At 71.5% G+C, this 41642-nt stretch carries 41 protein-coding genes, 1 tRNA gene and 1 pseudogene; 20 read left to right on the top strand and 23 right to left on the bottom strand.

Annotation, left to right across the window (positions count from 1 at the left end):
* Both WD250_06370 and WD250_06375 read right to left on the bottom strand, forming a co-directional pair.
* On the bottom strand, window positions 1-749 hold a 749-nt coding region (locus WD250_06370), incomplete at its 3' end, for a PAC2 family protein (protein MEX2619826.1).
* A 19-nt stretch (window positions 750-768) separates the two neighbouring features.
* Window positions 769-1497 carry an alpha/beta fold hydrolase gene (locus tag WD250_06375; GenBank protein MEX2619827.1) on the bottom strand — a complete coding sequence of 243 codons (729 nt, stop codon included), beginning with the start codon at window positions 1495-1497 and terminating at the stop codon, window positions 769-771.
* 95 nt (window positions 1498-1592) lie between these two features.
* On the opposite strand from WD250_06375, the gene ychF reads away from it, so the two are divergent.
* Window positions 1593-2684 (top strand): redox-regulated ATPase YchF, encoded by a 1092-nt coding sequence (ychF, locus tag WD250_06380; protein ID MEX2619828.1) that lies wholly within the window; start codon window positions 1593-1595, stop codon window positions 2682-2684.
* A gap of 178 nt (window positions 2685-2862) precedes the next feature.
* Entirely contained in the window at window positions 2863-3474 is a 612-nt protein-coding gene (locus WD250_06385; GenBank protein ID MEX2619829.1) for a sigma-70 family RNA polymerase sigma factor, read from the top strand.
* Between the two features lie 3 nt (window positions 3475-3477).
* Here the strand turns inward: WD250_06385 and WD250_06390 are convergent, their stop codons facing one another.
* A complete protein-coding gene (locus tag WD250_06390; protein MEX2619830.1) occupies window positions 3478-4467 on the bottom strand; it encodes an aldo/keto reductase in 990 nt (329 codons plus the stop codon).
* A gap of 29 nt (window positions 4468-4496) precedes the next feature.
* On the opposite strand from WD250_06390, the gene WD250_06395 reads away from it, so the two are divergent.
* Window positions 4497-4569 (top strand) — tRNA-Val (locus WD250_06395).
* Window positions 4570-4680: 111 nt separating this feature from the next.
* Here the strand turns inward: WD250_06395 and WD250_06400 are convergent.
* Together WD250_06400 and WD250_06405 are read right to left on the bottom strand one after the other, a co-directional pair.
* The gene (locus WD250_06400; GenBank protein ID MEX2619831.1) at window positions 4681-4944 is read right to left on the bottom strand and encodes a hypothetical protein; all 264 of its coding nucleotides are present in this window, start codon (window positions 4942-4944) and stop codon (window positions 4681-4683) included.
* Window positions 4945-5108: 164 nt separating this feature from the next.
* Complete coding sequence (locus tag WD250_06405; protein ID MEX2619832.1) at window positions 5109-5306, bottom strand: hypothetical protein; 198 nt, start codon at window positions 5304-5306, stop codon at window positions 5109-5111.
* Window positions 5307-5539: 233 nt separating this feature from the next.
* Between WD250_06405 and WD250_06410 the strand changes: the two genes are divergently transcribed.
* From WD250_06410 to typA, 3 genes are all read left to right on the top strand, one after another.
* Window positions 5540-6574, top strand: a complete 1035-nt coding sequence (locus WD250_06410) for an iron-containing redox enzyme family protein (GenBank protein MEX2619833.1) — start codon at window positions 5540-5542, stop codon at window positions 6572-6574.
* Window positions 6575-6720: 146 nt separating this feature from the next.
* Window positions 6721-8034, top strand: a complete 1314-nt coding sequence (locus tag WD250_06415; protein ID MEX2619834.1) for a peptidoglycan recognition protein — start codon at window positions 6721-6723, stop codon at window positions 8032-8034.
* Window positions 8035-8140: 106 nt separating this feature from the next.
* Window positions 8141-9949, top strand: a complete 1809-nt coding sequence (gene typA, locus WD250_06420) for a translational GTPase TypA (protein ID MEX2619835.1) — start codon at window positions 8141-8143, stop codon at window positions 9947-9949.
* Window positions 9950-9970: 21 nt separating this feature from the next.
* Here the strand turns inward: typA and WD250_06425 are convergent, their stop codons facing one another.
* From WD250_06425 to WD250_06435, 3 genes are all read right to left on the bottom strand, one after another.
* On the bottom strand, window positions 9971-10345 hold the full coding sequence (locus WD250_06425; protein ID MEX2619836.1) for a hypothetical protein: 375 nt from the start codon (window positions 10343-10345) through the stop codon (window positions 9971-9973).
* 99 nt (window positions 10346-10444) lie between these two features.
* Window positions 10445-11782, bottom strand: coding sequence for an NfeD family protein (locus tag WD250_06430; protein MEX2619837.1), 1338 nt, complete (start codon window positions 11780-11782; stop codon window positions 10445-10447).
* Window positions 11783-11835: 53 nt separating this feature from the next.
* Window positions 11836-12096, bottom strand: a complete 261-nt coding sequence (locus tag WD250_06435) for a hypothetical protein (protein ID MEX2619838.1) — start codon at window positions 12094-12096, stop codon at window positions 11836-11838.
* 115 nt (window positions 12097-12211) lie between these two features.
* Here WD250_06435 and WD250_06440 point away from each other — a divergent pair, with 115 nt between their 5' ends.
* The gene (locus tag WD250_06440) at window positions 12212-13375 is read left to right on the top strand and encodes an AI-2E family transporter (protein ID MEX2619839.1); all 1164 of its coding nucleotides are present in this window, start codon (window positions 12212-12214) and stop codon (window positions 13373-13375) included.
* A gap of 293 nt (window positions 13376-13668) precedes the next feature.
* On the opposite strand, the pseudogene WD250_06445 reads toward WD250_06440, so the two are convergent.
* The 5 genes and pseudogenes from WD250_06445 to WD250_06465 form a co-directional block, all read right to left on the bottom strand.
* A pseudogene (locus WD250_06445) lies at window positions 13669-14235 on the bottom strand (sucrase ferredoxin).
* Entirely contained in the window at window positions 14232-15383 is a 1152-nt protein-coding gene (locus WD250_06450; protein ID MEX2619840.1) for a cupin domain-containing protein, read from the bottom strand. Before WD250_06450 ends, WD250_06445 begins: the two are co-directional and overlap by 4 nt.
* A gap of 14 nt (window positions 15384-15397) precedes the next feature.
* Entirely contained in the window at window positions 15398-15652 is a 255-nt protein-coding gene (locus WD250_06455) for a hypothetical protein (GenBank protein MEX2619841.1), read from the bottom strand.
* 85 nt (window positions 15653-15737) lie between these two features.
* Window positions 15738-16067: a hypothetical protein gene (locus WD250_06460; GenBank protein MEX2619842.1), complete on the bottom strand. Its 330-nt coding sequence runs from the start codon at window positions 16065-16067 to the stop codon at window positions 15738-15740.
* Window positions 16067-16612, bottom strand: a complete 546-nt coding sequence (locus WD250_06465) for a hypothetical protein (protein ID MEX2619843.1) — start codon at window positions 16610-16612, stop codon at window positions 16067-16069. Before WD250_06465 ends, WD250_06460 begins: the two co-directional genes overlap by 1 nt.
* Window positions 16613-16717: 105 nt before the next feature.
* On the opposite strand from WD250_06465, the gene WD250_06470 reads away from it, so the two are divergent.
* The 4 genes from WD250_06470 (at window position 16718) to WD250_06485 (ending at window position 19230) form a co-directional block, all read left to right on the top strand.
* A complete protein-coding gene (locus WD250_06470; protein ID MEX2619844.1) occupies window positions 16718-16888 on the top strand; it encodes a hypothetical protein in 171 nt (56 codons plus the stop codon).
* Entirely contained in the window at window positions 16888-18132 is a 1245-nt protein-coding gene (locus tag WD250_06475; protein ID MEX2619845.1) for a PP2C family protein-serine/threonine phosphatase, read from the top strand. The genes WD250_06470 and WD250_06475 overlap by 1 nt, the downstream gene beginning before the upstream one ends.
* 33 nt (window positions 18133-18165) lie before the next feature.
* Entirely contained in the window at window positions 18166-18402 is a 237-nt protein-coding gene (locus WD250_06480; GenBank protein MEX2619846.1) for a hypothetical protein, read from the top strand.
* 288 nt (window positions 18403-18690) lie between these two features.
* Window positions 18691-19230 (top strand): DUF4916 domain-containing protein, encoded by a 540-nt coding sequence (locus WD250_06485; protein ID MEX2619847.1) that lies wholly within the window; start codon window positions 18691-18693, stop codon window positions 19228-19230.
* A gap of 23 nt (window positions 19231-19253) precedes the next feature.
* Here the strand turns inward: WD250_06485 and WD250_06490 are convergent, their stop codons facing one another.
* On the bottom strand, window positions 19254-20924 hold the full coding sequence (locus tag WD250_06490) for a methylmalonyl-CoA mutase family protein (GenBank protein MEX2619848.1): 1671 nt from the start codon (window positions 20922-20924) through the stop codon (window positions 19254-19256).
* A gap of 187 nt (window positions 20925-21111) precedes the next feature.
* On the opposite strand from WD250_06490, the gene WD250_06495 reads away from it, so the two are divergent.
* Both WD250_06495 and pdhA read left to right on the top strand, forming a co-directional pair.
* Entirely contained in the window at window positions 21112-21726 is a 615-nt protein-coding gene (locus WD250_06495) for a class I SAM-dependent methyltransferase (protein ID MEX2619849.1), read from the top strand.
* A complete protein-coding gene (gene pdhA / locus WD250_06500; GenBank protein ID MEX2619850.1) occupies window positions 21723-22817 on the top strand; it encodes a pyruvate dehydrogenase (acetyl-transferring) E1 component subunit alpha in 1095 nt (364 codons plus the stop codon). The genes WD250_06495 and pdhA overlap by 4 nt, the downstream gene beginning before the upstream one ends.
* 36 nt (window positions 22818-22853) lie before the next feature.
* Here pdhA and WD250_06505 read toward each other — a convergent pair whose 3' ends face one another.
* Both WD250_06505 and WD250_06510 read right to left on the bottom strand, forming a co-directional pair.
* Window positions 22854-23123 (bottom strand): DUF3006 domain-containing protein, encoded by a 270-nt coding sequence (locus tag WD250_06505; protein MEX2619851.1) that lies wholly within the window; start codon window positions 23121-23123, stop codon window positions 22854-22856.
* On the bottom strand, window positions 23113-23979 hold the full coding sequence (locus tag WD250_06510; protein ID MEX2619852.1) for a ComEC/Rec2 family competence protein: 867 nt from the start codon (window positions 23977-23979) through the stop codon (window positions 23113-23115). The genes WD250_06505 and WD250_06510 overlap by 11 nt, the downstream gene beginning before the upstream one ends.
* A 164-nt stretch (window positions 23980-24143) precedes the next feature.
* Between WD250_06510 and WD250_06515 the strand changes: the two genes are divergently transcribed.
* Window positions 24144-24704, top strand: a complete 561-nt coding sequence (locus WD250_06515; protein ID MEX2619853.1) for a DoxX family protein — start codon at window positions 24144-24146, stop codon at window positions 24702-24704.
* 15 nt (window positions 24705-24719) lie between these two features.
* Here the strand turns inward: WD250_06515 and WD250_06520 are convergent, their stop codons facing one another.
* Window positions 24720-25514: a Rieske 2Fe-2S domain-containing protein gene (locus WD250_06520; protein ID MEX2619854.1), complete on the bottom strand. Its 795-nt coding sequence runs from the start codon at window positions 25512-25514 to the stop codon at window positions 24720-24722.
* A 156-nt stretch (window positions 25515-25670) separates the two neighbouring features.
* Here WD250_06520 and WD250_06525 point away from each other — a divergent pair, with 156 nt between their 5' ends.
* The 3 genes from WD250_06525 (at window position 25671) to WD250_06535 (ending at window position 31524) form a co-directional block, all read left to right on the top strand.
* Complete coding sequence (locus tag WD250_06525) at window positions 25671-28664, top strand: ATP-binding protein (protein ID MEX2619855.1); 2994 nt, start codon at window positions 25671-25673, stop codon at window positions 28662-28664.
* Window positions 28665-28726: 62 nt separating this feature from the next.
* Window positions 28727-30277: a PAS domain S-box protein gene (locus tag WD250_06530; protein MEX2619856.1), complete on the top strand. Its 1551-nt coding sequence runs from the start codon at window positions 28727-28729 to the stop codon at window positions 30275-30277.
* On the top strand, window positions 30169-31524 hold the full coding sequence (locus WD250_06535) for a bifunctional diguanylate cyclase/phosphodiesterase (GenBank protein MEX2619857.1): 1356 nt from the start codon (window positions 30169-30171) through the stop codon (window positions 31522-31524). Before WD250_06530 ends, WD250_06535 begins: the two co-directional genes overlap by 109 nt.
* A 48-nt stretch (window positions 31525-31572) precedes the next feature.
* On the opposite strand, the gene WD250_06540 is transcribed toward WD250_06535, so the two are convergent.
* Together WD250_06540 and WD250_06545 are read right to left on the bottom strand one after the other, a co-directional pair.
* A complete protein-coding gene (locus WD250_06540; GenBank protein ID MEX2619858.1) occupies window positions 31573-32604 on the bottom strand; it encodes a hypothetical protein in 1032 nt (343 codons plus the stop codon).
* Between the two features lie 73 nt (window positions 32605-32677).
* Window positions 32678-33121 (bottom strand): winged helix-turn-helix domain-containing protein, encoded by a 444-nt coding sequence (locus WD250_06545; protein ID MEX2619859.1) that lies wholly within the window; start codon window positions 33119-33121, stop codon window positions 32678-32680.
* Window positions 33122-33278: 157 nt separating this feature from the next.
* Between WD250_06545 and WD250_06550 the strand changes: the two genes are divergently transcribed.
* The gene (locus WD250_06550; protein MEX2619860.1) at window positions 33279-34385 is read left to right on the top strand and encodes a class I SAM-dependent methyltransferase; all 1107 of its coding nucleotides are present in this window, start codon (window positions 33279-33281) and stop codon (window positions 34383-34385) included.
* On the opposite strand, the gene WD250_06555 is transcribed toward WD250_06550, so the two are convergent.
* From WD250_06555 to WD250_06565, 3 genes are all read right to left on the bottom strand, one after another.
* Window positions 34367-36379, bottom strand: a complete 2013-nt coding sequence (locus tag WD250_06555; protein MEX2619861.1) for a bifunctional diguanylate cyclase/phosphodiesterase — start codon at window positions 36377-36379, stop codon at window positions 34367-34369. The genes WD250_06550 and WD250_06555 overlap by 19 nt on opposite strands.
* Before the next feature lie 126 nt (window positions 36380-36505).
* Window positions 36506-37267, bottom strand: coding sequence for an EamA family transporter (locus tag WD250_06560; protein ID MEX2619862.1), 762 nt, complete (start codon window positions 37265-37267; stop codon window positions 36506-36508).
* A 206-nt stretch (window positions 37268-37473) separates the two neighbouring features.
* A complete protein-coding gene (locus tag WD250_06565) occupies window positions 37474-38688 on the bottom strand; it encodes an XRE family transcriptional regulator (GenBank protein ID MEX2619863.1) in 1215 nt (404 codons plus the stop codon).
* Between the two features lie 247 nt (window positions 38689-38935).
* Here WD250_06565 and WD250_06570 point away from each other — a divergent pair, with 247 nt between their 5' ends.
* Together WD250_06570 and WD250_06575 are read left to right on the top strand one after the other, a co-directional pair.
* Entirely contained in the window at window positions 38936-40822 is a 1887-nt protein-coding gene (locus WD250_06570; protein MEX2619864.1) for a nickel-dependent hydrogenase large subunit, read from the top strand.
* Between the two features lie 38 nt (window positions 40823-40860).
* On the top strand, window positions 40861-41265 hold the full coding sequence (locus tag WD250_06575) for a hypothetical protein (protein ID MEX2619865.1): 405 nt from the start codon (window positions 40861-40863) through the stop codon (window positions 41263-41265).
* A 37-nt stretch (window positions 41266-41302) separates the two neighbouring features.
* Here WD250_06575 and WD250_06580 read toward each other — a convergent pair.
* Window positions 41303-41642 (bottom strand): S-layer homology domain-containing protein (locus WD250_06580; GenBank protein MEX2619866.1); only part of this gene is annotated, 340 nt, incomplete at its 5' end.

Genomic DNA, 41642 nt, shown 5'->3' on the forward strand with positions numbered 1-41642 from the left:
CGCAGGTGCTCGTCGACCTCAGTGCGCTTTAGGTCGGAGAGCTCGTCGCGCTGGGTCGCCGCGTCGGCGGCCAGCGAGTCGAGGGACACCTTCGCGCCGAGCAGCTCGACCACCCGCTCGGCCAGGGCCAGGGTGCCCGCGAGGTAGCTGGCGCCCGCCAGGTAGTGCGGGACCCCCGCCCAGAGGCTCGTCGACTGCATCCCCGCCTCGGTGCAGGTGTGGTGCAGCACGCCGGTGATGCCCGTGGGTCCCTCGTAGCGCGTGGGGCGCAACCCGAGCTGGGCGCCGAGGACCAGGTCGGTGGTGGTGCCCGTGACCGGCACCGGCCTGGTGTGCGCCGCGTCCACCTGCAGGGCCCCGAGGGTCACGACCAGCTCGACGCCGAGGTCCTGGGCGAGGTGGGTGACCGCGGCGGTGAAGGTGCGCCACCGCAGGTTGGGCTCCGTTCCCTGGAGGACCACCAGGTCACGCTCGATGCCGGGGACCGCGCTCCAGGAGAACAGGTTGCCCGGCCATTCGATCCGCCGGCGGCCTTCCCCCGCGTTGCGCACGTGGGGCCGGGTCGCCTGGAAGTCGAAGAAGTCCTCCGGGTCGATCTCGGCGAAGCCCTCGGCATCGGTCTCGGCGGCCAGCACCTCCACGGCCCCCGACGCCGCCTCCCCCGCGTCGTTCCACCCCTGGAAGGCTGCGATCAGCACGGGCCGGCGCAACACGGGCGGCCGCTTGCGTATCGTCACCACGTTGGCCACGTCGTCGCTCCTCTCGTCCTCACGACCCGCCCGCTCGCCGCAGGAAGTCGGTCAGCGCCGGCCCCACGATCCGGTGGCGGGTGAGCTGCACCTCGTGCCGGCCCGCCGGCACGACCAGCTCCTCGTCCCGCGCCAGCACGCGTCGCAGCTCGGCATAGTGCGTCGGGTCGACCGCGGGGTCGCGGTCACCGCGCACCAGCAGGACTGGGCACCGCAGCGCCGTCAGCGCCTCCACGTCGACCCGCACCTCGAGCCCCGCGGCGTCGCGCCGGCACACGTCCTTCCACGCGTCGTCGCCGCCCTGGGGGGCGTGCAGACCCGCCAGGTGCTTGGCCCACACCGGGTACTGCGACTCCAGCCGGTCGGGATCGAACTCGGTACGCCAGGCGGTCAACCCCTCGTGCTCGCGGATGCTCACCCCCACGAGCGTCAGGGACGCGAAGACGGCCGGTCGGCGGGTCGCGAGGTCCAGCGCCGCCTGCCCGCCCATGCTGAACGCCGCGACGTGCACGGGCCCATCCAGGTCGGTGAGGTAGCGCTCGACCGCGTCGACCAGCACCCCGCGGGTGTAGGAGCCGTCCGCGGGCAGGGGCGTCCGGCCATGGCCGGGCAGGTCCGGAAGGTGCACGTGCCAGCGCTCCGCCAGCGGGCGGACCAGCTTGGACCAGTGGTAGCGGCCCGTGCCGATGCCCCCGTGCAGCAACACCAACGGCGCGGCGCTGTCCTGGCCCTCCCTCTCGGCGTACACGGTGCCGATGCTAGTCGCCTTCGTGCCGGACGCAGCAGCGGCGGCCCGGCGGCGTAGCCTGGGCCGAGTCCCCCTCCACCCAAGGATGCGTCGCCATGAGCCTGCAAGTCGGCATCGTCGGCCTGCCCAACGTCGGCAAGTCGACCCTGTTCAACGCGGTCAGCGCCGCGGGAGCCGAGGCGGCCAACTACCCGTTCGCGACGATCGAGCCCAACGTCGGTGTGGTCCCGCTGCGCGACGAGCGCCTGGAGACGCTCGCGCGCCTGGCCGCGTCGGCCAAGACCACCCCGACCAGCGTGGAGTTCCTCGACATCGCCGGGCTCGTCGCCGGCGCGAGCCGCGGGGAGGGACTCGGCAACCAGTTCCTCGCCCACATCCGCGAGGTCGCCTGCATCGTGCACGTCGTGCGGTGCTTCGACGACCCGGACGTGGTGCACGTCGACGGCTCGGTCGACCCCGCCCGGGACGTGGAGGTCATCAACACCGAGCTCCTGCTGAAGGACCTGGAGACGGTCGAGCGCCGGGCGGACCGCGCCGCGCGCACCGCCCGCGCCGGTGACCGGGCCGCCGTCGCCGAGGCCGAGCTGCTGGCCCGGCTGCGCGACCACCTGGCGGCGGGGGAGCCGGCCCGCTCCTTCCCCCCCAGCGAGGAGGCCGCGGCGGTGTCCCGGGAGCTCGGCCTGCTGACCGCCAAGCCGGTCCTCTACGCCGCCAACGTCGGGGAGTCCGAGATCGCCGGCAACCACCACACCGACGTGGTGCGCGCCATCGCCGACAAGGAAGGCGCCGAAGCTCTGGTGGTCAGCGCCGAGGCCGAGGCGCAGATCGCCGAGCTCGACCACAGCGAGCGCGCCGAGTTCCTCGCCGACCTCGGGCTCGAGCACTCCGGGCTCGACCAGCTCGTCGCCGCCGCCTACCGCCTGCTCGGCCTGATCACGTTCTTCACGGCGGGCCCCACCGAGTCCCGGGCCTGGACCATCCGGGAGGGGACGAAAGCCCCCGAGGCTGCCGGGGAGATCCACAGCGACATGCAGCGCGGGTTCATCCGTGCCGAGGCGATCGACTACACCGCCTACGCCGAGCTCGGCAGCGAGGCGGCCGCGCGCGACGCCGGCAAGCTGCGGGTGGAGGGCAAGGACTACCTCGTCCGCGACGGCGACGTGCTGCTGTTCCGCTTCAACGTGTGACTTGACGCGTGTGCCCGCTGGATCGGTATCGCTTTCGCGGGCGTCTTGATGAGGCAACACGAGCCATTGTGGAACTCAACAGGCTGTCGCAGAATCAGTCGACCGCGCCACCGTTGGCGCCCTGGGCGACGTGTCCGCGTTACGCGCACCCACGCCGGCGAAGTGTCCGCGTTACGACGTGTCCATACGGCGGCTCCCCGTCCGCCAGCAGGCGTGTGCGCATGCTGGTCGGCGCGGCTTCAAGTTCTCGACCTATGCCACCTGGTGGATCCGCCAGGCCCTGCAGCGCGGGACGGCCAACACCGAACGCACCATCCGCCTGCCGACCGGCGTGCACGCCAACCTGCTGAAGGTGCGCGCGGCCGAGGCCCGCCTCGGCGCCGAGCTCGGCCGCCCGCCGTGCCTGGACGAGCTGTCCGAGGCGACCCGCCTGGACGAGGACGAGGTCCGCCAGGTGCTGGCGGCCGACTTCGCCGTGACGTCGCTGGACAAGCGGGTGTCCGCCGACGACGACGCCGCCGAGCTCGGCGCCCTGGTCGCGCGGTCCGGTGACGCGCCCGCGGACGAGGTCATCGATCAGCTGTTCCTCGAGGACGTCTTCGAGACCGCGCGCAAGAAGCTGTCGGAACGCAGCTGGTACGTGCTGAAGCGCCGGTACGGCCTGAACGGGTCGGAGCCGTCCACCCTGCAGGCGCTCGGCACCGAGCTCGGTGTGTCGCGGGAGACGGTGCGCAAGATCGAGCAGCAGGCCCTCGCCCGGCTGCAGCGCGCCCTGACGCCCGTGGGGTAGGCCTCAGGGGTGGCGCAGATCCCGATCCGGGCGGCCGCCCGCCCGCGGGAAGTCCCACGGGTAGCCGCGGTCGGGCACGCTCACCCGGGTCAGCCGGCTGAGGTCGTCCTCGGCGAGCGCGAGGTCCGCAGCGGCCAGGCTCGCGTCCAGCTGGTCGGCGTGGCTGGCGCCGATGATGGGGATCGTCGAGGGCTGTGCCAGCACCCAGCCGACCGCCACCGTCGCGGGCTCGCTCCCCCGGGCGTCAGCGACCTCGCGGACCGCGTCGAGGGTGGCCCAGCCGCGCTCGTCGATGTTGTCCACGAACTGCGCGAAGCGGCCTTTGCCCTCCGCGGTCTCGCCCTGCACGTACTTGCCGGTCAGGAAGCCCGCGGCCAACGGGGACCAGGCCAGGATCCCCAGGCCGTTGGCGTGCGCGGCCGGCAGCGTCTCCAGCTCGATCTGGCGCTCCACCAGCGAGTACTGGGGCTGCAGGGACACGAAGCGGTCATCTCCTCTGGCCTCCTGCAGGCGACATGCCCGCTCCAGCTGCCAGCCGACGAAGTTCGAGATCCCCACATAGCGCACCTTGCCCGAGCGCACGAGGTCATGGAGCGCCGACAGCGTCTCGTCGAGCGGGGTGGTGGGGTCCCACGAGTGCAGCTGGAACAGGTCGACGTGGTCGGTGCCGAGGCGGCGCAGGCTCGCCTCCAGCGCCGCGATCAGGTGGCGGCGGTTTGATGAGCGGTCGTTGGGGCCGGGCCCGGTGGCCGCGTGGGCCTTGGTCGCGATGACGACGTCGTCGCGGTCCGCACCAAGCAGCTCCCCGAGGATCTCCTCGCTGCGTCCGCCGGTGTACACGTCGGCGGTGTCGAAGAAGGTACCGCCCGCGTCGCGGAAGCGTCCGACGATCGCCGCGGACTCGTCGCGATCTGCCGGGCCACCGAACGTCATCGTGCCGAGGCACAGCTCGCTCACGACCAGGCCGCTGCGGCCGAGGTAGGTCTGCTGCATGATGTTCTCCTGCTACCATGTCGGGCTGCGGGCGGTTAGCTCAGTTGGGAGAGCGCCGGCTCGACAAGCCGGAGGTCACAGGTTCAAGCCCTGTACCGCCCACCCCGTTGGATGATCGTGTCGCTCCGTACCCTGAGTCCCTTGCTGTCTCCCATGACTGGTCCTTCCTCGTGGGTCGTCTCCGGTCCCATCTGGTGCCGGAGCGCGGAAACCTCAGGCAGCGATTTCGTTGCCTTCCGCGTCGAAGGGATGCAGCTTGCGGGGATCGTGGCGCCGGAGCGCCTCGATCGCATCGTTGAGCTCGTCGGCATGGTCGGTGTGGGCACCGACGACGTCGACCGCGCCTCCGACACCGGCTCCGGCCGCCACGCCACCGACGGTCGCCCGCACAGCCTTCTCGCCCATCCGCGCATCGGCCTGGCTGTGTCGGTGACCGCCCGCCAAGGCGGCTTCGTCGGTGTGCTCGTCGCGGTCCATGGTCCGAGCCTTCCCCGGCGGCCCGTGGGCTCACACGCCCGTCACGTGGGAGCCGCCCTCGAGCCGCACCTGGTAGGCACGGTGGGCGCCCCCTCCGGAAGGGTTCGCTGCTGGCGCGGGCACCACTCCGTCGCGCGGGTCTTGGCGTGGCGTCTACGACAGGATTACAGGATGTCGCGGTTGCGGCGGTTGTCGGCGTCCAACCAGCCGCCATGGGACCCGCAGCACGGATTCGGGTTGTACCGGGACAGCCGCGTGCCGCATCCGGGGAACTCGCAGGACCGCGGTCGCGGCCCGGGGTGCTGGGTGAGCGGCTTGCCGTTCTGCAACGTCATGGCCCGCTCGACTCGGCGTCGGGGCATTGCATCCACTGTCGACCTCCTGATCCACGCACGACGGGTTCGACGCGATCGCCGGCCAGGGACCGGGTCGGTATGCCGCACCCTACCCACCAGAAGGCGGGGCGAAACGGGCGGCGGCAGCACGCGAAGGCATGAGCGGAGGCCGGAGGGGGTAGCCATGTGGCGCACCAGGCCAATCGCGGAGCTGCCTCGACGGTCTGCGTCGTCCCTGTTCGCCGACCGGGAGGGTCCTCGTGTCCATCGTGCCGCCCCCGCGCCCGTCACCTGCGCGCCCGGTCCTGCCCTCTCCGCGCGGCCCCCTCAGCGAGTTCGTCCTGGCGCACCTCGTCGCGCCACCGGGCCCGCTGCCCGCGGCGCCCGCAGCGGCCGACGACCCCCTTGCCGGCGACGACACCCAGCTGGCGCTCTACCTCTGCTACGAGCTGCACTACCGCGGCTTCGCCGGAGTCGACGAGCGGTGGGAGTGGGAACCGTCCCTGCTCGCGTTCCGGCGGGAGCGCGAACAGGCCTTCGAGCGACGCCTCGCCGACGAGATCGGGGCGTTCACCGCGGACGGCGACGTGGCCACGGCACTGATCGACCTCCTGGACGCCCATGACGGCCCGTCCCTCTCGCACACCATGCTCAGCACCGGCACGCTCGCCCACATGCGCGAGTTCGCGATGCACCGCTCGGCGTACCAGCTGAAGGAGGCGGACCCGCACAGCTGGGCGCTGCCGCGTCTGTCCGGCCCCCCGAAGGCCGCCCTGGTGGAGATCCAGGCCGACGAGTACGGGCAGGGCGTCTGCAAGGACATGCACGCCGAGCTGTTCGCCCTGACCATGCGCGAGCTCGGTCTGGACGACACCTATGGCGCCTACCTCGACCTCTTGCCGGGACCGACGCTGGCGACCGTCAACCTCGTGTCGCTCTTCGGGCTGCACCGGCGCCGGCGCGGGGCGCTGGTGGGTCACCTCGCCGTGTTCGAGATGACGTCGGTCGAGCCGATGGGGCGCTACAGCGCCACCCTGCGTCGGCTGGGACTGTCGGCGTGGGCGCGACTGTTCTACGACACCCATGTCGTGGCCGACGCCCATCACCAGACGGTGGCCGCCCGCGACCTGGCCGGCGGCCTGGTGCGCGCCGAACCCGAGCTCGCCCGCGACGTGCTCTTCGGGGCCCGGGCGATCATGCACGTGGAAGGTGCGTTCACCCGCATGATCCTCGCGGCGTGGGCCGCCGGGGGCACCGCGCTGCGCATGCCAGCCCGCCGCGAGTCCGTCGCGTGACGCCCACCCGCCGGGTCGCGGGGTGAGGACCCTGCCGGCGCCGGTCAGCGACGTGCTGCCCATCCGGTCCCGGGAGATGCCGTCCCACGCACCCCCGCGGCGCTATGCTCGGTCGTCTGGTCTGGTCTGGGGCAAAGGTGAGCTATATGCGCGGTCGTGTGGCAGGGGTGCTCCTCCTGGCGGCCTTGATCGTTGGCCTGCTGCCCCCGCTGTCGGCGACGGGCAGCGAGCTCGTGCCCCGTCTGCGCCACGTGGTGATGGAGGGCCTGCCGGCGGCCGTCACCGGCGAGGCCGGCCTGTCGCAGCAGGTCCTGGCGCCAGCCGCGTTCTCCCTGGTCGGGGTCTCGGTGCCCGAGGGGACCCGGGTGCTCCTGCGCACGGGCGACGCCGCGGGTGTCTGGTCCCCGTGGGTGGAGACCGAGGCGCTGGCCGACGACGGTGACGGGCCCGAGCCGGGCAGCCACGAGGCCGCCGAGGCCCGCCCGGGGTGGGAGCGGATGAGCGAGCCCCTATGGGTCGGTGAGGCGTCGCACCTGCAGGTGCGCGTCCTCGGGGGTGACCCCGGCGACGTCGCGGTCCACCTGGTGGACTCACTGGGCTTGTCCCGCTCCCTGCTGCAGCGGTTCGTGGATGCCTGGCGGGCGCCGTGGCGTGCGGCGGGCATCACCGAGGCGCAGGCGAGCACCCGGCCGCCGATCGTGACCCGGGCCCAATGGGGTGCGGACGAGTCGCGACGCCGTGGCAACCCCGCGCACTCGGCCAGCACCCGTGCGGGCATCCTGCACCACACCGCCGGCTCCAACGACTACACCCCGGAGCAGGCTCCGGGCATCGTGCGGGCGATCTACGCCTACCACACGGGCGCCCTGGGCTGGTCCGACATCGGCTACAACCTGCTCGTCGACCGGTTCGGGACCATCTACGAGGGTCGTGCCGGGGGGCTGGAGCAGGGGGTCATCGGTGCGCACGCCGGTGGTTTCAACACCGAGACGTTCGGGATCTCGATCATCGGCACCTTCATGTCCGCGCTGCCCCCGGGGCCCGCCCGCAGCGCGGCGGTCAGCGCGATCGCCTGGAAGTTCCAGCAGCACGGCATCAACGCCGACCCCAACGCCACCGTGGACATCGTGAGCCGGGGGTCGACCCGCTACCCGCAGGGGGCGACGGCGCGCATGCACACCCTCTCGGCGCACCGCGACGTGTCGGCCACCGCGTGTCCAGGCGACGCCCTCTACGCCCACATGGGCGAGCTGCGCCAGCAGGTGTACGCCGGTGTCCCACCCCCGCCGCCGGTGCCGGTGCCACCACCCCGTCGTCTGCTGCCGGACCTTCCGGGCATGCTCCCCGAGCTCGACCTGCCCCTGACCGACGCCGACCTGCCGGTCACCCCGCCGACGGTCCCACCGGCGGTGTCCGAGCGCCGTCCCACCATGCGCCTGCGGGACCTCGTGCCGTGGTGACGGGGGCCTGTCCTCCTGGAGCGGGGTCCGCGACCGGCAACCGGTAGTCTGGAGGTCCACACCGCCGCTCGGGCGGTGCTGCTCCCCGAACCGAAGGACCGCTGGCATGTCCGCACGCGAAGACCTGCGCAACGTCGCCATCGTGGCGCACGTCGACCACGGCAAGACCACCCTGGTCGACGCGATGCTCTGGCAGTCGGGGGCGTTCCGCGCCAACGCCGACGTGAACGAGCGGGTGCTCGACTCCGGCGACCTGGAGCGCGAGAAGGGCATCACGATCCTCGCCAAGAACACGGCGGTGCGCCACGGCGACGTGAAGATCAACATCATCGACACCCCCGGCCACGCCGACTTCGGCGGTGAGGTCGAGCGGGGTCTGTCGATGGTCGACGGCGTGGTCCTGCTCGTCGACGCGAGCGAGGGTCCTCTGCCCCAGACGCGCTTCGTGCTGCGCAAGGCGCTCGAGGCCCACCTGGCGCTCGTGCTGGTCATCAACAAGGTCGACCGTCCGGACGCGCGCATCGCGGCCGTGCTCGACGAGGTGTACGAGCTGTTCCTGGACCTGGACGCCACCGAGGGCCAGATCGACTTCCCGATCGTCTACTGCAACGCACGGGCCGGTCAGGCGTCGCTCGACCCTGCGGTCCCCGGCGAGAACCTCGGTCCGCTGTTCGACACCGTGCTCAGCGCCATCCCGGCCCCGACCTACGACCCCGAGCACCCGCTGCAGGCGCTGGTCACCAACCTCGACGCGTCGCCCTACGTGGGACGACTGGCCCTGTGCCGGATTCGTCACGGGACCCTGCGCCGCGGGCAGCCGGTCGCCTGGTGCCGCGTGGACGGCACCACCGAGCGGGTCAAGATCACCGAGCTGTACGTCACCGAGTCGCTCGAGCGGGTCGACGCCGAGGAGGCCGGGCCGGGCGACATCATCGCCGTCGCGGGCCTGGACGAGGTCACCATCGGCGAGACCCTGGCCGATGCCGACGACCCCCGGCCACTGCCGGTCATCACGGTGGACGAACCGAGCCTCGGGATGACCCTCGGCATCAACACGTCCCCGCTGGCCGGCCAGGACGGCAAGAAGCTCACGGCGCGCCTGCTGCGCAACCGGCTCGACGCCGAGCTCGTCGGCAACGTCAGCGTGCGTGTGCTGCCGACCGAGCGACCCGACACCTGGGAGGTGCAGGGACGCGGCGAGCTCGCCCTGGCCATTCTGGTGGAGACGATGCGCCGCGAGGGCTTCGAGCTGACCGTCGGCAAACCCCGGGTCGTGACCCGCGACATCGACGGGGTGCGCCACGAGCCGATCGAGCGCCTGTCGGTCGACGTGCCCGAGGACTACCTCGGCGTCGTGACCCAGCTGCTCGGGCTGCGCAAGGGACGCCTGGAGCAGATGACCAACCACGGCAGCGGCTGGGTGCGCATGGAGTACCTGGTGCCGGCACGCGGCCTGATCGGGTTCCGCACCGAGTTCCTCACCGAGACCCGCGGCACCGGCCTCATGCACCATGTCTTCGACCGGTTCGAGCCGTGGCACGGGGACCTGCGCACGCGCCCCACCGGCAGCCTGGTGGCCGACCGCACGGGGACCACGACGGGGTTCGCGCTGTTCAACCTGCAGGAGCGGGGGACGCTGTTCCTCGGCCCCGGCATGCCCGTCTACGAGGGCATGATCGTCGGGGAGAACGCCCGGTCCGAGGACATGGACGTCAACCCGACCAAGGAGAAGAAGCTCACCAACGTGCGCGCCTCCTCGTCCGACGACATGGTCAAGCTGGTCCCCCACCGCCAGCTGTCCCTCGAGCAGGCCCTCGAGTTCATCCGCGTGGACGAGGCCGTCGAGGTCACGCCCAAGGCCGTGCGGCTGCGCAAGGCCGTGCTGAACGTGCGCGAGCGGCGCCGGGCCTCCTGAAACCCGTCTGGTGCGACCGCGTCAGGTGACCGCGGTGGCGGCGCACCGCCACGACTCGACCGGCGAGGTGGCGCACCAGCACGCGGGCCCGCAGGTCCCCCGGCCGGCCATCGGCACGGCCCGCAGGCCGCCGACCAGCCGCCGGCCCTCCTCCTCACCGAAGGCGGTCAGGGCGTAGCGCCCGTCCGGCAACGCACACAGGTAGCCCTGGGCGGCGAGCCGTTGCAGATGCGCGGCGGCCTGCGCCGACTCGATGCCGAGGAAGTCGCGCAGCACGGCGGCGTCGAGACGGTCGTCGTACCCGCCGCCCCGTAGCCACAGCACGACCTCGAGCACCTCCTCGCGCCAGTACAGGCTGCGCAGGGCTGGATCCTTGGGTTCCCCGACGGTGGTCATGGCTGCTCCGTTGCGGCGGATGGGTGCTCCGGACTCTGCCCCCGACCGTACGGGTTCAACCGCGGTGAAAGTCAAGGGGCGGGCGCGACATCGCGCTCCTCAGACGCCGGCGTCGGCCTCGGCCGGCTCGACGATCAGCTCCAGGCCCGCCATCTCCACGACGCGCACGCGGGTGTCGCGCTCCAGCGGCCCGCTGCGGCTGCGCGCGCGCCACAGCGCCCCGCTGACCCAGACCTGGCCCGTCTCGCCGTCGGCCCGGCGCACGACCCCGGTGTCGCCGATCATGGTGCCCCCCTGCCCGGAGAACAGCGGGCTCTTCTGGCTGCGCACGGCGAACCGCCCGATCCCGAGCGCCACCACCCCCACGGCGGCCGCGATGGGCACCAGCACCTCGAGGCCGATAGCGACGCCGCTGGCCTCGGGGAACAGGAACAGCCCGCCGAGGACCAGCGCGACCGCCCCGCCCACGGCGAAGATGCCGACCCCGGGCGCGAACAGCTCGGCGGCGAACAGGGCGGCCGCCAGCAGCAGCAGGGCCACACCAACGAAGTTGACGGGCAGGACCGCCAGCGAGAACAGCCCCAGCAGCAGCAGGATGCCGCCGACGACCAGCCCCACCCCACCCGACGGACTGATGAACTCGTAGAGGATCGCCAGCGGCGCGATCGACATGAACAGGAAGGCGATCTGGGGGTTGGCCAGCGTCTGCAGGATGGAGCGGGTCCACGACAGCTCGTAGTCCACGGTGGTGGCGCCCGCAGTCGCGAGGGCCACCGTCTCACGGGTCCCTCCGGAGCGCACCAGCTCGACCTCGGTGCCGTCGATCTCGGCCAGCAGCTCGGTGAGGTTGGGGGCGACCAGGTCCACGGCGCCGACCTCCACGGCCTCGGTCGCCCCCGCCGACCGGCCCTCGCGGACCGCCTCCACCGCGAAGTCCACGTCGCGGCCGCGCTCGCGGGCGATCTCCGCGACGTAGGCGGCGAAGTCCTCGACCACCTTGTCGATGACCTCACCGCCCTGGGCGTCCACCGGGGTCGCCGCGCCGATGTTGGTCCCGGGCGCCATGGCGGCGACGTGCGCCGCGAAGGTGATCACGGCCCCGGCCGACGCCGCACCACCGCCCGGGGGGGACACGTAGACGACCACCGGCACGGGGGCCAGCAGCGCGGCCTGCACCATCTCCCGCGTCGACGTGACGAGCCCCCCCGGTGTGTCGAGCTCGACCACCAGCGCCGCATGCCCGCCGTCCTGCGCCGCACCGATCGCATCGGTGAAGTGTCCCGCGACGACCGGGGTGATCGGCCCGCGGATCTCGGCGCGCAGCACCGTGGCGCCCTGCGCGCGGGCCCCGCCCGCGGACAGCACCACGACGCCGAGCAGCAGCGCGACGGCGGCGACCAACCGGCGCGCGCTGCGGGACCTGGCCGAGGTGTGCACGACCCCCATTCTGGCACGCCGACCCCGCAGGGCGCCGCCCGGCGGGCGGGCGGCTACTCGATCGTGAGGGGCCTGGGGTCGTCGGATCCGGTCGGGTGCGCCACGGCCTGGACGTCGGCGTCGAACGGCGCACTGGCCATGCGCACCGCGACGCCGTCGACCAGGCAGTAGTCGAGCCCGATCACCCCACCGGCGTCGGCGACCGCGTCCATCGCCGGCTCCCAGAGCTCCTCGGGGACCTCCAGGGCGTCCAGCGGCCCGAAGCGCAGCTGGGCCTCGGAGATCAGCTGGCTGACGACCGTGATCGTGTTCACGTCTGCACCTGACGAGCGTGTCGAGCACCCAGAGCCATCCGACGACGCTACCGCAGGCAGCGGGTCCTGGCGAGGTCACCGTTTGACCGGGGGTCGACCGGGTGAGGAAGGGTGCATGACCGCTGACCCCTCGGCTCCGGCCCCCCCCGACACCACCGGGGGGCGGGGCGATCCGCGTCCCCTGGTCCGAGCCGGTCGCGTGGCCTGGGCGGCGGTGGGTGTGCTGGTGCTGCTCGTCGCCGCCGGGGTGGTCGTCGGACAGCTGTCCCTGGTGGTCATCCCCCTGGTGCTCGCCCTGTTCCCCGCGGCGCTGCTCGCACCCGCCGCCCGTCTGCTCAAGCGCCTGGGCGCGCCCCCGGCGCTTGCCGCCCTCGTCACCATCCTCGGGGCGCTGCTGGTCCTGGGCGCGGTGGTCGCGCTGCTCGTCCCCACCGTGGCCGCCGAGCTGCCCGCCCTCACCGAGTCGGCCCGTGCAGGCGTCGACGACCTGCTCCGAGCCGCGCCCTTCGAGGTCAGCGGCATCGGGGACGTCGTCGACGCCGCCGGTGAGCAGCTGGGTGAGACCGGCAATGTGGCCGACACGGCGGTCCAGACGGCCACGGCCGTCGTCCACGGGGTCGTGGGGCTCCTGTTCGGCCTGGTCGCCCTCTTCTTCTACCTGAAGGACGGGGAGCGGATCGCGGCAGCCATCGGCGACCTCCTCCCCGACCACACCCGGGTCCACGCGGCGGCAATCAGCCGGCGGGTGTGGACCACCCTGGGCCGGTACTTCCGCGGCCAGCTGCTCGTCGCCGCGGTGGACGCCGTGCTGATCGGTCTGGGCCTGCTGCTCCTCGGCATCCCGCTCGCGGTGCCGCTGGCGGTGCTGATCTTCTTCGGCGGGCTCTTCCCGATCGTGGGTGCCGTGACCAGCGGCGTGGTGGCGGTACTCGTCGCGCTCGCCGACGCCGGCCTCGCCACCGCCCTGATCGTGCTGGGCCTCATCGTGGCCGTGCAGCAGCTGGAGAGCAACGTCCTCGAACCGGTGGTCCTCGGCAAGACGCTGGCCCTGCATCCCCTGATGGTGCTCCTGGCGATCACCGCCGGGGCGGTCACCCTCGGCGTCCTGGGGGCGTTCCTCGCCGTGCCCGTCGCGGGGAGCGTCGCACGGGTGGTGGACTACCTCCGCGGCCGCGACGGGGAGGACGGGGAGGACGGGGAGGACGGGGAGGACGGGGAGGACGGGGAGGACGGGGACGGGGAGGACGCGCCGGTCTCGGCGATGGCCAGCAGCTCGTAGCGGGGCGGGCGGGCGGGCCCCCCCGCCTGGCAGGTCAGCGGTCGCTCTGCCGGGTCACGCGCGACCCGCATGTCGACGGCGAAGCCGGACGCGTCCGGGCCGCCGAACGTGATGCGAAACGCGTCCCCGGCCAGGCGGCGCCGCTCGCGGTAGGTGAGGTCCGTGACGTGGTGGAGGTCGCACGCCACCCGCAGGGCGTGCTCGGCGGCCTGGACGACGAAGGGGTGGCAGGACCGGCCGCGGTAGTGAGGCAGGTCGAGCAGACCCCGGTCGTACAGCGTGGCGATCCGCGGGCCGTCGGCGGCCGCCACGTGGCCGTAGTACAGCCCGTGGGGCATGCACACGAGGTTGCCCGCGAACCGGTCCCCGCCGATGTGGGAGCACTCCCACGTCTGCGTGGCGCGCGCTGCGGCCATCGCCTTGACCAGGGGCTGCCCGAACTCCGCGCAGCACGCGTCGTGCCGGCCGTTGGTGCAGACCAGGTGCAGCGGCTCGTGGACCGGGGCGCCACCGACCGCTGCGCTGCGACCGAGCGCCGCCCAGTCCACGTCGAGCAGCTCCGCGACATCGTCGACCACCAGCTCCTCGACCAGCGCACGGTCGCTGCGCACGACGAAGCACCGCCGGCGGCCCGACGCACCGCCACCGGGGCGCCTGATGAGGATCAGCCTGGCATTGACCTGCTCGGCCACCGATCCGAGCTCGGCGGCCACCGCCGCCGGCAGCCGGCTCTCCAGGATCGCGTCCCGGCCCCAGGGCCCGGACTGCTCGAGGAGGATCCATCGCCGCACCAGGGAGGCGGTGCCGGCCAGGGGCTCTGCACGGGCCCGCGCCTCCGCGGCGCAGCGGTACCGCGTCACGACTCGATCATGAGCAGCGCCTCGCGGACCAGACGGGTGACCAGCACCCGGCGGCCCTCCTCGTCGAGGTGCCCGCCGAGGTCGCCCACGGCGAAGCGGTCCTGAGCCGCCACCCAGGCGACCGCCGGCGCGACCCGGCCGGGCAGGCGCACCGTGCGGTCGGCCAGCACCAGGGCCACGCCGTCGCCACGCTCCTCGACGCGGCACCACGACCCTGCCCGTCGGGTCACCACGGTCGCGTCGTCCACGGCATCGAGCGCCAGCACCTGGTGCAGCTGGCCGGTGAGCGATGCCGGCCGCGACGACCAGAACCCGTCCGTCGCCGCGCGGGCGGCTTCGGCGACGTCCAGTGCCTCCACGCGTTTGGCGACCGCGCCCAACCGGTCGGCCAGGTCCCCGACCAGCGCGGCCGGGTCGTGGGCGAACCCGGGAGGCAGGCTGCCGTGGCCGGTGTCGTCAAGCGCCTCGGCGATCGCCGCATCCACGGCGCCCCGCAGCACCTGTTCCCAGGTCACCATCCGCACCCCGATGGTGACGTGCACGGAGGGGCGGTCGGTGGTGCGCGCCGCGTGACGGACACCCTGGGGCACGTACAAGCACTCCCCGGCTTCCAGGGACACATCCAGCTCGGCCGCGTCGGCGTCGGTGTACGTCACCCACTGCTTGCGCCCGACGGTCTGCAGGGCGAAGACGTCGTGGGCGTCGGCGTGGATGCGCAGGCCGGCGGCCACCGGCGGGGTCACGTAGGCGTTGGCCTGGACCGGATGGGTGAGCACGCGCTCGAGGTCCCGGCAGAACGCCGCGAGCGGAGGCCAGGAACGCTGCAGGCCCTGCAGGACGATGGTGGCACCCTCGGCGAAGTGCCCGAAGACCTGGCCGGGGTCGGCCAGGTCGGAGACGGGCCGGGAGCCGATGCGGGCCCGTCGGGTGTAGGAGCCGACCGGCAGCGGCTCGCCATCGCGCACCAGCCGGAAGGCCGGTGCGCGCAACCCGGAGGCCGTGACGAGGCGGTCCACGTCGTCCAGGGACAGCAGGTCGGCGTAGCCCTCGGGGCACCGGTGATGGTGCGGCTGCCGCCCCCACCGCGTGCCGAGGAAGGCCTCGACGTCGCCCACGCAGCGGGCGAGCGCGTCGGGGCGTGCGGGCACGGGAACGCCGGTCGTCAGGCGTCGGTCCCGTCGGCGTCGGCACCGTCGCTCGCGTCCGCGGCGTCCCCGTCACCCGAGTCCGCGGCGTCCCCGTCACCCGAGTCCGCGGCGTCCCCGTCACCCGAGTCGGTGCCGTCGGCGTCGGCGCCGTCGGCGTCGTCCTGGGCGACCGAGGCCGTCGTCGAGGCGGGCCAGACCGTCTCGATCTCGTCGTCGGTCAGGCTCATCGGCTCGTTGTCGGTGGGTGCCTGCGGGATCTGCGTGCTCATGGCAAGGCTCCTGGGTCCACGGGTGCGTGCGGGCTGCGCTCGGTCGCGACGCTATCGCCGCGCCTCGGGGGAGGCAAGGACGACGTCACTCGAACGCGAACCCCAGCTCGTCGACGCACTGGTCGTAGCGGGCGTGCAGCTGCTCCTGGTCGCTCGCCCCGATGTACACCTCGGCGAGCTTGTAGCTGTAGCTGTCCTGGTCGTGCAGCTCCGAGAGCCGGTCCCCGGGCTCGACGACCAGCTTGATCGTGGTCCCCCCGACGCGCTCCTCGAGGTCGCGGATCTCCTCCTCGGTGGGCACCCGCGCCACGACGCCGTCCTCACGGAAGACGCGCAGGAACCACTTCGCCGCACACCCGTACGGCCCTTGCCGCCGGGGCGCCCGCGGCGGCTGGCCCAGGGCGAGGTCCAGCATCAGGGCGTGGTTGGCCAGGCCGTCGACGTCCTGCAGCAGCGGTGCGTGGGACTGCGAGTGCCGAGGGTTGACCTCCAGGACCGTGACCTGCTCGTCGGTCCAGAAGAACTCGACGTTGAACGTCGAGTGGTCGAGGTCGACCCGGCGATCTCCGGGGGCAGGTCTGCGACCTGGTCCATGACGTACTCGAACGGCTTGCCGACGCGGCCGATCCCCTCGCGGAGCTCCTCGGCGGCTCGCTTCAAATCCTGCGCGTCGGTCACCTCGATCGCCAGCTCGGAGGAGAACGCCTTGACCGGCCTGATCCAGTAGGGATAGGACAGGTCGATGGCGCCCAGGTCGTCGTCGTCGAACGGGTCGACGGCGGTGAACCGCGGGTACTCGTCGATCACCTTGCTCTGCTCGGCCAGCGGGATCTCCTCCCCGTGCTGGAGCTCCTCGTACCTGAAGAGCTGGTGGAACGCGTACCGGTCCGCATCCGGCAGCGCCTGCAGGGTCTCCAGGTTGAGCTGGTCGAGACCGAGCACGAACACGTTCTTGGGCACAGCGGCTCCTCGCGGCGGGTCCGGGGCAAGAACTCGAGGATTACCCCTCGTGCCGGTCGCTACACCCTGTCATCGCCGCCCCGCCGCGGACGTTAGGCTTCGCCTATGGACGCGCTGCTGTTCCTCGTGATCATGGTCGCCGGGCTGGCGGTGGCGGCGCTGGTGATCGGCCGCGCGCAGCGCGCCCCGTCCCCGGACGACCCGACCCGACCAGACCCCGCGCAAGCCCCGGCGGCGGACGACGAGGACGGCGGCGCGCCCGGCGGCGCCCCCTAGTGGGCAGCGCGGTCGGGTCCGAGGACACGAGCACGGGCGAGCGGGCCCTCGCCGGGCTGCTCGAGAGCTCCCACTACGCGGCACCGGAGGAGATGGCGTCCCTCGTCGCCCACCACGCCGGCGAGCTCGGGGCTCAAGAGGCGGTCATGTACCTCGTGGGCTTCGAGCAGCGGCTCCTCGTCCCACTGCCCGGCGACGGCGTCCCCCAGCGCGAGGCCATCTCGGTGGACCACACCCTCGGCGGCCGGGCCTTTCGCACGATCGAGGTGATGCGCCGCGAGGTCGGCGACGGGCTACGCCTGTGGGTCCCCATGCTGAACGGCACCGCCCGGGTTGGGGTCCTGGAGCTGGTCCTGCCGTGCGCCGACACGCTCACGGAAGGGCGCGCCCGCGCGTTCGCGGGGCTGGTGGCGACCCTGGTGATCACCAAGGGCCTCTACGGCGACGTCTTCACCCTCACCCGCCGAACCGAGCCGATGTCGCTGGCGGCGGAGATGCAGTGGGAGCTGCTGCCCCCGCTGACCTTCTCCGACGGCCGGGTCACCATCAGCGGGGTTCTGGAGCCGAGCCACCGGGTGGCGGGCGACACCTTCGACTATGCACTGAACGACGGGTGCCTGCATCTGCTCGTCATCGACGCGATGGGCCATGGCTTCGAAGCGACCCTGATGGCCACGGTGGTCATCGGCGTGTACCGCCATGCCCGCCGGCGCGGCCTGACCCTGCCCGAGACGTACGCGGCCATGGACGACGCGATCAACCGCCAGTTCGGCCTCGACCAGTTCGTGACCGGGCAGCTCGCCGAGCTGGACACGGCCACCGGACAGCTGCGCTGGCTGAACGCCGGTCATCCCCCGCCCCTGCTGACCCGGGGACAGCACGTGATCGGTGGGCTGTCGTGCGAGCCGACCCTGCCGATCGGCTTCGGCGGGGCGGTCGTCGAGGTCGTGGAGTATCAGCTTGAGCCCGGCGACCGACTGGTGTTCGTCACCGACGGCGTCTTGGAGGCACGCGCCCCGGACGGCGACTTCTTCGGGGAGGCCCGTCTAGGCGACCAGCTGCTGCGGGCGACCATGGCAGACGAGCCGGCGCCGGAGACCGTGCGGCGGCTGACGAGCGCGGTCATGGAGCACCAGGACGGACCGTTGCGCGACGACGCCACGGTCGTCCTGGTGGAGTGGAGCGGACGCGAGCGCACCAGCCCCCTCACGATCGGCCGTTCGTGGCCCCGTCCGCCTGCTTGAGCGCCACGACGAGCCCCTGGGTACCATGTGTGTATGGGTCCCACAGAGACCTGCGAGGTCTGCGGTACAGAGGTCGCACCCCACGAGGCGGTGCGCGCCGAGTTGGCGCTGAGCGACGCGTCGATATGCCCCACGCCGATGAGCTTTCATCCTGCGTGCTATGAGCGTGCGACCGAGGTCTGGGAGCAACCCGGCGAGGCGCTGTGCGACGTCGACCCGGAGTTCCCCGAGACCGCCCACTGGCTGGCGCGCTCCCGCCGGGACAGCTGAGGCGTCTGCGGTCACGCCGCATCCGGGTTCAGCGGCGTCTCCGAAGCAGCACTCTGGAAGTGGGCGCGTGGCCAGGCCACCTCCCTGGGCGCGTCGCCAGGCCAGCGCACCACCCCGGAAGTGGGCGCGTGGCCAGGCCACCTGCCCGGGCGCGTCGCCGGGCCAGCGCACCACCCTGGAAGGTGACCGCCTCGCCGTTGGCCGCCACCCGCCGCCCCTCGCTCCGCTGCGTCATACCGGGCGCAGGGTATCGTCCCGGGACGGAACGCGGTGTGGAAGGAACACAGGGTGTCGACGTCGACCCAACCCGGCAAGGCATGGTTGTCCGAGGAGGAGATCGCGCGGGTGCGCGAGCGCATGCCGATCGTGTACGTCGAGGCCGTGCCGGTCCGGGTCCACCATCTGGGCGGGGTGGAGCGGGTCGGGTTGCTGCTGCGCAACCGGCCGGACGGCACCATCAGCCGGGCGGTCGTGTCGGGGCGGGTCCTGTTCGGTGAGACGCTGCGCGAGGCCCTGTGGCGCAACCTGTCGAAGGACCTCGGTCCGGAGTCGTCACCGCAGCTGCCGCCGGACCCGTCGCCGTTCACCGTCGCCGAGTACTTCCCCGCCGACGCCCGCCGCACCGGCTTCACCGACCCCCGCCAGCACGCGGTCGCCCTGGCCTACCTCGTGCCGGTGCAGGGCGAGTGCCGACCGGCGGAGGACACCCTCGAGCTGACGTGGCTGTCCCCTGCCGAAGCGATCACCCCCGGCGTGGTCGCGGAGATGACCGGCGGGCAGGACCGCCTGGTCCGCCTCGCGCTCGCGCACGCCGGCTGCCTGCCCTAGCTAGCCCCGGCGATTCCCATGCATCAGATGACCGGGGGCTCGGCGTAGGTGCCGAAGACGTCCTTCAGCGCGGCGCAGATCTCCCCCAGCGTGGCTGCCGCTCGGACCGCGTCCATGATCACCGGGATGAGGTTGTCGTCGGTTGCTGCGGCGGCGCGGAGTCGCTCCAGCGCCCGCACCGTGGCGTCACCGTCGCGGCGGTCGCGGTAGCTGGCGAGCTTCGCCCGCTGGTCGCGCTCCATGTCGGCGGAGATCCGCAGGATCTCCAGCTGGTCGTCCTCGACGGTGTCGGTGTGGACATTGACCCCGACGATGCGCTTCTCGCCCTTCTCCACCTGCTGCTGGTAGCGGAACGCCGCGTCGGCGATCTCCGCCATGAACCAGCCCGACTCGATGCCGCGCAGCATGCCGCCGGTGACCGTACCGTCGGGCGACTGCTCCAGGATGCGGGCCAGGTAGGCTTCCGCGTCCGCCTCGACCCGGTCGGTCATCCATTCGACGAACCACGAGCCCCCGAGGGGATCGACCGTGTTGGCGACCTCGGTCTCCTCGGCGATGACCTGCTGGGTGCGCAGCGCGACCCGAGCGGCGTGCTCGCTCGGTAGCGCGAGGACCTCGTCGAGCGCGTTGGTGTGCAGGCTCTGGGTGCCGCCCAGGACCGCCGCGAGCGCCTCGATGGCCGTGCGCACGACATTGTTGTCCGGTTGCTGCGCCGTGAGGGAGACCCCGGCGGTCTGGGCGTGGAAGCGCATCAGCATCGCCTTGTCGTCGGTCGCCCCGTACCGCGAGCGCAGCCACCGGGCCCAGATGCGGCGGGCGGCGCGGAACTTGGCGATCTCCTCGAAGAAGTCGATGTGGGCGTCGAAGAAGAACGACAGCCGGGGACCGAAGACGTCCAGGTCCAGCCCCCGGGCCTGGCCCAGCTCGACGTAGCTGAAGCCCGCGGCCAACGTGAACGCCAGCTCCTGGGCCGCCGTGGAGCCGGCCTCGCGGATGTGGTAACCCGAGACCGAGAGCGGGTGGTAGCGGGGCATGTGCTCGGTGGTGAACGCCATCAGGTCGCCGATGAGGCGCAGGTGCGGCGGGGGGGGGAAGAGCCACTCCTTCTGGGCGATGTACTCCTTGAAGATATCGGTCTGCAGCGTGCCCCCCAGCGCGGCCGGGGCGAACCCCTGGCGTTCGGCGGCCACGCAGTACATGGCGAAGATCACCACCGCCGGGGCGTTGATGGTCATCGAGGTGGTGATGTCGCCGAGCGGGATACCGTCGAACAGGCGCTCCATGTCCGCGAGGGTGTCCACCGCGACGCCGCAGTGGCCCACCTCCCCCTCGCTCTGCGGCTCGTCGGAGTCCCGCCCCATCAAGGTCGGCATGTCGAAGGCCACGCTGAGGCCGTGCTGCCCGGCCTGCAGGAGGTCGTGGTAGCGCTGGTTGGTGTCCTCGACGCTGCCGAACCCCGCGAACTGCCGGATCGTCCAGGGCCGTCCGCGGTACATCGACGGGTAGACCCCCCGTGTGAACGGGTACAGGCCGGGAAAGCCGATCCGCGAGAAGTCCGGGGAGTAGACGTGCGGACCCACCAGCGCCGGCACCGGGACATCCGAGAGCGTCGTGAAGGCCGCGTCGCGTTCAGGGGTGGCGGCGCTGCGGCGCTCCCACTCGTCGGCGAGGCGCCGAAGGTCGTCGGGGGTCATCGGGTCCGCCTGACGTCGTGCCGGCCGGCGCGGAGTCCGGGATGCCTAACAGGACTGCCCTGCCCATGCTATTGCCTCCACGTCGACCTCGACCGTGACGGTGCGGTGGGCGGCGGTGGCGGGCTACGATCCCGGCACGGCCGCGGCCCTGACCGGGACGCGGAGCCCAGCACCGAAGGGAGACGCGGTGGTCGTTGACGCGCAGCGTTGGGACCGCCAGTACGCCGAGCACGACCCCCCCACCTTCGAGGATCCCAGCGCCCAGGTGGCCGAGGAGGTTCTGCACCTGCCCCCGGGCCGGGCACTGGACCTCGCGGGCGGGCGCGGTCGGCACGCGATCCCGCTGGCCGAACGGGGCTGGGACGTCACCGCCGTCGACTTCTCCCAGCAGGCCCTGCGGCAGGGCGGGGAGCTCGCGGCCCAGCGGGGCGTCACGGTGCAGTGGGTCCACGCGGACCTGGAGTCCTGGGACCCGCCCGCGAGCGCCTTCGAGCTGGTGCTCATCGCCTACCTCCAGGTGGACACCGCAGTGCTCGCCGCCGTGCTCAGCCGGGCCGCGGGTGCCGTGGCACCTGGCGGTCGTCTGGTCGCCGTGGGCTACGGGCAGGACGCGTCCGGACCGACCCAGGCGGGTCCGTCCGAACCCGCACGGCGGTACGACCTCGCGGTCGCCACGGCCGCCGTCGGCCCTCTCGTGGTCGAGCGGGCCGAGCTGGTCGAGCGCACCATCGAGCGTGCGGAGGGCAGCCGGGTCGCCGTCGAGGCAGTGGTGCGTGCCGTGCGCCCGGCGGTGACCCCATGAGCGATGTGCCGGCCGACATGGCCGTGCCGGAGTGCCTGCTCGTCGATGGCGCCGTGGTCCGCGAGCACCCTGCGTACGCGGGCTACCTCGCAGAGCTCGACGAGAAGGACTACCGCCGGCTCTACCGGTTCATGGCGCTGGCCCGGCGACTGGACACCCAGGCGGTCAACCTCGGTCGCCAGGGGCAGCTCGCCGTCTACCCACCCTCCCGGGGCCAGGAGGCGGCGCAGGTGGGTGCCGCCTACGCGCTGGCGGGTCAGGACTGGATCGTCCCGTCCTACCGGGAGCTCGGGATGGCGCTGGTCCGCGACGTGCCACCGGAGGCCCTCCTGCACCTGTGGCGGGGCACCTGGCACGGCACCTACGCGCCCGACGCGCACCACTTCGGCTTGGTCTCCATCCCCGTCGGCACCCAGGCGCTGCACGCCGTCGGCTTCGCGATGGGCGCCCGTCTGGACGAGGCCGACCTGGTGGTCCTGGCCTGCATCGGTGACGGGGCGACCAGCGAGGGCGACGTCCACGAGGCGATGAACTTCGCGTCGGTCTACGACGCGCCCTGCGTGTTCTTCGTGCAGAACAACCAGTACGCGATCAGCGTGCCGGTGGCCCGCCAGATGCATGGCCCGACCATCGCGCACCGGGCGATCGGGTACGGCATGCCGGGCTACCGGTGCGACGGCAACGACGTGCTGGCGACCTACGCGGTGACGCGCCGGGCCGTGGACCGGGCGCGGGCCGGCCACGGGCCGTCCCTGGTCGAGGCCGTCACCTACCGCACCGAGGCCCACACCACCTCCGACGACCCCCGTCGCTACCGCCCGCCGGGCGAGCTCGAGACGTGGCAGGGCCGCGACCCGATCACCCGCTTCTCGGCGTATCTGGAACGCGAGGGGCTGCTCGGTGAGGACGTCCGCGCCGAGGTCGACCAGGAGGCCGAGCTGTACGCCCGGCGGGTACGCGACGCGGTGTTCGACGCACCACACGGCGACCCGCTGGAGCTGTTCGAGCACGTCTACGTCGACCCCCCCACGGCCCTCGCCGAGCAGCGGGCGCTCCTGGCCCACGAGCTCGGGGAGGGCCCTGGGGGCTGACCGGCGGACGACGAGGGCACCGGACACCGGTCTCGCTCACGAGAACCGTCCGCCGCGCCTGGTGCGGCGCAGCCGGGCGAGCCGCTCCTCCTGCTGGGCGCGCCGTTCGGCCTCGCCCGCGGAGTCGTGGCCGACCACCCGCAGGTCAGACGCCTCGCCCGTCACGAGCAGCCAGGCCCCCTCCCCGGCACCCGGTGGCAGCTGGTCGGCGGGCAGGTGGTGCTCCTGCTCGTCGGGGTCCACGAGCAGGACCGCGACGCCCTCGACGATGCGGTCCACGACGGCGTGCCGCGGGTCATCCGTCACGGTCCCCCGAGTCGCGTATGGGCGGCGCGCCGGTCGCGGTCTGCACCCGCAGGTCGTCGCCGTCGGTGGTCACGATCACCGTACCGTGCGCGGCGGTGCCGTAGACGGCCACATCGGCGCCGGTGAGACGATCGACGACCTCGTCGTGCGGATGGCCGTACTGGCTGTCCCGGCCCGCAGAGTAGACCGCCACCTGCGGCGACACGGCAGCGAGGAACGCCGCGCTGGTCGACGTGGACGAGCCGTGGTGGCCCACCTGGTAGACGTCGGCTGCGAGGGCGTTCGCAGCCGTGGCGACCATCCGCTGCTCGGTCTGCACCTCGGCGTCGCCGGTGAACAGGAACGCCACGTTGCCGTAGGTGACCCGGAACGCGAGCCCGTGATCGTGCAGATCCCCGTCCCCCGCGTCCGCCACGGGGTTGACGAACGCGAACTGCAGCGACCCGACACCGGTCCGCGCACCCGCTCGCGGCTCCTCGTACGTCGCGTCCGAGGCCTCCAGGGCGTCGAGGGCGCGGTCGAAGGTCTGGGTGGTGTGGGTGGTCGGCGACCACCAGACCTCGCCGACGTCGAAGCGCTCCATCACCAGGTCGAACTGGCCGAGGTGGTCCGCGTGGGGGTGGGTGACGGCCACGACGTCGATCGCGCGGACCCCGCTGCGCTCGAGGTACTCGACGACGTCGGTGCCGGTGTGACGTCCCGCGTCGACCAGCACCGTCGCGTCCGGCGCGACGAGCAGGGTGGCGTCGCCCTGGCCCACGTCGATGAAGTGGACCGCCAGCTCACCCTCGGTGGGCGCGGGCACGCCAGCCACGCAGCCGGCGAGCAGGAGCGGCAGGAGCGGCAGGAGCAGCACGACCGGACCGGCCCACAGGCCGGCTGACTGGGGGGTGACGGCACGGCTGACGGTCGCTTCCTCCGGTCGGTGTGCCGACCATGATGCCCGTGCGCCACACCCGGGCACGTCGGCAGGCCATGGCAGCGACGGTTCAACGGGGCGCGGGTGTGGTAGAAGGTTGTATGCCTCTCGTGCGCCGCATCGCCCGCCCGTTGCTCGCCTCGGTCTTCGTCCCGAGCGGGCTGGACCAGCTCCGCCGCCCGGCTGCGGCGGACCCCGACGCCGTGAGGGTCGGACCCAGGGCCAGCGCCCTGCCCCCCCTCGGCGACCTGGACCCCCAGACGCTGGTGCGCGTCAGCGGCGGTGTCCAGCTGGCCGCGGGCAGCCTGCTCGCCGTCGGGCGGCTCCCGCGGATGTCCGCGATGGCGCTCGCCCTCACGGTCGTGCCGTCAACCTTTGCCGCCCACCGGTTCTGGGAGGTGGATGATCCCGCGCAGCGCCAGCAGCAGCAGCACCACTTCCTCAAGAACCTGAGCATCCTCGGTGGTCTGGCCATCGCCGCGGTGGACACCCAGGGCCGGCCCGGGGTCGGCTGGCGCACCCGCCACACCGCCGAGCACGCCAAGGCAGCCGCCCACCGGACCCGTCGCCAGGCGCGCCTGGCCGCCAAGGCCGCCGACCGCACCCGTCAGGCCAAGGCCGCCCGGACCGGCCGCGCCGTCGCCCGGCGACGCGCCGCCTGACGCTGCTCAGCGTCCTCAGGGCGACGACACCCGCACGACGAAGGTCCGGCTCTCCCAGACGTCGGTGTCCCACGGCTTGGCGTAGTCGCAGCGCACGGTCGCGGTGCCGGCGGCGCGGGCCAGCCCCGCCACCAGGTAGCGGGTCCCGTCGCCGTCCTGGTCCATCCGCTGTCCCCGCACCTCGACGGCGTCGCCCTCCACCGCGACGCGCCACAGGTGGTTTGGGCGGTACTGCGTGGGCAGATCGAGGTCGAACGCCTCGCCGGCCGCCACGTCGACGGTCTCCGGCGGGCGCTCACCGGGCCGCTCGTCGGCCGTGGGCGGCGCGACCGGGCGGGCGCCGCTGATCGGTGCCTCCGGCAGCGGCTCGTCACCCGTCGGGGGTGGATTGGGGCGCGCCCCGATCCACACCCACCCCTCGCGCTCCTCCACGGCGTAGGTGGGCAGGTAGCCGGGCTGGAGCCGGTCCAGCGCCTTCGGCGTCGCGTCACGCGTCGGCAGGACGTTGCGGCCCGTCCGGGGGTCGTAGACGAACTTGTGCTGCTCGCACCGGACCAGCCCGCCGAAGATGGTGGCCCGCCGCAACGAGGTCCCCTGATGCGGGCAGTAGGAGTCGAACGCGATGATCTCCCCGCTGGTCAGCCGGGTGAGCAGCACCGTGCGCCCGTCCACCTCGACCTCGCGGTACTCGGGGACCGCGATCGTGCCCACCGTGGCCTGCTGACGGACCTGGCCGGCGTCGTGCTCGGTCGCCGTCGGCATCGGCAGCTCGTCGCTGGGCAGGGCGCGCTGCATGGGGACGTCGACCATCGCTGGCTCCTGTGAGACGGTGCGGGCGTCCAGGGTAGGGCCCCGATCGCGGAAACTGAGGATTTGGGCTCTCAGGGCTTTAGTCATGCTCGCACGAGGCCGATGCTGCCGGTGTCACCACAAGACCCAAACGACAGCACAAGGACCATGATGTCAATGGCTCCAGACGACCTCGTTGACCACAACGCCGGCGATGCCTTCCTCCAGGTGATCGCTCGCGTCAAGGATGGTGACTTCTCCGCTCGTATGCCACTCGATTGGACGGGTGTGCCCGGCAAGGTCGCCGACGGGCTCAACGAGATCATCATCGCCAACCAGCTGCTCGAGCGAGAGCTGGCCAGGGTGAGCGCTGTCGTCGGCACACAGGGGCAGCTCGCCCAGAGGGCGACGCTGGTGGGACAGACCCAGGGCTGGTCGGAGAGCATCGGCTCGGTCAACAGCCTCATCGACGCGCTGGCTGGTCCGATCAGGGAGGTGCAGGGTGTCGTCGGTGCTGTCGCCCTCGGCGATCTGAGCCAGCGGATGTCTGCGGACGTGCACGGTGAGATCCTGCAGCTCAAGCAGACCATGAACGGCAAGGTCGATCAGCTCAACGTCTTCGTGTCGGAGGTCATGCGGATCGCCCGGGAGGTGGGGACCGAGGGCAAGCTCGGGCAGGCCGCTGCCTCCTCGCTCGAGGTTCGTGGGGTCTGGAAGGACGTCATCGAGAGCATGAACCTGATGGCCGGCAACCTGACGGGCCAGGTGCGCAACATCGCCGAGGTGACGACGGCCGTGGCCAACGGGGATCTGAGCACGAAGATCACGGTCGACGTCAAGGGTGAGCTCCTCGAGCTGAAGAGCACCGTCAACTCGATGGTTGACCAGCTCAACGCGTTCGCCGGCGAGGTCACCCGTGTCGCACGCGAAGTGGGTGTCGAGGGGGAGTTGGGCGGCCAGGCAAGATCGACGGAGATCAGTGGCGTCTGGAAGGACCTCACCGACAGCGTGAATCAGCTCGCGGCCAACCTCACCGACCAGGTCCGTGCGATCGCGGAGGTCGCGGCTGCCGTCACGGAGGGAGACCTCACGAGGCAGGTCAACATCGAAGCCAGCGGCGAGGTCGCTGTGCTGATGGACAGCCTGAACGAGATGATCCGCAACCTGCGCGAGACGACACGCCAGAACCACGAACAGGACTGGCTCAAGACCAACCGTGAACGTTTCACCCGCATGCTGCAGGGACAACGCGACCTCGGGACGGTGTCGAGCACGATCCTCTCCGAGCTCGCTCCGCTCGTCTCCGCCCAGCACGGCGTCTTCTACGCGATGACCGGCTCGGCCGAGGCAACCGACCCGGTGCTGTCCCTACAGGCCGGGTACGGCTACGAGGAGCGACGGCAGCTGTCGACCTCGTTCCGTCTCGGGGAGGGTCTCGTCGGCCAGTGCGCGAAGGAGCGCAAGCGGATCCTGATCACCGAGGTCCCCGGCGACTACGTGCGGATCAACTCGGGACTGGGCGCAGCAACTCCGCTCAACATCGTCGTGCTGCCGATCCTGTTCGATGGGTCGGTCCGCGCTGTCGTCGAGCTCGCGTCGGTCACCGCCTTCACCGAGATCCACCTGACGTTCCTCGATCAGTTGACAGAGAGCATCGGCCTCGTCCTGAACACGCTCGAGGCCAACACGCTCACCGAGACCCTGCTGGAGCAAGCGCAGTCGTCGGCGGAGGAGCTGCGCGCCCAGCAGGAGGAGCTGCGCGAATCCAACGTGGACCTCGGCAGTCAAGCGAAGCTCCTGGCCGCGCAGAACACGGAGGCGGAGCACCGCAACCGCGAGCTCGAGGAGTCCAGGGGCCTCCTCGAGGAGAAGGCCGGTCAGCTCACGCTCTCCTCGAAGTACAAGTCCAAGTTCATCGCGAACATGTCCCATGAGCTGCGTACGCCGCTGAACAGCCTGCTGATGCTCGCCGAACAGCTCGAGGACAACCCCGACGGCAACATGACGGCCACGCAGGTCGAGTACGCCAGCGTCATCCGCTCTTCCGGCAACGACCTGATGGTCCTGCTCAACGGGATCCTCGATCTCGCCAAGGCCGAGTCAGGAACGGTTGCTACCACCGTCGCCGAGGTTCAGATCGAGGCGATCTCCGGGGCGCTGCGCAAGGAGTTCGAGCCGGTTGCCACGGTCCAAGGCCTCGAGTTCGCCATCGGGGCCGAACCAGGGTGTCCCGCGACGATCGCTACCGATGCCCTACGCCTGCGCCAGATCCTGAAGAACCTCCTGGCGAACGCCTTCAAGTTCACCGCACACGGCCGGGTGACCGTCCGCATTGCAGCAGCGGACTCCGGCTGGAGCGTGGACAACCCCTCGCTGGAGCAGGCGTCCGCGGTCGTCGCGTTCACGATCAGTGACACCGGCATCGGGATCGAGCCCGAGGACCAGGCTCGGATCTTCGAGGAGTTCGCACAGGCGAATGGCGCCACGGATCGCGTCTACGGCGGCACGGGCCTCGGTCTCACGATCAGCCGGAAGCTGGCAGCCCTGCTCCACGGTGAGATCACGGTTGCAAGCACACCTGGCCAAGGGAGCACGTTCACCGTGTTCCTGCCCGTGGATGAGCCAGCGACGCAGCCGACACCGGTCGTTGCCCGACCCGCCGCGGCGGTTGCAGCACCGGTCACCGTCCCACCACCTGCCGCAAAGGTGGAACAGGTGCCCGCACAGCCGTCCCCGCTACCCAGCAGCGGTCCCTCTGCTCGCCGTGCCCCCAGAGACCTCAGTGGGACCCGGGTCCTCGTCGTCGACGATGACTTCCGCAACCTCTTCGCGCTCACCGCACTGCTCGAACGCTCCAAGGCGAACGTCATCACGGCTGAGAGCGGTGCTGCCGCCCTGAACATCCTCCTCGACGGTGGAGGCACGGTCGACATCGTGCTCATGGACATCATGATGCCGGTCATGGACGGCTACGAGACCATCCGTGCGATCCGCAGTCTCGACGGGTTGGGGGATCTCCCGATCATCGCCGTCACGGGCAAGGTCGTCGCCGGTGAGCGCGAGCGCTGCATCGCCGCCGGAGCCAACGACTACGTCCCGAAGCCTGTTGATACCAACGAACTCCTCACGTCGCTCGAGCCGTGGCTGCAGCGGGCGGCCCCGACACCATGACAGGGCCCGCCGATCCGTCCCTTCCGGCCACCACGCCGCCCTCGTCCCTGCGGTCGGCCCCGGTGCTCATCGTCGATGACACCGCGTCCAAGCGCATCGCCATGAAGGCTGCGTTGGCCCCGTTGGGTCATCGGGTCGTCGAGGCCGACGGTGGCGTCGCCGCGCTCCGCTGCGTGATGGCGGAGGACTTCGCCGTGATCCTGCTCGACGTCACCATGCCGGACATGGACGGCTTCGAGACGGCCAGGCTGATCCGGCAGCGGTGGCAGTCCGAGATGACCCCGATCATCTTCGTCACGGCTCTCAACGGTGACGAGATCGGGCAGGTGGATCACTACGCGGGAGGTGCGGTCGACTTCCTCTTCGCTCCCGTCCCCCCGTCGGAGCTGCGCTCGAAGGTCTCGTTCTTCGCCCACGTCTTCCTCAATGCGCAACTTCTCGCTGCCAGAGCCAAAGTCGTGCAGGAGACCGCCGACCAGCTGAGATTCCTGACCGATGCGGCGCCGATCGGCATCTTCCAGACCGACAAGGACAACCGCTACATCTACACCAACGCCCGCTGGAGTGAGATCACCGGCATATCGGAGAAGGATGCTGTCGGGCGTGACTGGGACTCGATCGTGGATGCGGGCTCACGAGCGGAGCACGCGGTCGCCCTGGCCGACGGGGCGGCGCTGCGATACCGGTTCGAGATCGACCGGCCCGGCTCTGGGCCTCGGATCGTCTTTGCAACCACACGTTCGATCCCCGACGGCGACGGTGGACGAGCCGGCTGGGTCGGCACCCTCGCCGACATCACCGCCGAACGACAGGCACAAGCGACCCAACGATTCCAGGCGCAGCTGCTCGAGGCGGTCGGGGAAGCCGTGATCGCCACCGACCTCGACGGCAACGTGCGGTACTGGAACATGGCAGCCGAACGGATCTACGGCTGGCCGGCCAAGGAGGTGCTCGGGCGACCGATCTCGGAAGTCACCATCCCCACGGGCGACGCCGACCGGGGCAAGGAGATCATGACTGCGGTCGCCGCCGGACAGACGCTGTCGGGGCAGTTCAACGTCCGTCGGCGTGACGGCTCGACGTTCATGGCGCTGGTCACCAACTCGCCGATCCAGGACGAGGACTCCGGAGCGCTGAGCGGCATGATCGGCGTGTCAGCGGACATCACCGATCTGACCTCCGCCCAGGACCTGCTCGCCCGCCGTGCTGCCCAGCAGACCGCGGTCGCCGAACTCGGCCGCTACGCGTTGGCTGCCGACGACGTCGCCTCGGTCGCCAGAGCCGCCGAGACCACGATCACCGGGGTCCTCGGGGTCGGTGAGTGGCACGCCCGGGTGATCTGGTCCGACGAGCAGGACACCGCACCGACCGGTGGCCCAACCGACGGGGCCATCCGTGCCGAGGTCGGCGAAGCCGCGACGATAGCCGTCTGGAACGAGCACCAGACGGCGCTCCCTCGCACGAGCACGAGTTCGTCAACGATGTGGCCAACCATCTCGACTTCATGCTCCAACGCGCCAGAGCAAACGCGCAGTTCGAGCACCTGGCGACACACGACCCGCTCACCGAGCTGCCGAACCGCACGTTGTTCCTCGATCGCCTCCACCAGGTGAGGCTGTCCGCCCGACGTTCCGGTCAGCCGTACGCGGTGCTGTTCCTCGATCTCGACCGGTTCAAGTTCGTCAACGACGGCCTCGGACACGACGTCGGCGACGAACTGCTCATCGCGGTGGTCGGCCGTCTGCGCGGCGTCATGCGCCCGTCCGACACCCTGGCGCGCTTCGGTGGCGACGAGTTCGCGATCCTCAGCCCGGACATCGACGGTGCACTGACGGCGTTGGCGATCGGAGAACGGATCCAGGGCGCCCTGGATGCGCCCGTACCGCTGCAGTCGGTGGAGCTGATGGCCACAGCGAGCATCGGGATCGCGGTAGGCGATTCCGAGACTGATGGCACCGCCCTCCTGCGTGACGCGGATGCCGCGATGTACCGGGCCAAGGACAGCGGACGGAACCGTGTCGCGCTCTTCGACGAAGCCATGCAGCGGCAAGCCCAGGACCACCTCGACCGCACCGCCGATCTCCGTGGCGCCCTCGATGGCGACCAGATCGAGGCGTACTACCAACCGATCATCGACCTGGCGACCGACCGGATAATCGGCGTGGAAGCCCTCGCACGGTGGTGGCATACCAGTGAGTTCGTCGCCCCCGATCAGTTCATCGCACTGGCCGAGGACGTCGGCCTCATCGACCATCTCGGCAGACACATCCTGAAGAAGGCCTGCCTTGCTGGGCTCGCCTGGGCGGACCTGTCCACCACCCCGTTCGTGCTCTCGGTCAACGTGTCGCCGCGGCAGTTCGTATCCGGCGGCCTGACCAGCACGGTCCTCGCAGCCTTGGCCGACACGGGCCTCGACGCCGCATGTCTGCACCTGGAGATCACCGAATCGGGCCTCATGAGCGACCCCTCCGTCCAGGCCACCATCGACGAGCTCCGTGAGCACGGCGTCCAGTTCGCCATCGATGATTTCGGAACCGGCTACTCGTCACTGGCCAACCTGCGGCAGCTTCCTGTCGACATCCTCAAGATCGACCGCACGTTCGTCAGCGGGATCACGACCAACCCTCAGGATCGTGCGCTCGTCACCGCTGCCATCGACCTCGCCCGCAGCTTCGGCTTGACCACCGTCGCCGAAGGCGTCGAGACCCCCGAGCAGCTCGGTGAGCTCAAAGCGCTCGGCTGCGACCTCGCTCAGGGCTACCTGTGGAGTCCCGCGATCGAGGCAGACAAGTTCACCGAACTGCTGCAGGGCTGTGACGGGCGCCTCCCTGGGGCTGGGGCTGTGAAGCTATCGGCGTAGGTGACACGACGTGGGCTCATGTCGCCCGGCGGGGCGGGGGCCGGGCGCTCACGCGTGCCAGGCTGCCAGATCGGCGATGGTCGTCAGGGCAAGGTCGACGACCGCGTCGGCCTCCAGACGAACGAGCAGCTCGACGAAGTTGCGCAGTGTGGTCCACTGCTGGGTCCAGTTGCCGCTGCGCCGCCAGCCATCGATGACGTCGGCGAAGAACGGCAGGGCGGCCGCCGGGTCGCCGTATCGCCCCTGCAGGCTCGTCCCGGTGAGCCGGGAGATGGTCTCCACGAAGGAGGCCCCGCACGCGGAGGCGAGGGCCCCGGCCTCGTCCAGGATCGCCTGGGCCTCCTCGGGCGCGGTCTCCGCGCGGCACTCGCCTTGCGCGTAGCGGGCGAACGCCCGTGCGGCGGGCCCGGCCCGGGCGGCGACATCGGCCGCGGCATCAGCCTGGCCGGCCCCCTCGGCGAGGCAGCCCGCGTAGGCCACCACGAGGGCGCCGCTGGCCAGGCCCAGCGCTTCGCCGTCTGGATCGCCGCCGAGGCGCGCCAGCCGTGCCTGCTCCCGAAAGGCTGCCTCCGCCTCGGCCAGCCGTCCCTGGAAGTTGGCCACGTCACCCAGCGCCTCGAACGGGACGGCCATGGCCGGGTCGTCGGGACCCGGGCTGAGGTCGACCCCACGGTCGGCGAGGCGCCGGGCCCGATCGAGGTCGCCGCGGCGCCAGGCCGCCGTCGCCGCGGCCGCGTACACCTGCGGTGCCGTGGGCTCGTCGTCCATCCCCTCGAGCTGGAGTGCGTCCTCGGCCCAGCCGAGCAGCTCCCCGCCGGGACGCCAGTAGTCGAAGCGGTACAGCGCGGCGACAAGGCGGCCGAGCAGTGCGGTGTCGGCCCTGCGGCGGGCGCGCCGACGGGCCCCGCGGAGGTCGTCGAGGGCGCCTTCCAGCCAGCGCCGGCCCGCATCGCTCAGCGGTGGCCCGCCGGCCTCTTCGGCGCGCTCGGTGAACAGTGCCGCATGGCGGTCCGCGACCATACCGAGCTCCCCCCGGTCGGCCAGCCGCTGGCGGGCGAACGCGCGCAGTGGCTGCAGCATCCGGTACCGCCCCTGCCCCCCAGTGCCAATCGAGCCGCGGCACGCTCCTCGACCGCGACGCGGCGCCGTTCGGTCAGCCGCAGCGCCTCCGACCGCGCAACGTCGTCGGCGAACTCCGCGTAGGCCGGTTCCCGCCACAGCCCGAGCGCGCGGTCGAGCAGGACCCGCACCGCTGCGGGTTCGCCTTGCGGCGCTGGGCCTCGTCCAGCAGCTGCTCGAAACACCGGGCGTCGACCTCGTGCGGCTCGACCTCCAGGGCGTAGCCGGGCGCGCGGGTGACGATCAGGGTGCCTGGACCGAGCTGCTCGCGCAGCCGCGCCACGTACGTCTGGATCGCGTTGCGCGGGTCGGCCGGAGGCTGCGCGCCCCAGAGCGCCTCGGTGAGCGCATCGACCGGGACCACCTGTCCGACGTCGGCGAGCAGCGCGGCCAGCACGGCCCGCTGGCGACGACTGCCGATCGCCACCGGTGCATCACCCCGACGGACCTCGAGTGACCCGAGCACCCGGAACTGCACGGCAGCCGCGTCCTTCCTCCGCGTCCGGCCAGCGTACGCCGCGGGCGGCCGTGATGTACGCGAGCCGTGACCGCGCCGCAAGGTCGGGCGCGCACGGTGGTCCCGTCAGGTCCGCGGCAGCCACGCAGCTGCGACGAAACCATCGAAGGAGTGCATCATGACGCCGACAACCACCACGCCAGCTTCCGTCCGCCCCGAACCGCTCGACGAGCAGCGGGCCGCGGCGTTCGAGGAGGAGATGGTCGCCCTGCTGAACCACGGGGCTTTGAGCCTCATGGTCTCCATCGGCCACCGCACCGGCTTGTTCGACACGATGGCCCGCTGCGGTGCGGCCACCGTCGAGACGCTCGCCGACGAGGCCGGCCTGGACCAGCGCTACGTCGCCGAGTGGCTCGGCGCCATGGTCACCGGGCGGATCGTCGAGCACGACCCCGACACGCGCACCTACGCGCTGCCGGGCGAGCACGCGCGGCTGCTCACCCGGGCAGGGGACGAGAACCTCGCCGTGTTCGCGCAGTACGTCCCGCTGCTCGGCGCGGTGGAGGACGCCATCGTCGAGCGGTTCCGCCACGGCGGCGGCGTGGACTACGCCGCCTACCCGCGCTTCCACGAGGTGATGGAGGAGGACAGCGCCCAGACCGTCCTGTCGGCGCTGCGCGAGCACATCCTGCCGCTCGTGCCGGGGTTGGTAGATCGGCTCGAGCGCGGCATCCGGGTCATCGACGTGGGGTGCGGCCGCGGGCGGGCCCTGGTGGAGATGGCCGGCTGGTTCCCCAACAGCACGTTCGTCGGCTACGAACTCTCCGATGAGGCTGTGGGCTACGCCAGGGACACCGCCGCCAGCCGCGGCCTGGACAACGTGGCGTTCCACGCCCACGACGCCGCGCACCTGACCGCGGAGGAGCCGCCGGGCGCCGCCGGGCTCGTCACCACGTTCGACGCCGTGCACGACCAGGCCGACCCCGAGGCGGTGGTGGCGGGCATCCGCCGCATGCTCGCCGACGACGGCGTCTACCTCGCCCAGGACATCGACGCGACCAGCACGCACCACGGCGACATCGAGCACCCGATCGGCCCGCTCCTCTACACGATCTCGTGCCTGCACTGCATGACGGTGTCGCTCGCGCGCGGCGGCGTGGGACTGGGCGCGATGTGGGGCCGTCAGCGAGCCCGCGCGCTGTTCACCGCCGCGGGGTTCAGCGAGATCGAGGTGCACACGCTCGACCACGATCCCCAGAACGCCTACTACGTGTGCCGCCCGTGAATGAACCCGGCGGCGGGCCGACCGGCGGCGGGGAGCAGATCGGCGACCTCGGCCGAGCGCATGGGACGGCCGAGCAGGTAGCCCTGCGCCATCTCCAACCCGAGATGGCGGATGGCCTGGAGCTGCTCGACGGTCTCCACGCCCTCGGCCACCACCTGCATCCCGAGGCCCTGGGTCAGGGCGGCCAACGCCGTGACGATGGCCTGCTCCGTGCCGCGCTGACCCAGCCCGGCGACGAAGGAGCGATCCACCTTGAGGATGTCCAGGGGCAGCGTGCGCAGATGGGTGAGGCTGGAGTAGCCGGTGCCGAAGTCGTCGAGAGCGATGCGCAACCCGAGCGATCGCAGCTCGCAGAGGGTGGCCACGAGCGCCTGGTCGCCCTCGATGACGGCCGTCTCGGTGAGCTCGAGCACGAGATCCTCGGGACGTGCACCGGCGGCACGCACGGCAGCGGTGACCTTGGCCGCGAAGTCCGGCTCGGCGAGCTGGCACACCGACAGGTTCATGGCGACCAGCAGATCGTGGTCGTCGGGCATCTGCGCGCGCCAGCGCGCCGCCTGAGCGCAGACCCGGGTCATGACCCAGTCACCGATCGGGCCGATGAGCCCGCGGGCCTCCGCAATGGGGATGAAGAGCGCCGGCGAGACGAGCCCGTCGACCGGGTGGTGCCACCGCAAGAGCCCTTCAGCGCCGATCACCCGGTCGCCCTCGCCTGGGGCTGCCAGAGCCACGATCGGCTGGTAGACGAGCGAGAGCTCGCCCCTGGTGATGGCGTGTCGCAGATCCTGATCGAACTGGTCACTGCGCACGGCCTGGCTCCGCAGCGCGCTCGTGTACGTCTCGATCTCACCGGGACCGCGCTGCTTGGCGCGGTACATCGCGGCGTCAGCGCGGCGCACCAGCTCCTCCGCATCGCATGCGCCGTCGCTGATGGCGACGCCGACGCTGGCCGTCACCCGGGCGGCGCCCTCACGCTGGGAGAACGGCTTGCTGAGGCTGTCGACGGCTCGCTGGGCGATGCCCACGGCGGCTTCGGTGGTGGTGGCCTCGCACACCATGACGAACTCGTCACCGGACTGGCGGGCGAGCGTGTCCTGTGGGCGACAGATCGCGCTCAGGCGAGCGGCGACCTCGACCAGCAGACGGTCACCGGCGTCGTGCCCCAGCGTATCGTTGATCTGCTTGAACCCGTCCAGATCGACGAACAGCACCGCGAAGGGGCCGTCGCCGCGACGCTGCCTGGCCAGGGCCACCCCCAGCCGGTCCAACAGCAGGACCCGGTTGGGCAGGCCCGTCAACGGGTCGTGCAGCGACCGGTGGCGCAGCTGCTCCTCCAGGTGCAGGCGTCGTCCCACGTTGGCGAGCACGTTGTTGACCGAGCTGACGAACTCCCGGTCGGCGTCGTCCGGGTCGCCGGCGCTCCTGAGCACCAAGGGGTGCCGATCGGAGCCCGACGCCTCCCCCACCGCAGCCTCGCCGGCCAAGGTGACCGTGCAGCGCTCGGGCAGGGTCCCACGGACGACCTCTGCGGTGTCGTGGGCGAAGGCGGTGAGGTCGCGCTCGGCCAGTGCCCGCTCACTGATGCTGGCCAACGCCGACGCCCTGGCGGTCCGCCGCTTCAACGCCGCCGTGATCACCTGCTCGTCCGCGAGCTGGGCGCGGGCGATATCACGCTGCTTGGCAGAGCGTTCCGACGGCACGACGTGCAGCTCGAGCTTCAGGGCGGCTCCCACGATGAAGAGCCAGGCACCCACGGCCTGCGCCACATGGACGATCAGGTCGTGCCCCTCGACCGGGTACACCCGGCCGCCGATGCCCAGGGTGTGCGCGACGATGTGCAGGTGCGTCAACCCGCAGGCGAGGAAGAACATGATCGCTGCCCCGCGGACGATCAGCACCACGGCCGGCGGGGCGCTCGGCATCCGGATCCTGGGAGCGACCACCAGCGCGATGACGAAGTAGCCGGCGCCGACGCTGCCGGCCAGGGCGACCATGGCCACCGTTGCCGTGTCGATGACCGCGTTCCTTTCCTCTGAGGGCCCCGCCTGCTCCTACAGGGTCGGTCGAACGGACCAAGGCCCCAATGACCCGATGGGATGATCTTTCACCCCCCCATATGACTAGCGCATGGCTTCGGATCGGTACGGCCCAGCCCGCGGAGGTGACGGGATCGGGCGGGGGCCTCCGAGGCGTTCCTGGCGGCGGATCACCACGATTCCCCCGAGGATGCACGCCCCGCCGATCAGCTGGCGCGGACCGGGCAGCTCGGCGAGCAGCGCCCAGGCCACGAGCACGGCGAAGAGCACCTCGGTGAGACCGACGAACGAGGCGGACCGGGTGCCGAGCCGCAGGATGCCGCCGATCCCACTCAGGTAGGCCGCCACCGTCGAGACCAGGGCGAGCCAGCCGGCGGGGACCACCCAGCTCACCGGCGCGCCGGCCAGCACCGTGTCCGACGTGGCGAAGGCCAGCGGCACCAGCCCCACCGCCCCCGCGAGCGCGATGACCACGGCACCCACGGCCGTGCCGCCGGCCGCCATGACCAGTGGCGGCAGGTCGACGTCTCGCTGCTCGGAGATGGCGAAGAACGCCCCCAGGCAGACCGCGGCGAGCAGTGCCCACGCCACCCCGACCGGATCGAGGGACGCCTGGCCGGTGAGCTCGAGTACGAACGCGAGCCCCACAAGGGTCAGCGCCGCGCCGAGGAGCGTGGGGATCCCCGGCAGGGCACGCTGACGCAGGGACGTCCAGGCGAGCAGCAGCACCGGGGCGAGGTACTCGATCAGCAGGGCGACGCCGACATCCAGGGTGCGGACCGCGTTGAAGAAGCCGAGCTGCACACCGGCCATGGCGACGACGCCGTAGAGGACCACGGTGCGCACCGCGGCGGCGCGCGGATGCCAGCGCCCTGCCGCGGCTCACCAGGCACGACGGGTGGGACTGGCACCTGCACCTCACCACGCCGGACGCGCCCCTGGTCGACCGGTTGGGCACCGAGGCCGCCATGGGCATCGCGGACCTGGTGCGGGCACAGGATCTCGGACGCCTCAAGCGCTGCGCCGCCGGCGCCGGGCACCCCCTCCCCCGGCTACTTCGGCAGCATCCACAGGGCGCGCACCGAGACGTCGGCGGGGTTGCGCCACGCGCGCACGGGTTCGGTGATGAGGATCGCGTCGCCCTGCTGCAGCGTCTCGTCGCTCTGGCCGATGGACAGCTGGAGGAGGCCGTCGAGGACGACCGCGTACTCCCGGCGCTTGGTGCTGAAGAACGGGCGGTTTCCCGACGCTCCCGGCTGACACTCCACGACGTACAGCGCCATGTCGAGGGACTCGACGATGGTCTCGACCCGCACGCCCGACTGGGCCTCCTCGGCCGTGCGATCGCTGCGCGGAAACACCCGGTGGGTCGACTGCCCGGCATCGGGCTCGCCGACCGGCACGCCCAGCGCCGCCCACACCCGCATGAGGACCTCGCCGGAGACTCCGGTGTGCCCGCGTTCGATCTGGGACAGCCCGCTCGCCGTCACCCCCACGCGCCGGGCCAGCTCGGCTTGCGTCAAGCCGGCGGCCACCCGCTGCTGCTTGATGAGCCGGCCCACACGCGGCCTGTCCAGCGGCGTGCGCTCCACGAGCCGCACGGTGTCGCCCTCCGCGACGAACTCGACCCGACCGTCGAGCAGGTCGTCGGGGCGACCCTGGGCCTTGCGCAGCTCCATCCACTGCCGCTCCCCCTCGCGGCCGAGATCGATCACCACCTGCGTGACCTGCGCAAGCTTGGCCAGGAACGCGGGCGTGTGCGCGGCCCGCTCCAGCGTCCAGTAGGCGATGGTGCGTTCCTCGTACAGCTTCGGACACGCCCAGACGAACAGCGACAGCGCATCCTGCGCGCTCCAGCGCTGCTGCATCGCGGTGAGCCCGTCGAACACGTAAGTGGTGCCCGGCCCGAGGTCCAGCATGGCTTGCTGGAGCATGGAGCGGACATCTGGGAGAGTGGCTCCGGCCAGGTGCAGCACGCGCACGCCGGGGGGCGCCGCCTCGGCGTCCACGATCCCCGCGCAGTCCACGAGCAACAGGCGCTCGGGATCCCAGCCCGTCGCGAACCGCCGGTGGACCTCGCCCGGCGAGATGGCGAAGCTGATGAACACGAGCGGCGCGCGGTCGGGACCAGGCTGGAGGGCACTCGCCAGCACCAGGTCGGCGTCCGCCTCCTCGCCGACCTGGAAGACGACGTTGTCGCCGGTGCGCAGGCCCCCCGTGAGCTCGTCGACGATCTCCTGCATGGTCGTCGGCGTATCCATCGCCATCGCGCGCCCTATTTCTGGACCAATATGAAGTAGCCCTTGATGTTTTCGTCTTAGGCAGTAGTCTGACTTCATACCGGTGGGTGTTGGCCACACCGACCGGATGGAGACCCTCGCCGACATGCCGCTCCTCGTCCCGCCGACCACGGTGGGACAGGTCGCAGGTCGCCGTCGATGGCGTCTCCAGCGTGCCACAACGCGCGGTCAGGTGACCGCTCCTCGCCCTGTCACGAGCCCAAGGAGTCGTTCGATGTGCTTTAAGAACCTACCAGTTGAATTCGACGGCCAGGGAAAGGCCAGCCTGAAGGAGGGCGTGGGCAACCCCTGGGCGATCGACGGGGCAGTGAAGCCGAAGGGCTTCACCAAGGCCAAGCCGGCCCGCGTCGCCGGCGGTGCCGTGGCCACCGAGCCCAAGGTCCGCGACTGGATGATCGACCCGATCACCCGGGTGGCCGGCGCCCTGGCCATCCACGTCCAGATGGACCTGGAGAAGCGTGAAGCCACGGAATGCCACTCGATGGCGATGCTGTTCCGCGGCTACGAGCTGATCCTGGAAGGCCGCGACCCCCGCGACTCGATCGACCTGACCTCGCGGGCCTGCGGGGTGTGCGGCGGCACCCATGCCACCTGCTCCTCGCAGTGCATGGACATGGCCTTTGGCGTGCGGCCCCCACCCATGGGCGTGATCGCGCGCAACCTCGGTGAGCTGGCCGAGATGCTCTACGACGCGCCGATCCACATGGGCCTGCTGGCGGGCCCGGACTACTCCACCCCGCTGGTGGAGGTCACCAACCCCGAGATCGTGCGCAAGGCCGAGAAGACCCTCGCGCCCAACTCGGGGCTGCACGGCTACGAGACGATCAAAGACATCATGGACGCCATGGCGCCCCTGACGGGCAAGATCTACCTCGAAGCCATCCAGATGACCCGCCTCGGCCGCGAGATGGTGAACCTGTTCTACGGCAAGTTCCCCCACCCCTCCACGCTCGTGCCCGGCGGGGTCACCACCACCATCACCACCTCGACGTTCAACGAGTACAACTCGCGGCTCATGGGGTTCATCGACTACGCCAAGCGGGTCCAGGGCTGGTGGAACGACATCCTGGACTTCTTCCTGGAGTGCAACCCCCGCTACGCCGACGTCGGCAACCGGCCGATCAACATCATCCAGCCCGGCGCGTGGGACGACCCCGAGGCCTACGACGGCACCTACGCCAACATGAACAACTGGGGCAACCTGCGCCGAGCCTCGCCGGGCATCATCATCAACGGCGAGCTCCTGTCGACCGATCTCACCACGATCGACACCGGCATTGAGGAGTTCGTCGAGCACTCCTTCTACGAGGAGTGGAGCGGCCAGGGCCAGCGCTACCAGACCGACCCCATCGGCAACCCGGTCTCGCCCTACCACGCGTGGAACAAGATCACGATCCCCAAGCCCGGGGCTCGTGACTTCAAGGAGAAGTACACCTGGGACACCGCGCCCCGCTGGGACCGCCAGGTCGTGGAGACCGGCGTGTACGGGCGCATGTGGACCACCGCGCTGGCGCAGAAGGCCCCCTCCAGCGACTTCGTGGAAGCCACCGGCGACGGCCTGCGCATGCGCCTGCCCCGCGGCGAGCTGCCCGAGATGGAGATCTTCTGGAAGGTGCCCGACCGCCTGAACGCGTTCGAGCGCACCCGCGCCCGCGCGATGTCGGTCAGCTGGCACGCGGCCAACGCCCTGACGGTGCTGATGGAGGCCTACGACTACTGGCGACGTGGCGAGACCCGGGCGTTCACCCAGTTCAAGGTGCCCAAGGACGAGCGCCGGGGCGTGGGCTTCTGGGAGGCCTCCCGGGGGTGGCTCACCCACCACATGACGATCGACAAGGGTCGCATCGTCAACTACCAGATCAACACGCCCTCCACGATCAACGCGGCGCCGCGCGACCCCTGGGGCCAGCCCGGACCCTACGAACAGGCCGTGATCAACACACCGATCCTGGAGGAGAACGGCGACGACAACCTCAAGGGCATCGACATCCTGCGGACGATCCGCAGCTTCGACCCCTGCATGCCGTGCACCACCCACGTGGACACGGGCAGGGGCGTCATCTCGCGGGAGGTCAACTCCTGCTCATGCACCCTCGAGTAACGCCACGCAGTGGAGTCGGTGACGACATGGAGGACGCCGTGAGCACTGATGTCAGCGAGTGCCCTGCCCGCATGGCCTATGACACCCTGGTCGCCGAACCCGCGCTCAGCGCGTCGGGATACCGCGCCGTGATCACGGCGTTGCATCCCACGTGGGTGGAGGAGGTCGTGTGCCCTATCCACATCGCGGTCGGCCATCTCCGTCGAGCCGCCGACGCCGTCGCGTCCGGGAGGGACCGGGACGCGCGGGCGGGGCACGCGGCCGCCCGGACGTACCTGTACCAAGCCCTGTCCGCCGCCCGGCTGCTGACCCACGAGGAACGACTGCAGGAGCTCGTGGTGGACACGCTGCTGCAGGACGCCCGACCCGAGGAGCCGGTGGGCTCCAGCAGTGGGCGCATCGTGCACGGGTGGGAGGCCTGGCGACGGACCGACGCACCGTGACCGCGGGGCAGCCGCTGGCTCCGGCGGGTCCGGAGGCTTAGTCGCTGCCGTGGAGGTGGGCCAGGAGGCGGACCACGAACGTGGCCATCTGGTCGCGGCGGACCCCCGCACCCGGCCCGTAGGTGCCATCGGCGAACCCCGAGGCCAACCCCGCCTGCGCCGCCCCGTTGACGTTGGCGAAGTGCGGGTTGCCCGCACCGACGTCGGGGAACGCCAGGGTCTGGCTCGCCAGGTCCTCCGCTGCGGCGAACGCCGCCGCGCGCAGCAGGAACGACGCCATCTGGTCACGGCGCACCGCCACGGTCGGGCCGTAGCTGCCATCGGATCGCGGTAGGGACCGCCCTCGCGGGCGGCCCCCCGCACAGATCCCAGCGTGC

It is taken from the genome of Egibacteraceae bacterium, from assembly GCA_040905805.1.
GTDB lineage: Bacteria > Actinomycetota > Nitriliruptoria > Euzebyales > Egibacteraceae > DATLGH01.

Coding starts and splice junctions, on each gene's coding strand:
- ychF (MEX2619828.1), top strand. CDS start 1,593: ATGAGCCTGCAAGTCGGCATCGTCGGCCTGCCCAACGTCGGCAAGTCG.
- WD250_06390 (MEX2619830.1), bottom strand. CDS start 4,467: ATGCAGCAGACCTACCTCGGCCGCAGCGGCCTGGTCGTGAGCGAGCTG.
- WD250_06400 (MEX2619831.1), bottom strand. CDS start 4,944: ATGGACCGCGACGAGCACACCGACGAAGCCGCCTTGGCGGGCGGTCAC.
- WD250_06405 (MEX2619832.1), bottom strand. CDS start 5,306: ATGCCCCGACGCCGAGTCGAGCGGGCCATGACGTTGCAGAACGGCAAG.
- WD250_06415 (MEX2619834.1), top strand. CDS start 6,721: ATGCGCGGTCGTGTGGCAGGGGTGCTCCTCCTGGCGGCCTTGATCGTT.
- typA (MEX2619835.1), top strand. CDS start 8,141: ATGTCCGCACGCGAAGACCTGCGCAACGTCGCCATCGTGGCGCACGTC.
- WD250_06425 (MEX2619836.1), bottom strand. CDS start 10,345: ATGACCACCGTCGGGGAACCCAAGGATCCAGCCCTGCGCAGCCTGTAC.
- WD250_06440 (MEX2619839.1), top strand. CDS start 12,212: ATGACCGCTGACCCCTCGGCTCCGGCCCCCCCCGACACCACCGGGGGG.
- WD250_06455 (MEX2619841.1), bottom strand. CDS start 15,652: ATGAGCACGCAGATCCCGCAGGCACCCACCGACAACGAGCCGATGAGC.
- WD250_06460 (MEX2619842.1), bottom strand. CDS start 16,067: ATGCTGGACCTCGCCCTGGGCCAGCCGCCGCGGGCGCCCCGGCGGCAA.
- WD250_06470 (MEX2619844.1), top strand. CDS start 16,718: ATGGACGCGCTGCTGTTCCTCGTGATCATGGTCGCCGGGCTGGCGGTG.
- WD250_06480 (MEX2619846.1), top strand. CDS start 18,166: ATGGGTCCCACAGAGACCTGCGAGGTCTGCGGTACAGAGGTCGCACCC.
- WD250_06490 (MEX2619848.1), bottom strand. CDS start 20,924: ATGACCCCCGACGACCTTCGGCGCCTCGCCGACGAGTGGGAGCGCCGC.
- pdhA (MEX2619850.1), top strand. CDS start 21,723: ATGAGCGATGTGCCGGCCGACATGGCCGTGCCGGAGTGCCTGCTCGTC.
- WD250_06515 (MEX2619853.1), top strand. CDS start 24,144: ATGCCTCTCGTGCGCCGCATCGCCCGCCCGTTGCTCGCCTCGGTCTTC.
- WD250_06520 (MEX2619854.1), bottom strand. CDS start 25,514: ATGGTCGACGTCCCCATGCAGCGCGCCCTGCCCAGCGACGAGCTGCCG.
- WD250_06525 (MEX2619855.1), top strand. CDS start 25,671: ATGGCTCCAGACGACCTCGTTGACCACAACGCCGGCGATGCCTTCCTC.
- WD250_06535 (MEX2619857.1), top strand. CDS start 30,169: ATGCTCCAACGCGCCAGAGCAAACGCGCAGTTCGAGCACCTGGCGACA.
- WD250_06540 (MEX2619858.1), bottom strand. CDS start 32,604: ATGCTGCAGCCACTGCGCGCGTTCGCCCGCCAGCGGCTGGCCGACCGG.
- WD250_06550 (MEX2619860.1), top strand. CDS start 33,279: ATGACGCCGACAACCACCACGCCAGCTTCCGTCCGCCCCGAACCGCTC.
- WD250_06555 (MEX2619861.1), bottom strand. CDS start 36,379: ATGGTCGCCCTGGCCGGCAGCGTCGGCGCCGGCTACTTCGTCATCGCG.
- WD250_06565 (MEX2619863.1), bottom strand. CDS start 38,688: ATGGCGATGGATACGCCGACGACCATGCAGGAGATCGTCGACGAGCTC.
- WD250_06570 (MEX2619864.1), top strand. CDS start 38,936: ATGTGCTTTAAGAACCTACCAGTTGAATTCGACGGCCAGGGAAAGGCC.